57 protein-coding genes, 3 tRNA genes and 5 pseudogenes (1 of these 65 only partly in view) are annotated in these 56970 nt (G+C 44.8%); 30 read left to right on the top strand and 35 right to left on the bottom strand.

Annotated features, from left to right (window positions below; genetic code table 11):
- The 8 genes from SPUTW3181_RS10655 to ccoN all read right to left on the bottom strand — a co-directional run.
- Nucleotides 1-552: the 5' portion of a sulfite exporter TauE/SafE family protein gene (locus SPUTW3181_RS10655; protein ID WP_011789354.1), read on the bottom strand. The gene continues 141 nt to the left of window position 1, outside the view; only the first 552 of its 693 coding nucleotides appear in the window; it begins with the start codon at nucleotides 550-552; the stop codon falls past the left edge of the window.
- Nucleotides 549-797, bottom strand: coding sequence for a cbb3-type cytochrome oxidase assembly protein CcoS (gene ccoS / locus SPUTW3181_RS10650; RefSeq protein ID WP_011789353.1), 249 nt, complete (start codon nucleotides 795-797; stop codon nucleotides 549-551). The genes SPUTW3181_RS10655 and ccoS overlap by 4 nt, the downstream gene beginning before the upstream one ends.
- Nucleotides 798-836: 39 nt before the next feature.
- Nucleotides 837-3236, bottom strand: a complete 2400-nt coding sequence (locus SPUTW3181_RS10645) for a heavy metal translocating P-type ATPase (protein WP_011789352.1) — start codon at nucleotides 3234-3236, stop codon at nucleotides 837-839.
- A gap of 22 nt (nucleotides 3237-3258) precedes the next feature.
- The gene (locus SPUTW3181_RS10640) at nucleotides 3259-3738 is read right to left on the bottom strand and encodes a FixH family protein (protein ID WP_011789351.1); all 480 of its coding nucleotides are present in this window, start codon (nucleotides 3736-3738) and stop codon (nucleotides 3259-3261) included.
- A gap of 108 nt (nucleotides 3739-3846) precedes the next feature.
- Nucleotides 3847-4815: a cytochrome-c oxidase, cbb3-type subunit III gene (ccoP, locus tag SPUTW3181_RS10635; protein WP_011789350.1), complete on the bottom strand. Its 969-nt coding sequence runs from the start codon at nucleotides 4813-4815 to the stop codon at nucleotides 3847-3849.
- On the bottom strand, nucleotides 4815-4991 hold the full coding sequence (locus tag SPUTW3181_RS10630) for a CcoQ/FixQ family Cbb3-type cytochrome c oxidase assembly chaperone (RefSeq protein WP_011789349.1): 177 nt from the start codon (nucleotides 4989-4991) through the stop codon (nucleotides 4815-4817). The genes ccoP and SPUTW3181_RS10630 overlap by 1 nt, the downstream gene beginning before the upstream one ends.
- A gap of 11 nt (nucleotides 4992-5002) precedes the next feature.
- Complete coding sequence (ccoO, locus tag SPUTW3181_RS10625) at nucleotides 5003-5629, bottom strand: cytochrome-c oxidase, cbb3-type subunit II (RefSeq protein WP_011789348.1); 627 nt, start codon at nucleotides 5627-5629, stop codon at nucleotides 5003-5005.
- 12 nt (nucleotides 5630-5641) lie between these two features.
- Nucleotides 5642-7078, bottom strand: a complete 1437-nt coding sequence (ccoN, locus tag SPUTW3181_RS10620; RefSeq protein WP_011789347.1) for a cytochrome-c oxidase, cbb3-type subunit I — start codon at nucleotides 7076-7078, stop codon at nucleotides 5642-5644.
- Between the two features lie 262 nt (nucleotides 7079-7340).
- Here ccoN and SPUTW3181_RS10615 point away from each other — a divergent pair, with 262 nt between their 5' ends.
- Nucleotides 7341-7790, top strand: a complete 450-nt coding sequence (locus tag SPUTW3181_RS10615) for a hypothetical protein (RefSeq protein ID WP_049766871.1) — start codon at nucleotides 7341-7343, stop codon at nucleotides 7788-7790.
- Between the two features lie 28 nt (nucleotides 7791-7818).
- Here the strand turns inward: SPUTW3181_RS10615 and SPUTW3181_RS21850 are convergent.
- From SPUTW3181_RS21850 to SPUTW3181_RS10605, 3 genes and pseudogenes are all read right to left on the bottom strand, one after another.
- Nucleotides 7819-8028, bottom strand: a pseudogene (locus SPUTW3181_RS21850) (HD-GYP domain-containing protein); the annotation flags it as partial.
- Between the two features lie 130 nt (nucleotides 8029-8158).
- Nucleotides 8159-8920 (bottom strand): IS5-like element ISSpu10 family transposase, encoded by a 762-nt coding sequence (locus SPUTW3181_RS10610; RefSeq protein WP_011789342.1) that lies wholly within the window; start codon nucleotides 8918-8920, stop codon nucleotides 8159-8161.
- 136 nt (nucleotides 8921-9056) lie between these two features.
- Entirely contained in the window at nucleotides 9057-9446 is a 390-nt protein-coding gene (locus SPUTW3181_RS10605) for a RidA family protein (protein ID WP_011789345.1), read from the bottom strand.
- Nucleotides 9447-9636: 190 nt separating this feature from the next.
- Here SPUTW3181_RS10605 and SPUTW3181_RS10600 point away from each other — a divergent pair, with 190 nt between their 5' ends.
- Nucleotides 9637-10224 (top strand): TetR/AcrR family transcriptional regulator, encoded by a 588-nt coding sequence (locus SPUTW3181_RS10600; RefSeq protein ID WP_011789344.1) that lies wholly within the window; start codon nucleotides 9637-9639, stop codon nucleotides 10222-10224.
- A gap of 104 nt (nucleotides 10225-10328) precedes the next feature.
- Here the strand turns inward: SPUTW3181_RS10600 and SPUTW3181_RS10595 are convergent, their stop codons facing one another.
- The 3 genes and pseudogenes from SPUTW3181_RS10595 to SPUTW3181_RS10585 form a co-directional block, all read right to left on the bottom strand.
- On the bottom strand, nucleotides 10329-11957 hold the full coding sequence (locus SPUTW3181_RS10595; RefSeq protein WP_011789343.1) for a methyl-accepting chemotaxis protein: 1629 nt from the start codon (nucleotides 11955-11957) through the stop codon (nucleotides 10329-10331).
- A 131-nt stretch (nucleotides 11958-12088) separates the two neighbouring features.
- Nucleotides 12089-12850, bottom strand: a complete 762-nt coding sequence (locus SPUTW3181_RS10590; RefSeq protein ID WP_011789342.1) for an IS5-like element ISSpu10 family transposase — start codon at nucleotides 12848-12850, stop codon at nucleotides 12089-12091.
- Between the two features lie 255 nt (nucleotides 12851-13105).
- Nucleotides 13106-13867, bottom strand: a pseudogene (locus SPUTW3181_RS10585) (IS3 family transposase); the annotation flags it as partial.
- Nucleotides 13868-14090: 223 nt separating this feature from the next.
- On the opposite strand from SPUTW3181_RS10585, the gene SPUTW3181_RS10580 reads away from it, so the two are divergent.
- Complete coding sequence (locus tag SPUTW3181_RS10580) at nucleotides 14091-14288, top strand: hypothetical protein (protein WP_157037389.1); 198 nt, start codon at nucleotides 14091-14093, stop codon at nucleotides 14286-14288.
- A 148-nt stretch (nucleotides 14289-14436) separates the two neighbouring features.
- Nucleotides 14437-15518, top strand: a pseudogene (locus tag SPUTW3181_RS21575) (IS4 family transposase); the annotation flags it as partial.
- 289 nt (nucleotides 15519-15807) lie between these two features.
- On the opposite strand, the pseudogene SPUTW3181_RS10565 reads toward SPUTW3181_RS21575, so the two are convergent.
- Nucleotides 15808-17083: pseudogene (locus tag SPUTW3181_RS10565) on the bottom strand (IS4 family transposase).
- A gap of 310 nt (nucleotides 17084-17393) precedes the next feature.
- Nucleotides 17394-17945: an acyloxyacyl hydrolase gene (locus SPUTW3181_RS10560; RefSeq protein ID WP_008983526.1), complete on the bottom strand. Its 552-nt coding sequence runs from the start codon at nucleotides 17943-17945 to the stop codon at nucleotides 17394-17396.
- 249 nt (nucleotides 17946-18194) lie between these two features.
- On the opposite strand from SPUTW3181_RS10560, the gene SPUTW3181_RS10555 reads away from it, so the two are divergent.
- From SPUTW3181_RS10555 to SPUTW3181_RS10540, 4 genes are all read left to right on the top strand, one after another.
- Nucleotides 18195-18815 carry a glutathione S-transferase family protein gene (locus SPUTW3181_RS10555; protein WP_008983527.1) on the top strand — a complete coding sequence of 207 codons (621 nt, stop codon included), beginning with the start codon at nucleotides 18195-18197 and terminating at the stop codon, nucleotides 18813-18815.
- A gap of 47 nt (nucleotides 18816-18862) precedes the next feature.
- A complete protein-coding gene (locus SPUTW3181_RS10550) occupies nucleotides 18863-19531 on the top strand; it encodes a cupin domain-containing protein (protein ID WP_008983528.1) in 669 nt (222 codons plus the stop codon).
- 44 nt (nucleotides 19532-19575) lie between these two features.
- Nucleotides 19576-20160 carry a TetR/AcrR family transcriptional regulator gene (locus SPUTW3181_RS10545; RefSeq protein WP_008983529.1) on the top strand — a complete coding sequence of 195 codons (585 nt, stop codon included), beginning with the start codon at nucleotides 19576-19578 and terminating at the stop codon, nucleotides 20158-20160.
- A gap of 75 nt (nucleotides 20161-20235) precedes the next feature.
- On the top strand, nucleotides 20236-21318 hold the full coding sequence (locus SPUTW3181_RS10540; RefSeq protein ID WP_008983530.1) for an aldo/keto reductase: 1083 nt from the start codon (nucleotides 20236-20238) through the stop codon (nucleotides 21316-21318).
- A gap of 175 nt (nucleotides 21319-21493) precedes the next feature.
- On the opposite strand, the gene SPUTW3181_RS10535 is transcribed toward SPUTW3181_RS10540, so the two are convergent.
- The 3 genes from SPUTW3181_RS10535 to SPUTW3181_RS10525 form a co-directional block, all read right to left on the bottom strand.
- Nucleotides 21494-21985, bottom strand: coding sequence for a PaaI family thioesterase (locus tag SPUTW3181_RS10535; protein WP_008983531.1), 492 nt, complete (start codon nucleotides 21983-21985; stop codon nucleotides 21494-21496).
- Complete coding sequence (locus tag SPUTW3181_RS10530; protein ID WP_008983532.1) at nucleotides 21982-22467, bottom strand: PaaI family thioesterase; 486 nt, start codon at nucleotides 22465-22467, stop codon at nucleotides 21982-21984. Before SPUTW3181_RS10530 ends, SPUTW3181_RS10535 begins: the two co-directional genes overlap by 4 nt.
- Nucleotides 22468-22873: 406 nt before the next feature.
- Complete coding sequence (locus SPUTW3181_RS10525; RefSeq protein WP_011789339.1) at nucleotides 22874-24046, bottom strand: DNA-binding protein; 1173 nt, start codon at nucleotides 24044-24046, stop codon at nucleotides 22874-22876.
- A 267-nt stretch (nucleotides 24047-24313) separates the two neighbouring features.
- Between SPUTW3181_RS10525 and SPUTW3181_RS10520 the strand changes: the two genes are divergently transcribed.
- From SPUTW3181_RS10520 to SPUTW3181_RS10480, 9 genes are all read left to right on the top strand, one after another.
- Complete coding sequence (locus SPUTW3181_RS10520; RefSeq protein ID WP_040291339.1) at nucleotides 24314-24589, top strand: DUF1778 domain-containing protein; 276 nt, start codon at nucleotides 24314-24316, stop codon at nucleotides 24587-24589.
- Complete coding sequence (locus tag SPUTW3181_RS10515) at nucleotides 24590-25108, top strand: N-acetyltransferase (protein ID WP_008983535.1); 519 nt, start codon at nucleotides 24590-24592, stop codon at nucleotides 25106-25108.
- A 15-nt stretch (nucleotides 25109-25123) separates the two neighbouring features.
- Nucleotides 25124-26374, top strand: a complete 1251-nt coding sequence (locus SPUTW3181_RS10510; RefSeq protein ID WP_008983536.1) for a site-specific integrase — start codon at nucleotides 25124-25126, stop codon at nucleotides 26372-26374.
- Between the two features lie 9 nt (nucleotides 26375-26383).
- Complete coding sequence (locus SPUTW3181_RS10505) at nucleotides 26384-26929, top strand: hypothetical protein (protein WP_008983537.1); 546 nt, start codon at nucleotides 26384-26386, stop codon at nucleotides 26927-26929.
- A gap of 61 nt (nucleotides 26930-26990) precedes the next feature.
- Nucleotides 26991-27671, top strand: a complete 681-nt coding sequence (locus SPUTW3181_RS10500; protein ID WP_011789337.1) for a hypothetical protein — start codon at nucleotides 26991-26993, stop codon at nucleotides 27669-27671.
- Nucleotides 27672-27813: 142 nt separating this feature from the next.
- The gene (locus SPUTW3181_RS10495; RefSeq protein WP_008983539.1) at nucleotides 27814-30789 is read left to right on the top strand and encodes a Tn3 family transposase; all 2976 of its coding nucleotides are present in this window, start codon (nucleotides 27814-27816) and stop codon (nucleotides 30787-30789) included.
- Nucleotides 30790-31169: 380 nt separating this feature from the next.
- Nucleotides 31170-31790 carry a hypothetical protein gene (locus tag SPUTW3181_RS10490; RefSeq protein ID WP_008983541.1) on the top strand — a complete coding sequence of 207 codons (621 nt, stop codon included), beginning with the start codon at nucleotides 31170-31172 and terminating at the stop codon, nucleotides 31788-31790.
- 107 nt (nucleotides 31791-31897) lie between these two features.
- Nucleotides 31898-32152, top strand: coding sequence for a hypothetical protein (locus tag SPUTW3181_RS10485; RefSeq protein WP_008983542.1), 255 nt, complete (start codon nucleotides 31898-31900; stop codon nucleotides 32150-32152).
- Nucleotides 32153-32279: 127 nt separating this feature from the next.
- Nucleotides 32280-32792, top strand: coding sequence for a zinc chelation protein SecC (locus SPUTW3181_RS10480; RefSeq protein ID WP_227498152.1), 513 nt, complete (start codon nucleotides 32280-32282; stop codon nucleotides 32790-32792).
- 42 nt (nucleotides 32793-32834) lie between these two features.
- On the opposite strand, the pseudogene SPUTW3181_RS10475 reads toward SPUTW3181_RS10480, so the two are convergent.
- Nucleotides 32835-34302: pseudogene (locus SPUTW3181_RS10475) on the bottom strand (DUF3369 domain-containing protein); the annotation flags it as partial.
- A gap of 172 nt (nucleotides 34303-34474) precedes the next feature.
- Here SPUTW3181_RS10475 and SPUTW3181_RS22125 point away from each other — a divergent pair.
- Nucleotides 34475-34705 (top strand): hypothetical protein, encoded by a 231-nt coding sequence (locus SPUTW3181_RS22125; RefSeq protein ID WP_011919310.1) that lies wholly within the window; start codon nucleotides 34475-34477, stop codon nucleotides 34703-34705.
- A 133-nt stretch (nucleotides 34706-34838) separates the two neighbouring features.
- Here SPUTW3181_RS22125 and SPUTW3181_RS10465 read toward each other — a convergent pair whose 3' ends face one another.
- The 3 genes from SPUTW3181_RS10465 to punC form a co-directional block, all read right to left on the bottom strand.
- On the bottom strand, nucleotides 34839-35087 hold the full coding sequence (locus tag SPUTW3181_RS10465) for a hypothetical protein (RefSeq protein ID WP_011789336.1): 249 nt from the start codon (nucleotides 35085-35087) through the stop codon (nucleotides 34839-34841).
- A gap of 225 nt (nucleotides 35088-35312) precedes the next feature.
- Nucleotides 35313-35403 (bottom strand) — tRNA-Ser (locus SPUTW3181_RS10460).
- 80 nt (nucleotides 35404-35483) lie between these two features.
- Nucleotides 35484-36758, bottom strand: coding sequence for a purine nucleoside transporter PunC (gene punC, locus SPUTW3181_RS10455; RefSeq protein ID WP_011789335.1), 1275 nt, complete (start codon nucleotides 36756-36758; stop codon nucleotides 35484-35486).
- Between the two features lie 115 nt (nucleotides 36759-36873).
- Here punC and punR point away from each other — a divergent pair, with 115 nt between their 5' ends.
- The 6 genes from punR (at nucleotide 36874) to SPUTW3181_RS10425 (ending at nucleotide 40108) form a co-directional block, all read left to right on the top strand.
- The gene (punR, locus tag SPUTW3181_RS10450) at nucleotides 36874-37776 is read left to right on the top strand and encodes a DNA-binding transcriptional activator PunR (protein ID WP_041408179.1); all 903 of its coding nucleotides are present in this window, start codon (nucleotides 36874-36876) and stop codon (nucleotides 37774-37776) included.
- A 238-nt stretch (nucleotides 37777-38014) separates the two neighbouring features.
- On the top strand, nucleotides 38015-38674 hold the full coding sequence (locus SPUTW3181_RS10445) for a Bax inhibitor-1/YccA family protein (RefSeq protein WP_011789333.1): 660 nt from the start codon (nucleotides 38015-38017) through the stop codon (nucleotides 38672-38674).
- A gap of 60 nt (nucleotides 38675-38734) precedes the next feature.
- A complete protein-coding gene (tusD, locus tag SPUTW3181_RS10440; RefSeq protein ID WP_011789332.1) occupies nucleotides 38735-39124 on the top strand; it encodes a sulfurtransferase complex subunit TusD in 390 nt (129 codons plus the stop codon).
- Between the two features lie 14 nt (nucleotides 39125-39138).
- On the top strand, nucleotides 39139-39495 hold the full coding sequence (gene tusC, locus SPUTW3181_RS10435) for a sulfurtransferase complex subunit TusC (RefSeq protein ID WP_011789331.1): 357 nt from the start codon (nucleotides 39139-39141) through the stop codon (nucleotides 39493-39495).
- Entirely contained in the window at nucleotides 39495-39776 is a 282-nt protein-coding gene (gene tusB / locus SPUTW3181_RS10430) for a sulfurtransferase complex subunit TusB (protein ID WP_011789330.1), read from the top strand. The genes tusC and tusB overlap by 1 nt, the downstream gene beginning before the upstream one ends.
- Nucleotides 39770-40108 (top strand): TusE/DsrC/DsvC family sulfur relay protein, encoded by a 339-nt coding sequence (locus tag SPUTW3181_RS10425; RefSeq protein ID WP_011789329.1) that lies wholly within the window; start codon nucleotides 39770-39772, stop codon nucleotides 40106-40108. The genes tusB and SPUTW3181_RS10425 overlap by 7 nt, the downstream gene beginning before the upstream one ends.
- Nucleotides 40109-40200: 92 nt before the next feature.
- On the opposite strand, the gene SPUTW3181_RS22235 is transcribed toward SPUTW3181_RS10425, so the two are convergent.
- From SPUTW3181_RS22235 to lrp, 7 genes are all read right to left on the bottom strand, one after another.
- Nucleotides 40201-40323, bottom strand: a complete 123-nt coding sequence (locus SPUTW3181_RS22235) for a hypothetical protein (protein WP_011789328.1) — start codon at nucleotides 40321-40323, stop codon at nucleotides 40201-40203.
- 17 nt (nucleotides 40324-40340) lie between these two features.
- Nucleotides 40341-41627: a serine--tRNA ligase gene (gene serS, locus SPUTW3181_RS10415; protein ID WP_011789327.1), complete on the bottom strand. Its 1287-nt coding sequence runs from the start codon at nucleotides 41625-41627 to the stop codon at nucleotides 40341-40343.
- Nucleotides 41628-41645: 18 nt separating this feature from the next.
- Nucleotides 41646-42020: a fluoride efflux transporter CrcB gene (gene crcB, locus SPUTW3181_RS10410; protein ID WP_011789326.1), complete on the bottom strand. Its 375-nt coding sequence runs from the start codon at nucleotides 42018-42020 to the stop codon at nucleotides 41646-41648.
- Entirely contained in the window at nucleotides 42013-43344 is a 1332-nt protein-coding gene (locus tag SPUTW3181_RS10405; RefSeq protein ID WP_011789325.1) for a replication-associated recombination protein A, read from the bottom strand. Before SPUTW3181_RS10405 ends, crcB begins: the two co-directional genes overlap by 8 nt.
- Nucleotides 43345-43352: 8 nt before the next feature.
- Complete coding sequence (gene lolA / locus SPUTW3181_RS10400) at nucleotides 43353-43979, bottom strand: outer membrane lipoprotein chaperone LolA (RefSeq protein ID WP_011789324.1); 627 nt, start codon at nucleotides 43977-43979, stop codon at nucleotides 43353-43355.
- Between the two features lie 76 nt (nucleotides 43980-44055).
- Nucleotides 44056-46746: a DNA translocase FtsK gene (locus SPUTW3181_RS10395; protein WP_011789323.1), complete on the bottom strand. Its 2691-nt coding sequence runs from the start codon at nucleotides 46744-46746 to the stop codon at nucleotides 44056-44058.
- Nucleotides 46747-47075: 329 nt separating this feature from the next.
- The gene (lrp, locus tag SPUTW3181_RS10390) at nucleotides 47076-47582 is read right to left on the bottom strand and encodes a leucine-responsive transcriptional regulator Lrp (protein WP_007647640.1); all 507 of its coding nucleotides are present in this window, start codon (nucleotides 47580-47582) and stop codon (nucleotides 47076-47078) included.
- Nucleotides 47583-47761: 179 nt separating this feature from the next.
- Between lrp and ald the strand changes: the two genes are divergently transcribed.
- Both ald and trxB read left to right on the top strand, forming a co-directional pair.
- Nucleotides 47762-48877, top strand: a complete 1116-nt coding sequence (gene ald / locus SPUTW3181_RS10385; protein WP_011789322.1) for an alanine dehydrogenase — start codon at nucleotides 47762-47764, stop codon at nucleotides 48875-48877.
- Between the two features lie 253 nt (nucleotides 48878-49130).
- Nucleotides 49131-50084: a thioredoxin-disulfide reductase gene (gene trxB, locus SPUTW3181_RS10380; RefSeq protein ID WP_011789321.1), complete on the top strand. Its 954-nt coding sequence runs from the start codon at nucleotides 49131-49133 to the stop codon at nucleotides 50082-50084.
- A 249-nt stretch (nucleotides 50085-50333) separates the two neighbouring features.
- On the opposite strand, the gene rplT is transcribed toward trxB, so the two are convergent.
- The 4 genes from rplT to thrS form a co-directional block, all read right to left on the bottom strand.
- Nucleotides 50334-50690, bottom strand: coding sequence for a 50S ribosomal protein L20 (gene rplT, locus SPUTW3181_RS10375; RefSeq protein ID WP_006081652.1), 357 nt, complete (start codon nucleotides 50688-50690; stop codon nucleotides 50334-50336).
- Between the two features lie 16 nt (nucleotides 50691-50706).
- Entirely contained in the window at nucleotides 50707-50901 is a 195-nt protein-coding gene (gene rpmI / locus SPUTW3181_RS10370; RefSeq protein ID WP_011919318.1) for a 50S ribosomal protein L35, read from the bottom strand.
- 83 nt (nucleotides 50902-50984) lie between these two features.
- Nucleotides 50985-51527, bottom strand: coding sequence for a translation initiation factor IF-3 (gene infC / locus SPUTW3181_RS10365; protein WP_014610565.1), 543 nt, complete (start codon nucleotides 51525-51527; stop codon nucleotides 50985-50987).
- 3 nt (nucleotides 51528-51530) lie between these two features.
- Nucleotides 51531-53459: a threonine--tRNA ligase gene (thrS, locus tag SPUTW3181_RS10360; RefSeq protein WP_011789318.1), complete on the bottom strand. Its 1929-nt coding sequence runs from the start codon at nucleotides 53457-53459 to the stop codon at nucleotides 51531-51533.
- A 400-nt stretch (nucleotides 53460-53859) separates the two neighbouring features.
- On the opposite strand from thrS, the gene SPUTW3181_RS10355 reads away from it, so the two are divergent.
- Complete coding sequence (locus tag SPUTW3181_RS10355; protein WP_011789317.1) at nucleotides 53860-54060, top strand: CPXCG motif-containing cysteine-rich protein; 201 nt, start codon at nucleotides 53860-53862, stop codon at nucleotides 54058-54060.
- On the opposite strand, the gene SPUTW3181_RS10350 is transcribed toward SPUTW3181_RS10355, so the two are convergent.
- Nucleotides 54057-54686, bottom strand: coding sequence for a riboflavin synthase (locus SPUTW3181_RS10350; protein ID WP_011789316.1), 630 nt, complete (start codon nucleotides 54684-54686; stop codon nucleotides 54057-54059). The two genes, SPUTW3181_RS10355 and SPUTW3181_RS10350, sit on opposite strands and share 4 nt — an antisense overlap.
- A gap of 34 nt (nucleotides 54687-54720) precedes the next feature.
- On the opposite strand from SPUTW3181_RS10350, the gene SPUTW3181_RS10345 reads away from it, so the two are divergent.
- The 3 genes from SPUTW3181_RS10345 to SPUTW3181_RS10330 all read left to right on the top strand — a co-directional run bounded on the left by SPUTW3181_RS10345 (nucleotide 54721) and on the right by SPUTW3181_RS10330 (nucleotide 56683).
- Nucleotides 54721-56100, top strand: coding sequence for an MATE family efflux transporter (locus tag SPUTW3181_RS10345; RefSeq protein WP_011789315.1), 1380 nt, complete (start codon nucleotides 54721-54723; stop codon nucleotides 56098-56100).
- 377 nt (nucleotides 56101-56477) lie between these two features.
- Nucleotides 56478-56554, top strand: a tRNA-Val gene (locus SPUTW3181_RS10335).
- Between the two features lie 52 nt (nucleotides 56555-56606).
- Nucleotides 56607-56683: transfer RNA gene (locus SPUTW3181_RS10330), tRNA-Val, on the top strand.
- Nucleotides 56684-56970: the final 287 nt, after the last annotated feature.

Genomic DNA, 56970 nt, shown 5'->3' with positions numbered 1-56970 from the left:
TAAGGTGCCTAAGCCAAAGGCTAACATGATTAAGGCACCTTGGCTTGCAGAGCCTGAAGCAACCGACCACGTTAAAGTGCTATAGACAAGACCGCAGGGGAGCCAGCCCCAAATAAATCCGGCCATTATCGCTTGGCTCGGATTTTTGATGGGGACAAGGCGCTGAGCTATGGGTTTTAGATACTGCCACAACCATTGCCCGACACGCTCAATCTGCACTATTCCGACCCAAATTTTAGCGATATACAACCCTGTTGCTATCATCATTAGTCCAGCAATGATCCGCAGAACAATGAGATAAGTATCGAGTTCGAATAAATAACCAAGACCTGCCGACGATGCACCAACCAAGCAACCTGCTAAGGTATAACTCAAAATACGACCTACATTGTAACTTAGTAAATACTTGAGTTGATGCGTCAGTAAATTCCCCGTCTTTGGATGGGGGATTTGGGCTGAGAAAGCCCCCACAAGACCACCACACATACCAAAGCAATGTGCTGCGCCCATTAATCCAACCAGAAAGGCACCGGTGACATTGTACTCGATCACAAAGGCATGCCTTTTTGCTGTTTTTTGATAGCTTGCAGTGCTGCGATATCATCAAGTTCTGCCGATGATTGAGTAACTGCCGTTTCTGTATTGTTTGGTTTGTCAGTATTTTCATCAAACAGTATAGAAACACTTTGACGGTCAAGATCGTCAAATTGCTCAGATTTAACCGCCCAAAAAAAGACCATTACAGCGATGGCGACAAAGATCATGGCAATGGGGATAAGCACATAAATAATTTCCATAATGACCTCTTACTATTCCGATTAAACTGTCTATGATGATCACACTTTTACGCGTAATAATCTCAAACTATTACCAACAACAATTAAAGAACTTGCTGACATGCCTATTGCGGCAATATAAGGTGCCACATGGCCTGTAACAGCTAACGGCAAAATAAGTGCGTTATATCCTAAAGCCCAAGCGAGATTTTGTTTAATGATTTGCGTGGTCAGTTTGGCGACCGAGACAGCTTGGGTGAAGCGAGAAAGGTGATCCCCAAGTAGGATCAAATCTGCACTGTTTTTAGCAATCGCACTGCCACTGCCCATAGCAACAGATAGATCAGCACCAGCAAGTACTGGAGCATCGTTAATGCCATCCCCAAACATGGCAACTGTTGAGGTTTTTTGGAGTTCAGTTACTAAAGCAAGCTTATCTGCTGGTGTTAAACCACTATGAACGTCTTCAATCCCTAACTCTTTTGCCAGTTGATATACGTGACCAGAATGATCACCACTGGCAATGCTAACACTGCAACCCTGTCTCTTTAACTGTTCAACCGTTGTTTTACTGTCAACGCGGATATTGTCTTTAATTTCAAAACTGGCAATTAAGTCATATTTTCCATCGTTCAATCGCGCTAACCAAATTTGTTGTATCGGGTTAGTGCTGCTGATATGAGCATCGGTAAACAATGCGTTGCCAATACGATACTCAATACCATCAATCGAACCTTGTATACCAAACCCCACAGTGTGGTGTACTTGTTCTGCTGTGAGAGTAGGCTCAGCAAATACGGCAAACGCGGCAGCAATTGGGTGACGAGAACCAGCTTCTAATGCTGCGGCGATAGCAAGAACGCGGTTCTGATCACTATCTGCAAGACATTCAACTTGACCAATAGATAACGTGCCACAGGTGAGGGTGCCTGTTTTATCGAAAACAACATGCTTAATCAGTGGGAGTTTTTCGAATACTCCGGCTTTGCGGGTAATGATCCCAAGACGGGTAAAAATAGCGGTAGCACAGGTAACGGCTGTAGGGGTTGCCAGGGCCAAAGCGCACGGACAAGTCGCAACGAGCACAGACAGCGTGACCCAAAAGGCATCATCAGGGGAGATCTGATGCCACACTAAGTAGGTAATAGTGGCGATAGAAAGAATGGTGCCAGAAAAGTAACGTGATAACTTATCAGCAAGTAATGCAACCGCCGGCTTAGTATTAGAAGCAAGCTCTTGTAGGCGAATAATCTCAGCAACCAATTGATCTTGTCCAAGTGCAGACACCTTCACTGTGATGGGTTGGTCGATATTAATCGTTCCCGCATAGACTTGATTATCAATATTTTTTTCAATTGGCATTTGCTCACCAGTAAGCATGGCCTCATTGATACTCGTGTGGCCGCCAACCACCACACCATCGGCAGCGACCATTTCCCCCGGTTTCACAAGGATCACATCATTGAGGCGTAACTTTTTGGCGGGGATTTCTTCTTGGCCTTGCTCTGTAACAAGATGTGCTGTCAGTGGGACTAGTTTGTGTAAGTTACTGGAACTAACTGAAGCCTTTTGTCTAGCTTTCTGCTCAAAATAACGCCCCAACAATAAGAAGAAGGTAAACATAGATACGGATTCAAAATACACTTCGCCGGTGCCATTCACTGTGGCAAAACAGCTTGCAGTATAGGCACCACCAATGGCGATGGAGACAGATACATCCATATTGAGCTTGCCACTAAGTAGGGTACGAATGGCGCTAAAATAAAAAGGTTGAGCAGAATAGAGCACAACTGGGGTCGCAAAAATCATACTAACCCAGCGGAAATAATCGCGATATTGCACATCTAAGTCAGTGAAATAGCCCGTATACAAGGCAAGAGCAAACATCATGACTTGCATTGTAGCAAAACCGGCTAACCCTAAACGCAGTAAAAATTTACGGCTATTTTGTTGGCTGCTGCGTTCTTGTTCATCAACTTGATAAGGAGCTGCTTGATAGCCAATGCGACTAATTTGGGCGAGGATATCGCTGAGTTTTATTTTATGTTTATCCCAACTGATCATGGCTCTTTGAGTTGTCGAATTGACAAGTACTTGTGTTATACCAGACAGTTGTTTGACTTTGTGTTCTATTAACCAAGCACAAGCCGCGCAGGTGATACCATCAATTGACAGCGATACTGATTCAATATTCTCTTCAGAATGCACAAAATCTTGCTGTACTTCAGGTAAATCGTAAGCACTAAATTGGTTTAATGCATCAGGAACAAGGGCTGTTTGCTTATTTCCAGGTTCAGTTCGAAACTTGTAATAACTGAGCAATCCTGCATCAACAATCGCCTGTGACACCGCTTGACAACCGGGACAGCACATTAGCTCATCGCGATCATTTATACGGGTAATAAACTGCTGGCCCGTGAGTACGGGCTCATTACAATGGAAACAACTTGGATGTGTCATAACAATTCTTATTCAACTACAACTAATTCAACCACAACTGGATACTATCTTTTAATTCAACACGTTGGTGAATTCGCCATTTGCCATCGTAGCCCTCGAGACGCACTTCCCAAGGGCCGGTTAATGTGGTGGGAATAGTAATGCGATACACATTACTGGCATCGGCCGTTGCGGTCAGTTTTATGTCTCTTTCGGCAATAGTTGGATGATAAAACTCGACTTTCAAGGCTGCTTGGTAAGATGGGCCACCTTGTTGTGTCAACAAAATCTCATTATTAGCTTGTTCAAGTGAAAAATTCATGCCTATTTGTTTGGCGTATTTCACTTTACTCAAATCCATGTTAATGGCTTTACCATCTTTATAATAATCTTCAGCGACAAGTGAATCTGAGTTGGAAAGGGCAATTTTTAGCGTGGTAAAACTTGCAACGACTGCACATAAAGGAAGAATAATTAAAAACCAAGGCCAGAATTGTTTATACCAAGCTTGTTGTTCAGTCATATTAATACCCATTTGAAAATTTGTGCCATTTTACCGTTAAAAGGCAGGTTTAGCACTTTAAAAAAAAGGCCTCGATACTCTCGAGGCCTTAGTATTACTTATATCTAATTACTTGTTTGATAAGCTATAAACATAAGCAGTGATCACATGAACTTTTTCTTCACCGAGAACATCTTTCCACGCAGGCATAACGCCTGAACGACCATGTTTGATACTTTCTTCAATCACGCCGCGGCTACCACCATATAACCAAATATCGTCGGTTAAATCGGGGGCGCCCATGAATTTATTGCCTTTTGCGTCCATTCCATGACAGGCAAAGCAACCTTTCATGAATGAACCTTGCCCTTGAGCAGCCAGTGTCGCATCGTGCTCGCGGCCAGACAGTTTAACAACGTATTCTGCTAAGCCTGCAATTTCACTATCCTCGATTGGCAAACCACCTTTTGGCGGCATCATGCCATGACGGCCACTCATAATAGTGGTTTTGATTGTCGCTAAATCACCACCGTACAACCAATCGCCATCAGTAAGGTTAGGGAAACCTTTGCTACCACGCGCATCACTACCATGGCATTGTGCACAGTTTTGTAAAAACAAACGGCCGCCCACTTTTAATGCTTCTTGGTTTTTAACTAGTTCTTCTAGTGGTGTTGCCAAATAAGCAGCAAAAATAGGACCATATTTATCATCCGCTTGCTTTACTTCTTGATCGTACTGTACCCAACGGCCTTCCTTGTTCGCGAGTTCCACCGCTGCGGCTGAGTCGGCTTTTATACCTTTATCAGTACCAATACTTTGGTTTGCACTGCTCCAACCTAAGAGGCCTTGGTAATTACCTAAACCAGGATATAAGGCAAGGTAAATTAAACCAAAGACAATCGTGATATAGAACATGTAACTCCACCATTTTGGTAGTGGATTGTTCATCTCTTCAATACCGTCGAAGCTATGACCCATAGATTCGCCTTCTTTTACGTCAGTGGTGTTCTTAGAACACACTTTAAGTAAAATAAAACAACCTGCGATCACCACTAACGAGAGTACGGTAATCCAAATACTCCAGAAGCTACTCATCACTTATGCTCTCCTGAGTCCGTCGATTCCTTGTTTATTTCTTCGTCAGAAAACACAAGGTTAGCTGCTTCATCAAAGGATTTTTGACGACGCGAGCTATATGCCCAAGCAAATATACCGACGAAGGTCAGCATCACAATGATCGTTAAAATGCCTTGCAATGTGCCGTAATCCATATTTTGCCTCCTTATTTGAGTGCGTGACCCAAAGACTGAAGATATGCGATCAAGGCTTCCATTTCTGTCTTACCTTCTACAGCCTTTTGTGCGCCTGCAATTTCTTCATCGGTATAAAGATCATTACCCTTGTAACCGCCTTTATGCATGTTACGCAGAATAGTCATCTTATCGCCTGTCAGTTTGCCGTCTAACTTATTTTCGGCTAACCAAGGAAAGGCAGGCATATTCGATTGAGGAACGACAGCGCGTGGATCGATTAAGTGAACTTCATGCCATTTATCACTATAACGCCCACCGACACGAGCAAGATCAGGACCTGTTCTCTTAGAACCCCATTGGAAGGGATGATCCCATACTGACTCACCGGCAACAGAGTAGTGACCATAACGCTCAGTCTCTGCGCGTAAAGGACGGATCATTTGGCTGTGGCAGTTGTAACAACCTTCACGAACATAAATGTCACGGCCTTCAATTTGCAGGGCAGTGTAGGGTTTTAAGCCTTCAACAGGTTCAGTCGTATCCTTTTGGAAAATCAGCGGAGTGATTTCGACAAGGCTACCGAAACTGATAGCGATAACGGTAAAGATCGCTAACAAACCGATGTTTTTTTCAACTATCTCATGATTAAATTTCATCGAGTTTGCTCCTTAAGCCGCCGTTGGTTCAGCCAGTGCTGGCAATGAATCTTTTGAGGCTTTCACAGTACGAACAACGTTATATGCCATGATAAGCATACCGGTTAGGAAGAAACATCCACCGATGAAACGTACGAAGTAGAAAGGATATGAAGCTTCAAGACTTTCAACAAAGCTATAAGTCAATGTTCCATCAGCGTTTACTGCACGCCACATCAGACCTTGCATCACACCAGAAATCCACATAGACACAATGTAAAGCACTGTACCAATGGTTGCTAACCAGAAATGGACATTAATCAGTTTGGTACTGTACATACGGCCATGGCCAAATAACACAGGAACCAAATGATATAACGAACCAATAGAGACCATTGCAACCCAGCCTAGCGCGCCGGAGTGAACGTGTCCTACTGTCCAGTCAGTATAGTGAGATAAGGCGTTAACGGTTTTAATCGCCATCATCGGTCCTTCAAAGGTAGACATACCATAGAAAGACAGAGAAACAACGAGGAAACGCAATATTGGGTCAGTACGCAGCTTATGCCAAGCACCTGATAGGGTCATAATACCGTTGATCATACCGCCCCAAGAGGGAGCAAATAGGATCAGCGACATCACCATACCCAAAGACTGAGTCCAATCAGGTAATGCTGTGTAATGTAAATGGTGAGGACCCGCCCAAATGTACAGTGCGATCAGTGCCCAGAAGTGCACAATCGACAGACGATAGGAATATACCGGACGACCTGCTTGCTTAGGGACGAAATAGTACATCATTCCTAAAAAACCAGCCGTCAGTAAGAAGCCTACAGCATTATGACCATACCACCATTGCACCATAGCGTCGACAGCACCGCTATACATGGAATATGACTTGAATAGACTCACAGGTACTGCCATAGAGTTAACAATATGGAGTACCGCGACGGTAATGATAAAGGCGCCAAAGAACCAGTTCGCAACATAGATATGCGAGGTAGTACGTTTGACGATAGTGCCAAAAAACACTATGGCATAGGAAACCCATACAATAGTGATAGCGATATCAATTGGCCATTCCAATTCAGCATATTCTTTGCCTTGGGTAAAGCCCATAGGTAAAGAGATAGCTGCTGACAGAATGATGGCTTGCCATCCCCAAAACGTAAATGCAGCTAATTTAGGTGCAAATAGTCGGGTTTGACAGGTGCGTTGTACGACATAATAGGATGTTGCAAAGAGGGCTGATGTACCGAACGCGAAGATCACCGCATTGGTATGTAATGGTCGCAAGCGACTGTACGTTAACCAAGGTGTGTCAAAGTTCAGCTGAGGCCAGATTAACTGGGCCGCAATTAATACACCGACTGTCATACCAACAATACCCCACAAAACCGTGGTTAAGGCAAATTGGCGAACAATGGTGTAATTGTAATCAGCGCCTGTTGGCTGGGAATGGTTCATCATAATGCTTCCACTGCTTATTACTTTTACTTTTAGTAAAGACAAGCTTTACCTGTTATAAAATGACACAACATTGCTTCCCTATTAGGGTAATCAAGTTATGTCAATGCGTTATCCTTCATATTTGTGCTCAAATACAAGGTTTCGCAATGATACTTGAGCAATGTCAAAAAAGATACCAAAGAAGGGCTGTCGAAAGTTGATCTAGATCAACCTACGCTATAGAATGTTAACACATTGCATAATAAGGTTAATTTTTGTGCTTATGCGGCAATTCCTTGTATTTTTAACCATGGTATTCTTGCTTAATCTCACTGCTTGTAAAGAAAAGGTCGAGCACATTAGAGATAAGGAAAACTCCGATCCATCATTATGTGTTTTTTCTCAAGGTGAATGTGTAAAAACCATTGCAGGGATTAAACTGAGTTTCACTATCAACCCAAGTCATGCCCCGAGTGAAAAACCTTTAACATTAAATATATTATCTTCGGCTCCTATAAGTGATGTACACATTCGCTTAGAAGGGAGAGATATGTTTATGGGGATTATTCCGGTCAATGTGCGCCAAGTTGATGAAATGAACTATATAGGCCAAATGGTTTATGGTTCTTGCAGTAGTGGGTATATGGTCTGGCGTGGTTTTGTTAATTTCACTGTCAACGGAAAACCGCAAACGGCGATCTTTGATTTTCTTGCAGATAGCGATATTAACTAAGCGACCATAAAAAGGATGATCTCTGCATTTAGAGATCTTTCCAGTTTTCTTTCACTTGAACAAACACCTCAATATTCTGGATAAAAAGCTCGAGTAAATTGGGGTCAAAATGTTTACCTGCACCTTTTTGCATTTCAGTTAATACATCTTCTAATGGCCATGCAGATTTATAACAACGTGTATGGGAGAGCGCATCAAACACATCAGCAATAGCGACTATACGAGGGTTAACCGGGATTCTGGAAATTCCTCATGAAATAGCAGTTAACTATATGATATTTAATGCAATATTATTTTCTATCCATTGTGCGGGTTCCAAGTTAACCTGTTGACTAAACTAGGGCCTGTTGATCTTTGCTGTTCATAATTCAGCCAACCCACATTGGCAGCCATATAAGGCAGCAAGCCAAGGCCAGTGTACTTGCATAATTCCGGGCTAATTTATCATACCTTGTTGCTACTGAGCGGTAATGTTTTAGCCTGGCAAACACGTTCTCAACCAGATGGCGATATTTGTACAGACACCAGTCAATATCGCCATTACCAATCTTCGAATTACGCTTGCGCGGTATGTTAGGGACGCCCTTTTTTTCTCGGATCTGCTCTCGTATCTTCTCGCTATCATAGCCCCGGTCAGCGATAACGTGTTCGGCATCAGGCAGTTGTTTTAGTAATTCTATGGCTGCTTTACTGTCATGAACCTCACCGCCTGTCACAATAAAATCTATTGGCAAGCCGCAACTATCCACTGCCATATGGATTTTCGTCGTGTTACCACCACGACTTTTCCCAATCGCTTCTTTATCTTCTGAGCGAGCACCTGTCGCATGCTGATGCGCTTTGACGATGCTGCCGTCTATAAATTCCCACTCTAAATCAGCCAATTGCCTTAACTCTGCGAATAGCTGCATTAGAATGCCTTTTTTAGACCACAGGTTAAAACGCCGGTAGATGGCGCTCCAATCTCCAAAAGCTTCTGGCACATCGCGCCAAGGGCAACCGACCCGCATCCGATACAAAATGCCTTCGAAAGTATTTCTGTGTTCCGGCTTGTCATATACGCGGCCCGTTTTAAGCATCAATCTGATTAGCTTTGACCAGTACTCGTCTGTTAACATTGTTCTTGGCATGATGGGTTGTCATGGTTAGTTTTTGGCGAAAGTAATTATACCAGCCCATCATGCTGTCTAATAATCCATCACGAAAGATCAACAAGCCCTAGTGGAAAAAGCACTTTAATCGCTATTAAAGTGCTTGATCGGATCTTCAGCCAGGAATTCGTGCTATCACCTTAATCTCAAAATCAAAGCCTGCTAACCAGGTGACTCCCACTGCTGTCCAGTTTGGGTAAGGTGGCGCGCCAAAGATCTTTTGTTTTACTTTCATAATGGTGCCGAATTGATGTTCCGGATCGGTATGAAAGGTAGTGACGTCCACTATATCGTCAAAGGTGCAACCTGCAGCAGCCAAAGTAGCTTTAAGATTCTCAAAGGCTAACTCAACCTGAAGTTCGAAATCTGCTTCAGGGCTGCCGTCAGCACGGCTGCCCACCTGGCCGGAAACGAAGAGCAAATCACCTGAGCGAATTGCAGCGGAATAACCATGCTCTTCATAAAGTGCATGTCTGTTGGCTGGGAAAATAGCTTCTCTTTTCATTGTATGGCTCTCTTTGTAAAGGGTCTGATTGGCTGCGAAGCTACTGATATGTGCAGTAGTACAACACAATCCGGATAGTTTTGATGGTCCTGTATGTTGAATTGTTTTAACATACGAGGCGTATGTAGAATATCTCGCATACGCAGCGTATGTCAAGTGGCATACATTGCGTATGTGAAAGGAGTATTGAATGAGCATCCGATTAACAAAGATGGCGGAAAACCGTGAGAAGCTGATTGCGGCCGCACGGCGAGCCTTTGCTGAGCATGGTTACGCAGCGGCCTCTATGGATACCTTAACTGCTGAAGCTGGTTTAACCCGGGGCGCGCTGTACCATAACTTTGGTGATAAACGTGGTTTGCTTGCTGCTGTTGTCGATCAGATTGACTCTGAAATGGCTGAATATGCGAAGTCTGTTGGCGCCAAAGCAGAGAATGCCTGGTCAGGTTTATTAGCTGAAGGTGCTGCCTATATAGAAAAGGCACTGGACCCTGAAGTGCAGCGCATTGTATTGCTGGATGGTCCTTCGGTGCTGGGTGACCCATCACAATGGCCGAGCCAGAATAAATGTCTGCAATCGACCAGAAGTACTATTGAAAAGTTGATTGAAAATGGCACAGTCAAACCTGTTGATGCTGAAGCTGCAGCTATGTTGTTAAATGGCGCAGCCTTGAATGCAGCGCTTTGGCTAGCGTCCAGTGCAGAGCCGCAGGCTATGCTGCCAAAAACGCTGGAGGCATTTAATTTACTGGCGTCGGGTTTTCTGGTGAAGAACTGACAGAGGGGAAAAATCCCCTCTGAATGTCTCGAAATGCAGCCTCTTACCTGTGTTAGCTTGTAAAAAAGTCACGCTGCGACCGCATTAGATCAAAAGCAGCTGAATTATGCTGTTTTGAACTGCTTCACATTTTGCTCTAAGGTTTTAGCCAGTTTTTCAAGCTGCTGACTGGCAACAGTTATCTTACTGGCTTGCTCTTCAGCCATCACGGCTGAATGGGTAATTTGGCTAAAATTACGGTTGATCTCGGATGCAACCACGGATTGTTCTTCAGCTGCTGTGGCGATTTGGGTATTCATATCGCTTATTTTTGTCACTGACAGGTTGATCGCATTCAGTGAGTCACCTGCGCGTTGAGCCTGTTCTACACTGGTTTCTGCCTGAGCTTTACCTTCGTTCATCACTGCCACAGCTTTTAAAGAACTGCCCTGCATTTTCTCAATAACAGTTTGGATTTGACGGGTTGAATCCTGAGTTCGACGAGCTAGATTACGCACTTCATCGGCAACTACTGCAAAACCACGGCCTTGTTCGCCAGCTCTGGCCGCTTCAATAGCTGCGTTTAATGCCAATAAATTGGTTTGTTCAGCTATGCCCTGGATCACTTCAAGCACTGAGCCTATCTGACGGCTATCTTCCGATAAATGATTGATTACCTCTGCAGCGTCACTCACTTTATCTGCCAGTGCATTGATACTGGATTGAGTTTTACTGACTTCAGCCTGACCGGCGTTGAATTCGTTGATTGCAGTTTGAGCAAGACCTGCGGCATCGCTGGTATGGTTGGCAACCTCAGCTACAGTGGATGACATTTGGTTAATGGCTGTAGCACCTTGTTCAGTGGCCAGTTTTTGGTTGCCAATCAAATCTTCGTTGTATTGCGCTGTCTCCAACAGCTGTTTGGAAGCCGTAAGTAATTCGTTAGCTGCTCGTATTGAGTTTTTGGTGATACCCGACATATGTTCTGTCAGATCTTTTACTGCACTTAAAATACTTTCTGCAGTGTGAGATTTCACCTGAACTGTTAAATCACCAGAGGCAATTTTTTTAATGACCGACGCTGCATATTCGGGCTCACCACCGACCATTCTTTTTAATCGATTCACTGTACTAACAGCGACGACACAACCAATGACTATTGCAATGGCCGTGACTAAAAGCATGATCCGCTGAAAGCTATTTGTTTGTTCACGGGCCGACGCCACCTGATGTTGTATGGCTTCTTCCTGAAAATCGATCAGCTTATTGATGCGTTTCAGCCATTCGCTGTAAGCAGGAGATACTGTGGTTAATAAGTAGTCTGTGGCTTCTTGCTGGCGTCCGCTGTTAATCATATCCAGAATGTTTTTGGTGACAGCTAAGGTGGAGCTTTCTATTTCCTTGATTTGGCGTAGTAAGTTTTCTTCTTCAGGGGTATGTTTTATCTTGCTATACATACTATCCAGCGTAGCGGCGGATTGCTGGTAAAAGCCATTTAATCGGGTTATGTCATTTTGGTGAATCTGAGATGCGCTGGTATCTTTGACTAAAACTGCGTCACGAATCGAAATTGCTCTATCATGCACACTGCCGCGGAAGTTAATGGCCTGACGCTGTTCAACCGCAGTCTGTTCTGAGAGTTGAGTTAAATTCTGGTCCGCTATGCTGATTTTAAACAGACCAAAAAGTGTGATTCCAAGCATAATCAACAGCAGCATAGCGAAGCCTGAGTACAAGCGATTTATAACGTTCATCTATCACACCTTATTTTTTATTACTGTTCTAATTTATTGACAGCACCGTTTTATTTACGAAGAACCAGAGTTTTAGTTCATAAGAAAACATAATTTATTACTAGGGCCTGTTGATCTTTGCTGTTCATAATTCAGCCAACCCACATTGGCAGCCATATAAGGCAGCAAGCCAAGGCCAGTGTACTTGCATAATTCCGGGCTAATTTATCATACCTTGTTGCTACTGAGCGGTAATGTTTTAGCCTGGCAAACACGTTCTCAACCAGATGGCGATATTTGTACAGACACCAGTCAATATCGCCATTACCAATCTTCGAATTACGCTTGCGCGGTATGTTAGGGACGCCCTTTTTTTCTCGGATCTGCTCTCGTATCTTCTCGCTATCATAGCCCCGGTCAGCGATAACGTGTTCGGCATCAGGCAGTTGTTTTAGTAATTCTATGGCTGCTTTACTGTCATGAACCTCACCGCCTGTCACAATAAAATCTATTGGCAAGCCGCAACTATCCACTGCCATATGGATTTTCGTCGTGTTACCACCACGACTTTTCCCAATCGCTTCTTTATCTTCTGAGCGAGCACCTGTCGCATGCTGATGCGCTTTGACGATGCTGCCGTCTATAAATTCCCACTCTAAATCAGCCAATTGCCTTAACTCTGCGAATAGCTGCATTAGAATGCCTTTTTTAGACCACAGGTTAAAACGCCGGTAGATGGCGCTCCAATCTCCAAAAGCTTCTGGCACATCGCGCCAAGGGCAACCGACCCGCATCCGATACAAAATGCCTTCGAAAGTATTTCTGTGTTCCGGCTTGTCATATACGCGGCCCGTTTTAAGCATCAATCTGATTAGCTTTGACCAGTACTCGTCTGTTAACATTGTTCTTGGCATGATGGGTTGTCATGGTTAGTTTTTGGCGAAAGTAATTATACCAGCCCATCATGCTGTCTAATAATCCATCACGAAAGATCAACAAGCCCTAAATCGTTGCGTAAACAGAGAGCTTTTGCTAAGTCTACTGGGTTTAGGTCGTCAGTGTTGCCGCATAATTTTTGCCTGCTAATGCTACAATACAAAATTGGTTTGTTTAAGCTGGGCGATTTAATGCGCTTTGTGTCGCGTTCGGTGGTTACCGGTTTTGTTTCACTAAGCACTGTTCTTCAATTCAAAATTCTCTGGGCTGAGATAGCTAAGAGCACTATGCCTTCTGGTCTTGTCGTAATCAACCTCAATGTATTCAAAAACGTGTTGGCGCATGGTTTCCCGATCCATTATCGGCTCGTCCTGGATTGCTTCAACTTTCAATGAGTGGAAGAAGCTTTCCGCACAGGCGTTGACGTCCCAGCAGTTTCCTTTGCGGCTCATGCTTTGCACTAATTGGTGCTTTTTAATCAAGTCACGGTAATCATGCGAGCAGTACTGGCTGCCTCGATCACTATGAACGATCACCGATTTTGGGAAGCCGCGACGGAACAACGCCATGTTCAATGCGCTGCATACCAGATCTGCTGTCATACGGTTGCTCATCGACCAGCCAATTACTGCCCGCGAGTACAGATCAATGATTACCGCCAGATACAGCCAGCCTTCGCTGGTCATCAGGTACGTGATATCACCGACCCATTTCTGGTTCGGGCCTGTTGCGCTAAAGTCCTGCTCAAGCAAGTTTGGGGCGACTTGCAGCGAATGCTTGCTGTCGGTCGTCACTTTAAACTTGCGGGCCGCTTTAGCCACTAAACCCTGGCGCTCCATGCTGTTCAGTATGGTTTTTACATCCGGTTTCTTGCCATGCTCAGCAAGGTCAACCTGAATGCGCCTGGAGCCGTTACGAGCTTTGGCGTCGTCAAACGCTTCCTTTATCAGCGCATCACGCTCGGCACGCTCGGCACGCTTCATAGCCCTTGGGCGCGGTGTCAGGCCGCTTTTACTTGCTAGTTACGTTAACCTGCCACTTATAATTCAAAATTAGCTTAATGCAGAGAAAATGTATGAATATTAACGATTTAGCAAATCTATTATAGGCCAAGACAAGTAGGCAAAAAATTATAGCTGGACTAATTAATTATTCGTCCTCACAGATATTGGCTTCTAAAAAGAGCTGGGCTTGCTATTCGACTCACTAAGCCTCAATTTGAAAAGTAACAAATATTTACCCGCTGCTTCAACATTTTTAGCCCTGTTGTTATGGAATCCAGACAAAACCATCAGCCACATCAGAAAGTATGGGCTGTTTAGAGCATATAAAGTTGGGGTTTCCGTTGGCGCAATTAATAACGCTATTGATATGGCGTTGCAAAATATGGCTTTCTTACAATTAAGAGAAGAGTAACTGGCATACTTGAAGGCCGCCAAGACATTGCTCCGTATTGCACCACACGCAAAAAAATTGAAAACGAGCTTGATACAGCGTCTCAGTATTCAGAAAAAAACACTATTGAAAACCCTTCTGTTTATGGTTAACGAGTTTATATATGAAAACTGCTCTTACTAAAGACGCGCGTTGTACTGTGACAGCCATTGGGCGTGCGATGCCAGGCTCGTCGGATAAAGTCAGTATCAAGCGCGCAGATAGATTACTCAGCAATGCTAATCTGCAGCGGGAGCTACCTCTTATCTATTCGGCAATGACCAAATCTGTCGTGAGCAGTAAATCTCAGCCGCTCATTTTGATTGACTGGAGCAACGCCGATACCGTGAAACGGCATTTTATTCTGCGAGCCAGCATGTCCGCTGATGGCAGAGCACTGACATTATTACAAAAAGTGGCAGCGGCAGAAGACTATACTTGCCCACATGTGCACCGCACATTTTTAAATCAGCTCAAGGCAATGTTACCTAAAGACTGCAAGCCTGTATTGTCGCTGATGCTGGCTTCAAAGTGCCCTGGCTTAAACAGGTACGCAAATTAGGCTGGCATTATGTCGCCAGAGTCAGAGGTAACGTGAAGCTTAAACTGGCAGAGCAAATGGAGTTTATGACTGTCAATGCGCTTTATAAAAAGGCTCGCGCCACACCCAAACACTTAGGCACAATCATGCTGACTTAGACGCAGCAGTATGAAACCCGCGTCATTCTGGTTGGTAAAGGCTATGAGCTATTGAAGCGAGACAAAAATAAGTCTTACAAAGAACCCTGGTTATTGGTGTCATCGTTACCTGAGTGTCATGACTATGCGGGTAAAATCGCCAAGTGCTACAGTAGCCGAATGCAAATTGAAGAAAGCTTCCGAGACCAAAAAAGTCCGCGTTATGGCTTATGGAGTGACTTGCACGGCACCAAATCCAAATCGCGTTTGGATATATTACTGCTACTGGCGGCACTGGCAAATTGGTTCCACTACCTGATGGGTGCCGCAGGTGAAATAGCAGGCGTACACTTACGATATCAGGCGAACACGATTAAAAATCGACGGGTACTTGCTCTGAACTTCCTCGGCATCCTGCTTTGTAATGAACCTAAGCTGCCCATTCGTAGACAACATTATCAGCAAGGGCTAAAGCAAATCGTGCACTGGGTTGCTCGGTGGGACTGGGCGCAAATCAAATTAGCAAAGAGCTGATACTATGGGAGGAAATTTGTGTCTCGAAAATTTAACAAGTCTTGCCCTTCATCCACAATTAGGACATCGAATGAGTCGAGACCTGACCGTCGCAAAGCATTGCTGACAGACTAAATAGTCGAAATTGCTAATCTGTCATTCTGAATTCTCGTCATAAGATAATGTCCCCGCCGTGTCAGGATAGCCCGCTTGCCGCCCGGAAACGGTGCGGCAGTGTCCATAAAGTAGTAAACCTGCTCCAGTACATATGCAAGAGGAAACTAAAAATCATACGTATGTCCTTAAGAGCTTAAGTTACTGATTTACTTATATTAGATAGTGTTTTAAACACCCCATTTTTTTGGTCCCTCGTCAAATTCTGACGCTGGCAACGTTGTGCTAAAAATGCCAATGCTTTATTTATGGCCGTTACTTAATCCGCGCCAGGACCTCTGGCAATATCTAAACAAAAGGGTAACCACCAGATATGGGCTGATTTTGCACCGGTAAACAGTGAAATCACCCGGTCATACTTTTGTTGTGCCGCGTTAATAAGCCATCGTTTTAAAGTTGCCGCGAGCAAGCTTCCCCAGATCAGCGTTTCAACTATTGTTGCATGGTGATTGTCGAATTTATTCAAATTATTCATAGTCTTCCATTCTTTGAATAGCAGTTCTATCTGCCAGCGGACACGATAGAGATCGCCGACAACTTCTGGTGGAAACTGTTGCCGATCAAGGTTAGTGCATACCAGAACATGTCTTTTTTTGTGATCTAATGCAGCAAATGCCACACAACGATAAACCGGGCCATCAGGCCAATGCACGTCTAAATCTAACGCACCTGTACTGGGTAATTCTTTTAGCCATGATTGCGGTGGTTTTGCCTGCTGGCTTTTGTCGCAAACGGCCATTGGATTAACACTTTTGCTCATGCGGCTGATGAAAAAAGCACTGGCATCTTGCAGTTTCTGAATATAACTCTTTGAAAAATAACCGGCATCAGCCATAAATAAGCACCCAGTTAAGGATGACGCTGATGGCAAGTAATCCCGCTCTGGCGCAATGTCTTCGGTCAGACTTACGCTCTATGGTTATCCTTTGAACACGTCATAGGTGACATGCAACTCAACCGTTGCAGGGCTGTGTACATTAAAACGCCCTGGAAAATAGTGCATTAAGTCGCCATGTACCGCGAAACTGCTACCATCTTGTAAAATAATACGGTCAAAAACATCCTGATACTTATCCCTCAGAGTAAGCATGTCGGGAAGATGCACAGCCAATGCTGCGTATTTCAAACACCTCACGCATAAACTCAGGTGCAGACATCTTAACCAATTGTTTATGAAATGGTTTTAGCTGTATGCCAGTGACATGCATATGATTAAATTGACGCTGGATATCAGCAATTGAATTCGTTGTCGCAGAGCCAAGAGCGCTGACCAGCGCCATGCAAAACCTGTGGGGTGTGACCTGGCGGCGTCGTTTCATAAATCCGGTTTGTCGCCCAAGCGTATCAAGCTCAGCTGGTGAAAAAAGTCGTTCAAAAGCGTTTAAGAATCGGATATCTTGTTCATGCTTCATTCGTTTGGCCTGCAAAGGTGATCTTTTTTATTCGCAAAATCAATTAGATCACGAATAAAGCACCTCTTCAAATCCTAAAGATCATACGTATGAACTAAAAATAATCCCTATACATTAATAGTTTGTGCTGACAAAAATTTTTTTAGCTCAAACTATTGACCGACAAATATCTTGACCGATTATGTGGTTCACGCTGTACTTAGCAAATATTTACCGAAACCAAAGGTGGTGTGAGAAGTGCAAAGTGAAAAGGGCTTCGAAAGCCATTTGCGGTAAACAAACTTACGATTTAATAGGGCGTAACTCCCAATTAGAAGGTATTACTCCAAGTTAAACCGAAAAAATCGAGGCCATCATTAGGGCTATCAATGTCTGCATTTGAATAATGCACGTATGCCAGCGTTAATCGTGCATTTGAATAAGCCGAATACTGCCAACTTAACCCAATGCGGTCTTCAAACTGAAAACGCGTGGATAAACGTCGCTCGCCCAAGCGTGTGCCATCCAGAACACTGCCGCCAATACCGGCTTCCACATACAGCGGTCGAGGCCCATCGGTAAGCTGCCATGCCAACACTGGGCTAATCGTCAACGCAAAAACATTATCTGAACGGTCATTGGAGTTTTGCCAATTGTTTAACGCACCTTCAATATGCAGCTTTGGACTTCCCAACCACGTCCAATCCTCCAATATTGACAGCCGGATATCAGTAACCCGGTACCCAACGCGTGCACCACGCAACTGATCCGTTGAGTACGAACCCGTCATATGCCACTCGTCCGCCTGTGCTGATGCTGAATTCATCAACCCCCAAAAACCAAAGACCATAGCCACAATTAATGCCAAAAATCCTTTGCTCATGCACCCTCCACTTTGTCTACAATCCGGCAGAGCATTCCAAACCAGAGATGAAATTATACGTACACACGTGAATGTATGTAAATAGATCAGCAGCAACTACAACACGGTCTTCAACTCAAAATTGCCTGTGGGACTCCGTTTGACTTTTTGAAAGAAGCCAAAACGAGAGAATATAATTGCTTCTTGTCTAACTACCTACCAGAAGGTAGAATGATCATCAAATGGTTATTAATCAATAGAGGTGTTCAAATGAAAATTTATGAAACCACAGGGTTTCCGAACCCACTTCGCGTTCGCATCGCCCTTGCGGAAAAAGGTGCCACCAACAAAGTGATATTTGTCCCAGTAGATGTAATGGGTGGTGAACACAGAACCAGTGCTTTCAAGGCAAAAAACCCTGATGCCACCGTACCATTATTAGAGCTGGACGATGGCACCTGCATTGCGCATTGTAATGCTATAACCGAATACTTGGACGGTATCTTTGACGGACCATCCCTTACAGGCACGTCACCTAAAGAGCGTGCAGTTATCGCGATGATGAATATTCGTGCTGAATCCGGATTGATGAATGCGGTGGGCGCGTATTTTCACCACGCAACTCAGGGCCTAGGGCCAGATCTTGAGACATGGCAATGTCCTGACTGGGGTAGCAAGCAGAAAGAAGTTGCCCAGTTGACCATGATCTATCTCGACGGAGTACTCACAGAAAGTGACTTTGTCGCAGGTAATCGTTTCACGGTAGCGGATATCACAGCTTATGCTGGACTAGTATTTGCGGAGTTTGCCAAGGTTGAAATTCCCGAGAACCTACGCGCTCTTAAGGCCTGGCGTGACCGGGTAGCGGCCCGACCGTCGATTAATGGCTGATATTTGTATTTTATGGCTTGTCAGACGAATTAACAAAAGGACATAGCATGGAAATAAATGCAGATATCACAAAACCCGTAGTTATTGATACCGACCAGCTGCTTTGGTGTCCTTCGCCAGTGAAGGGGGTCGAGCGTAGAATGTTGGATCGCATCGGTGACGAGGTGGCTCGTGCCACCAGTATTGTGCGTTATGCGCCAGGCAGCCAGTTCTCTGCGCATACTCACGTTGGTGGCGAGGAATTCATCGTACTTGACGGGGTGTTTCAGGACGAGCACGGGGATTATCCCTCAGGAACCTATGTTCGGAATCCTCCGACGACATCTCATGTGCCCTGCTCTGCCGAGGGCTGTACAATTTTTGTCAAGCTCTGGCAGTTCGATCCTGAGGATCGAAATCAATTCAAAAAAAACATGGAAGCGGAACTGAATGCGTCAGTGGAGGGGGTTGCCACCTCGCTTCTACATGAGGACGGGCGAGAAGCGGTGACATTCCACAAGCTTGACTCCGGCGCTACTTTGAATTCTAACGCAGTCGGCGGGATTGAGATGCTAATACTGGACGGCGAAGTCATGATAAACGATGATGTATTGAGTAAGAATGCTTGGCTGCGCCTACCCGAGGGAGAAGCGTTGTCAGCAAAAGCTGGGGGCCTTGGGGCGAAAATCTGGATGAAGACTGGGCACCTTCGGTTTGTCAGGGCCCCCGAGGTGTAATTGACCGGGGCCTAAACACTAACTACATCAACCATTAGATATTTATGAACCGTGATACAAGAACAACCCTGCTTGACATCGCAGAGTACAACGCTCGGTCAAGGGGCTTTGATGGGTTTAGCTATGCCGATCTTGCTGTAGCCGTTGGCATTAGAAAGGCTTCCATTCATTATCATTTTCCGACTAAGGCGGATCTATCCGATCATCTGATCGCTCGGTATCACACCAGTTTGAAAGAACGCCTAGCTGAAATAGAGAACGACCATCTTAGCGCTGACGAACGTCTGATGGCTCTCATTAGATTATACCGAGAGGCACTGAATGGAGGCCAAACTGTCTGCCTTTGCGTTGCGTTTTCAATATGCCGAGAACGCATTTCCGAAAAGGTTGTGATTCGGGTTGGTGCGGTTCGAGCAATGCTGCTGAAATGGATTAAATGCATTTTTGAACTGGGTCTGAAAGACAGGTCCATTTCGCTCATTACTGCTCCCGAAGAAGAAGCCTGTGCGACATTAGCAATGTTGGAAGGAGCTCACCTAGCGGCTCGCACAGCACAAGACCCGGCATCGTTCGATGCTGCAATACAAATGTTGCTGGGTAGATGCCGACAAAGTGCTCGGAAAGAATAATTGATTGACATCTGAGTTCTAATGAAAAGACCCGACAATAAGTCGGGACATTAACCTGTTATAAAGAGGTGTAACATGACTACTGATAAAATACCGAACTTCGAACAAAATCATATACGCTACAAAGCTCTCGGAAACTCCGGATTGATGGTCTCTGAACTCTGTCTTGGAACCATGACCTTTGGTGGTGACGAAGATATTTGGGGTCTAATTGGGCAACTAAGGCAGGAGCAAGCTGACGAGCTTGTAAGAATAGCCCTGCAGGCCGGCATCAACTTCATCGATACGGCTAATATTTATGGTCTCGGCGCTAGTGAGCTTATCGTCGGGCAATCCTTGAAAAACCTCGGTGTTCGCCGAGAGGATGTCGTTTTGGCGACCAAGGTGCTCGGCCCTATGGGCGAGGGGCCCAATGCCCGTGGAGCGTCCCGTGGCCACATCATGAACGAGTGCAAGGCAAGCCTAAGTCGTTTGCAAACTGACTATATCGACTTATACCAGATCCATGGCTTTGATCCGGCCACTCCAATCGAAGAAACGCTGGAGGCACTCAACACCCTGGTACAACAGGGGTATGTGCGTTATGTAGGCTTGTCCAACTGGGCCGCTTGGCAGGTCATGAAGGCCATCGGTATTAGCCAGGCCCGAAATCTGTGCCCAGTGACGTCGCTGCAGGCCTACTATACCCTAGTTGGCCGCGACCTGGAGCGGGAAGTTATCCCCATGCTATCGTCGGAAAAGGTAGGGTTGATGGTGTGGAGTCCACTAGCCGGTGGTTATCTTTCCGGCAAATACGAAGGTCCTGACGTGTCCGAGGAGAACCGTCGTGCCAAATTCGATTTTCCTCCAGTTAACCGTGAACGGGGCAGAGACATTATAAAAGTAATGCGTGAGGTGGCCGACGGAAAGCAGATTGACGGAGAACCGGTCAGTGTGGCTCAAATTGCACTAGCCTGGTTACTTCACCAAGAGTCTGTCTCCAGTATTATCGTTGGTGCCAAGCGACCAGAGCAGCTGAAAGCCAATATCCGGGCCGCACAGATCCGATTCTCTGATGACGAGCGTAAAGCTCTGGACGAGGTGAGTCGTATACCGGAGGAGTACCCGGGCTGGATGATGGAAATGATGGCCGGGTACCGAAATCCTTCTAAGTTCTGAATTCGATGGTGATCCTCTGCACACAATTCGCTGCGCCCTAGCGGCGCAGCCGTTCAATTAAGTTCTGAATTCGATCGTGACCCTCTGCACACAATTCGCTGCGTCCTAGCGGCGCAGCGGTTCAATGATGAAAATCGTGAGCGACCAGAATTCGCAGTGTTCAGGATTGAAGCCCTTATGAGTCATGAAGTTCTTCTTGTTCGGCGGCGATTGTCGGGAGTAACAACTGAACCTGACCACTAGCGATCGGTTTGCTTTTATCGTTCTGCCAGCAGGTCACACTGACCAAGCTGGACCGCCTGCCTTGCCGAACAATTTCTGCGCTCGCGAAAGTCGATTGGGCCTTCGCGGAACGAAGATAGTTTACGTGGCTGTCGATGATACGCGGGCAACGTTTATCTCTATCTTTGCTCTGTGCAGCCACCCGAGCGGTGAGTTCAATCAGGGCTCCAACTACACCTCCATGGAGGGCTGGTAGCATGAAGTTGCCAATCAGCGTTTCATTACACGGCAAGTAAACCAATACAACTGCATCACCGCACTGTACCTGAAGTCCAAGGTGCTGTGCGTAGGGAATACGCTCCAACAGAGCTTTCCAGTCAGCACATTTCTCCCTACTTTCTGCAGCGCGCGATCTTTGTTGTGCCAAATCATCTGTCTTACTCATACGCTGTTCTTCTTTAATCCATCTGAGTGGAATTGCTGTCCATGAGTGTTTCTCATGAAGGTGGCCTTTGCCGTAGCCAATAATTCGCTATCAGCCTCGCAGAAAATGTCGCAATCAATGAACGCGACCTGGTCTGTTAAATGACGACAGGTAGCTACAGCCAACAGGGCTCGGTCGCCGTTGGCAGGCCGCAAATAATCCATGCGCAGATCCAGCGTAGCAATGGGCATCAACTCCATGGCCCCTGCAATTACGGCCAAGCCTCCGGCGGAGTCTGCCAGCGAATAAAGTAAGCTGGTGCAGATTTCTTTCGTATCCTCTTGCGCGAACATCCATGACTGTGGAGTCAGACGCATACGGACCTGGTCTCGGTCTACCGAGACGACCTGAATGCCGAGAGCTCTAGCGTGAGGAACCTGCTCAGTGAACTGGCACGCAGCCGTAACAACATGACTGTGCTGGAGTCTGCTTAGCTCGTTCATCAAAGCTGCCCAGCTAGGTATGTATTTCTTGCAGGCGCGGAAGTTTTGGAGATCAGTTGAATTCTATAGGTCATGAAGATAGCGTTCTCTTGTGGATAACGTTGTTTACGGATTCTGGTTGGTTAACTGATCAAAAGTCAAACACTTTGTTGAACTAAACAAAATGGTATCGGCGCAATTGATTACGGTCATTGCAATGAGCCTTACCGCAAGCTTATCGTCAAAATGCGTTAAAAACTGATCCTGATGAAGATAGCGGTTACTCAGCTGCCTGTGTGTGGGGTGAATTTTAATACCAATTTGGTTGAGCAGTTTTTAGTGTTGTGATGCATTGATGGATAACTACTGGTTGTGCTGCATTATATGCAACTGGCCGACAATGGCCAGTTGCAATGATAATGCTAGGTCATGCCAGTCTCAGGATCCTGTCTGGTAAGGTATAGGTCTCGCCGTCAAAATTTACAGAGTATTTCACAGTGCTGCCCTTTTTCACGCAGCGCTCGACCTGGCCAATGCGGTCATATAAGGCATGATCAGCATCGACCACAATAACGTCTTCGCCCTTGGCATATTGAGCCGGCGTCGAAATGGCGTTGACTGTGGAGAATGTCTGCCAGAGCTGCTGCTGGGTACTGAGCGACGCTGACAAAGCCGCTTTTTCCTGCAGCCAGGCTTGCTCATTTGCCTGCAAACTGGCGACTTTAGCCGCCGCTGCCGCATACTGTTGTTGCAAGTCTTCGTGTTGCTTTTGCAATCTGTTTAGCTCGGTATCTTTACGATATAGTTGCTGCTCCGTTTGTTGTTGGCTGTTCTGGCTCCCCAATAATTGTTGCTCAATCTTGCTGACCGACTGTGTGGCGTGATGCAATTCCGCCGACTGTTGCTGTGTTTGTTCTTTTAAGGTTGTACATTCCTGTTGTTTAACGCTCAACGCTTGGTGGCTTAACCGTAACTCGGCCTGTAGTTGTTGTACCTGATGATCATGCCTGTGCTGCTCTTGTTCCCGTTGCGTTTTCACAGACTCACGATAATGCTCAAGAGCATGACGGGCATGAGTATGCTTCTCTTCCAGCGACTGAATATGCTTTTCCTTATCCTGGATTGTACCGCTCAGATGGCGATTTTCCGAAGTCATAGAAGACAACTGCAGCGCATCCTCATGACGGGCATGTTTCAGTTCTTCAATCTGCGCTAAGGCTTCGCGGTGTTGGTGTTCCAATTTATCCCGATGTTCACTGATGGCCATCAATTCCTGCCGTAGCACGTCAAGTTGTCGTTGGCGCTCTGCGATCACGAGATGATGCCGCTCTTCCGTAGTCTTAATGCGCTGCATGGCCTCTTCCTGGAGGCGCTGTGCTAAATGGCCCACGAACTGGCCTAATTCGTCACTTAGCGCTGAAAGGTTGTCAAGACGTCCTTTCTCATCGACTTCAAGCTCTCTCAAGTACTTCAAAATCGTGGTATTCGACCCGGAGCCTAACTCTGACCGAACCAGTTCGACAGATGGGTGGCGTCCTTGCGCAATGAGCTCGTTCCGAACCTGCTGAACCTGATGCTTGGTGATCCCGTCTCTGGCCATGGTTGCCTCTTAATCGTAATATTACGTAATATGTAATTACATAATATTACGATATCCATAAATTGCAAATAATCGACATAATTTAACCCCTGATAATAGGGCATTATCAGGGGTAATGGCAGATCAGAGCTCCAAATAGCCTTTCGGCCATACATAATGGCGTGCGGTACCGGGCAAAACACAGCCGGCATTATCACGCTTTTTCTTGCGGCAATATGCCGTACAGGTCTATACTGTGCAGGTCTTTTTTTGTACAGAGGGGATATCATGACAACAGTACTTCGAGAGCGGATCGAAATGCGGGTGGATGCAGAAACCAAGCAATTGGCAGAACGCGCTGCAGCTGCTTCAGGCTGCGCATCCCTGACGGAGTTTATGGTTCGTCTTATTCGTGACAATGCCCCACAGATCCTGCAGGCTCAGGCAGCCATTGAATTGACGTCAGCCCAGTTTGATCAGTTTATGCAGGTATGTGAAGCGCCACCCACGCCGCATGCTCGCTTAAAGGCGGCGGCAGCCCGACTTGACCATGAGGGGTTTTAATTGGCCTTGGCAGCGGAATTTGTGCTGCTGGATGCAGCCCTGCATGATTTAAAAGGGTTTGATTGTGGCAAAGCAAGTCTTAATGACTACCTGAGCCGGTACGCAGTGCGCAATAGCGGTTTGGGTTTGAGCCGGACCTGGGTACTGACCGAACAGGCCGAACACGGTAAACTACCGATCGCTGCCTATTATACTCTGGCCAGTAGTACGGTGGCACGGGAAGAGCTGCCTGCGCAGAATAAATCACTGCCGACGTATCCGGTGCCGGTCGTGCTGCTGGCTCGACTGGGCGTGTCTGTTCACTATCAGGGGCAGCAACTAGGAGCTAAAACACTGGTGCAGGCACTGAGGACAGCTCTTGAACTGGCCGATCGGGGCTTACCGGCCCTGGGCGTAGTCTTGGATGTGTTGGATGATGCGACCCTACGATTTTATCAGCACATGGGCATGTTTATGCCGCTGACCGACCAACCGCAACGATTGTTTGTGCCGATGGGCACTATTCGACAACTGTCTTAGTACGGAGGTGGCCTGGTGAGTAAAGTTGATCGTTATTTACAGGCTGCCACACGCGAACATACCCGGCGTAGTTATCAATCGGCGGTCGAACATTTTGAAGTTGCCTGGGGGGGCGTGTTGCCGACCACCGCCACGGAGTTGGCCCGCTACCTGGCGCATTACGCCGATACACTGGCTATCACGACCTTAAAGCAGCGGCTGGCCGCGCTATCCAGTTGGCATCAGGCCCAAGGCTTTGCCGACCCCACCAAAGCTCCGTTGGTTCGTCAGGTCTTAAAAGGGATCCGAGAACTGCATCCGGATAAAGCGAAACAAGCTAAACCGTTACAACTCAATGTGCTTGAGCAGATAATTGGCTATCTGGATCAGCAAGCACTGCAGGCCCAGCAGACAGAAAACTATGCCAAGCACCTGAGAGCCGTTCGTGATAAAGCCTTGGTGCTGATGGGATTCTGGCGTGCCTTTCGCAGTGACGAGCTCAGTCGTCTTCACATCGAACATCTGGAGTTCGTGCCAAATGAAGGGATGATCGCCTATCTGCCGCGAAGTAAGACGGACCGGACCAATCAGGGCCAGGCTTTTCGATTACCTGAGTTGCAGCGGCTATGCCCGGTCGACGCCTGCCGGCAGTATTTGGTGTTACTGCAACAAGCGGCCGGCCCTTTGTTTCGCGCAGTCAATCGCTGGGGCATGGTCTCTGAGTCGTCCCTACGCGCCGATAGCATCATTCCGTTACTTCGACACCTTTTGCAACAAGCTCAGGTGGGCGACGCGGCACTCTATAGCAGCCATTCGCTGCGCCGGGGCTTTGCAAACTGGGCTAACCAACAAGGGTGGTCCCTGAAGCAACTCATGGAACACGTCGGATGGCGCGATGTAAAGTCTGCGATGCGCTATCTGGAATCAAACGATCCTTTCTCTCAACAGGCAATTGACCAAGCTTTGGCGCTACCCGCACCGAGCCAAGTGCAAAATCAGTTAAAGACACATGTCCTGGAATTACGGCTTCATCTTCAGCCTTACCATCAACGTGGACGAAGCTCGGCCGCTCGACAGCATATAGAACGGTACTGTCTGAAACCTTACGCCATGAGTAAAGGAAGCCAGCAAGAGAGTTATTTGTTGACGATGCAGGCGCGGGATCACGAGGAACTGGATGGCATAGTGGATGACCTGTTACTACAGCTCCATGATGCCGCCAGAGCGCATCAATGTATGGTCGAAATTACACTGAAAGAGCAAGCTACTGGGCAGCAATGGGATTAAGAGGTGGATATGGATTGGATGGACGCTGGTAAGGTTGGTCTTTCGAGCGCGGCTTTTGGCATATCCTGCTTAGCGCTCTGGATATCTCATCGAAATTGGCTGCGCAGTAATTGCCCAATAGTGGTCGCATGCATAGAAACAGCGACAGCTCAAGATGAAGCGTTCATTGCCTATAATCTGGTTGTGGTGAACACCGGCAACCGGCCAGCGGTGAATGTGCGGCTTTACTGCGAGGACTCCGATCTTGAACAATGCATTCAGCCTGGGCCCCATGCAGGGAAAAAGCCGGGGTCCACATGGACTCATGTCAAAAAATGTTTTCAGGAGGACGCCGAGATCCCGGTGTTGCTGAACGGCAAGTCTGTGTCGAATTCTTTTGGGTTTACTGGAGTGAATCAACAATCGTTTTGGAAATACAATTCTCGATTGAAAATCACACTGCGATATGCTGATTTGGATGGAACGAACTATCGCAAAGAGCTGATTTTACTGATTAAGGATTCTGTGGCTTTTGCTGGTGGAATGTGGTCCATGCCGGAAGAAACCAAGAAATAAGCATGGTGCCAAAGACGATCCATTTTCAGAGGGTAATCGTTTCATAAGACTGAGGTAAAATATGACTGATCCTGATACAACGCAGAAATCACAGGTACTCTGTAAGCATTGCTGTCACCCAATCCCTCATGGCGCACGAATTTGTTCGATATGCCGCTCTTACCAAAACTGGTTCAGTTTTATCCCATTTTCTAGCACGATACTTGCGCTTCTCACTGCACTTATCTCTGTCATGGGTATTGTGATACCGTTACTGTATGGCATTTTTCACACCCCACAGTCCGAGGCTTCACTCACAATGCCTTCGATTGATGGGACCACTCTTCGTGTGACTGCTGTCAACACGGGAGATGCGTCTGCATCACTGATCCGAGCATGGTTCAGCAGTGATTTGTTAGCAGGTGCCACCAAAGTGAAACTGCGAAACGACGACGATGCGCTGCTGCCACCTGGGCATAAATTACTTGTCTTTGATATTATTCCGCTCTTAGATGAGCAAGGCTCTTATCAGCACTCGCTTGAAATGATGTCGTATATCACTCAAAACAAACCGGGGCCATCTACGAAGATTCGTTTTCATGTGCTCCAGTCTGACGGTCGTTTTGCCATTCAAGAGTTTGCTCTAAGTGCAGACGACCTTTTCAAATTGTTCAGAGCCAATGCAGACAGATGTTCAGCAATAGAGAAAGTTAACTTCGAAAACGGCTGTATTGGAGCCGGAGTACCAGCAGAGGAGCCATAATCCAACGTAGCCATCCATCTAACGTTTCATCTATTTAATTTCATTTAATGCACTGAAATAAACAAAGAAATCGCTATTGAAATTAATACGCTGGTATGTTGTTCTGGACACCAAAAGAGATGCACGATGTGAAGGATGATCAATGGCGACAGTTGCTCAAACCGCATACCCGACCTTACCGGCGAATTTTTCTCTCAAGCTCTTAAACAAACAGTATCAACCGACCAACTACGAACTGGAATGGCTCAGTGCTATCAGAAAACCCATCCAGCGATTGGGGTTTCTGGTGCAACTGAAAACGCTACAACGGCTCGGGTATGTAGTGTCCCCCCTTGACTGCCCAGACACCTTAATCAAATACCTTGCAAAATTAACAGGCATCACTACGCTGCCTTCTGCGAAGGACTGGGCAGCCTATATTAAATCGACCGCCAGAACCAAACATCTTGCGCAGATACGCGAATTTGTCGGTGTCAAATTGCTGCAGGAAGCCGATTGGGCATGGTTGAAAACGGTGGCAAGGCGTGCCGCACTGGTTAAAGACGCCGTTAATGACATCCTCAACGTCTCGCTGGAGGAGCTTATCCACCACCGGTTTGAGCTGCCGGGGTTTACTCGTCTACTGCGCTTAGCAAGAACTGCCAGAAATGAAGTGAACACTGAATACTACCGGGCCATTTACGATGAGTTGCGACCGGAATCCATAGCCGAGTTGGACCAACTCCTGATCAAAGATGTCAATGAAAGTTACAGCGCCTGGCAGCGGTTAAAGCGAGAACCCAAAAAGCCGAGCGCCAGAGAGATCCGTTCCTACATTCAGCATGTGACCTGGCTAAAATCGCTCAGTGAGCAAATGCCACAAATACGCCTCCCCGCGACCAAACTGAGTCAGTTCATGCTGGAGGCCCGTGCATTGGACGCCAAAGATATGCGGGAACTCAAGCCCCTAAAGCGTTATGCGTTAGCGGTGCTCCTTATCCGGGGTCAGCATGGGAAAGCACTGGATGATGTAGCAGACATCATGATCCGTATTCTGCGGGGACTGGAGAGTGTCGCAAAAAAGAATTACGACCAGCATATTTTGAACCGGCAAAAGGAAAGCGAAGCGCTCGTTCGTGGTTACTTTGATGCCATGGCGGCGTTTGGTAGCGAAGGCACCGCGGAAGAGCGAATTGACGCTATTCAGAAAACATTTTCACCGGACTTGACCACCCAAATGGCGAAGTGTCAGGAATATCTGGCGGCAGTAGCCCATGGTTTTTTACCATTTATGCTGCAGCCTTATCATCAGAAACGGTCCTTGCTGTTTTTGTGTCTGGAAGCCATGGAGCTTCGCAGTACCTCAACCGATCAGAGCACCATTTCACTCATTGCCAACCTACAGTCACTGCGGAACAGTCACAAAGAAATGCTGCCAGTATCGCAACTGCAATCGGATGAATTCGATCTGCTTACACTTCTGTCTCCGCAATGGCAAAACATTATCAGACGTGACGTGGCAGGAAATGCCCTGTATCACCGCAAACTATATGAACTGGCGTGCTTTTCTATGATCCGGCGAGAACTTCAATCAGGGGATTTGCATGTGGTACACGCCAGGGAATATGACGATTACCGAGAGGATTTGGTCAGTTGGGAGGAGTACCAGCAGGAAATTGATCGCTATGCGCAGGAAGTTGAACAGCCCGTTAATGACGCTGAGCGATTTGTCACCGAACTACAGCTGGAGCTCAGTGAGTTGGCCACGACGGTGGATCTCACATTCCCTGGTAATAGCCATGCCCAATTTATCGATGGACGCCTTAGTTTAAAGAAAAGCAATACTGCACGACCTGTCGCAGCTGTCCAGCGTTTAGACACCGCGATTGTCGATGGGATGGAGCCCTCAAGTATTGTCGATATTCTGACCGATTGCGAGCACTGGCTTGAACTGCACAAGTTGATACACACAGCTGCCGGCAACCAAGTGAAAATTGAATTTCCGGAGCAGCGTTTTTTAACCACACTGTTTTGCTACGGTTGCAATTTAGGGCCGGCTCAAACTTCCCGCTCAGTTAAAGGCTTTACACAAAAGCAAGTTGCCTGGCTTAACTTGCGCCATGTCACTGAAGAACGCTTAGAAAAAGCGTTGACCAAAGTCGTCAATGCATACAACCAGTTTGATTTACCGAAGTATTGGGGCTCCGGTAAACACGCCTCTGCAGATGGGACTAAATGGGAGCTATATGAGCAGAATTTGATGTCAGAATTTCATATTCGATACGGTGGTTATGGCGGTATTGGTTATTATCACGTGTCGGATACCTACATTGCATTATTCAGCCATTTTATTCCTTGTGGTACCTATGAAGGGGTTCATATCCTGGACATCGTGCAGAAAAACGATTCAGACATTCAACCGGATACGCTGCATGGTGATACACAATCCCAGAGTTACACAGTGTTTGGATTGGCGCATTTATTGGGGATAAAACTGATGCCCCGGATCCGAAACATTCAGGATTTGAGTTTATACCGGCCAAGCAAAGACACGAAATACCAGCACATTGATGCCTTGTTCAAAGGCTCTATTGATTTCGACCTGATCCAGGCCAGGTTACCAGATATGCTGCGGGTGGTTGTCTCCATCAAACTCGGCAGAATCACGCCGTCGACACTGCTCAAACGCTTAGGGACATTCAGCCGGAAGAACAAGTTGTACTTTGCGTTTCGGGAGCTGGGACGGTTGATTAGAACCATGTTTTTGCTCAATTACATAGATAACCACGAGCTTCGTCAGCTCATCCATGCTGAAACCAACAAATCGGAAGCCTTCAATAACTTCACCAAATGGTTATTTTTTGGCAACGATGGGATCATTGCTGAGAATATTAGGCATGAGCAGCAAAAAATAGTGAAATATAATCAACTTGTTGCCAATATGGTGATCCTGTATAACACGGAAAAGATGACAAAACTCCTCAAGAAACTGGCTGAAGCAGGTCATGAGGTTACGCCAGAAACGTTGGCCGGTTTGTCACCTTACCGGACATCTCATATTAATCGGTACGGGGATTATCACATCGATATTAACCGGAAAACCGAACCATTGGATTTTACTGTCAAAGTCATTGAGTAGACGTTTGGCGAAGGTGAAAATAGTGACAGAACTTCATGAGCTTAATCGGCTTGCGTCTAAGCGGCTTCAAGACCATATTGAGAAACATCGTCAGATGCGTATAAACTCAAAAAGTTAAAATTAACCGTTGCCATGATCATGTTCGCAGAGACATTCTTCGCTAAAGCGCATTCGGGTCAGTATGTCTTTCCAATCGCCTTTCCGACCTTTGTAGAGTTAGATGCGCTGGTCATTCCTGAAACACGAGCGGTATTAAATGACCTTGTCGATGAGTTCTCAAGCGGGTTTTGTATTGTCCATCAACATGAACGGATCCGGGAAGAACTGGTGCAGCTGACCTCAGCTCAATGGAACGTGCACAAGGCCGCATCTGATTATTTATGCAGTCCACTGGAACTGATGAGGAATTGTCTTACCCCACGCTTCCTGCATTTGTCACTGCCAGTATCGACCAGAACACTTTCAACAAGGCGTGGTTTGATGCGATGACGGAATTGCCCATGTCCGCGCAGTTGAAAGTGGCAGCGACGGCACCTGACGAGAAATGGAATAATGAACTTGGACTTACATCGCTCAACGAAGCCAAAATCAAATATCAGGGCGACGTCGGCACCCTAAAACAGACAATTTTTGTGGAGCTAAAAGGCTGTATTGAAGCCTGGGCAGACATTGAAGGACAGGCCATTGAACCAAAAATTGTGGCTGAAATGGCGTGCTACATCATGGCAATCTGGCAGTCGGATACTTTTTATTTAGCCTTTCCAACACTGCGAGTGTTGATTGCTTTGCATGGGAGTCTACGCACTGATCCAAACCGACGCTTTAAAAGCGGGGATTTAAATGATTTTTCCGTTGCAGCAGATGCGCTATCAATCTGTGATGTGTTTCTAACCGACAGGCGCTTAGCAAATCTAATAAGCTCAGAAGAGCTTGATTTGGGAACACTGCTTGGCTGCCAAGTTATCCATGGCTTTGAGGCAATGGCCAACTATTTTAGCTAATCCGGTAAATTGGGCTAAAAAATAACGACCGAAAACATGCTAAAACGGCATGTAAAGCTTAATAGTCATATACTTATGTGATAGCAATAATCAAAAAGGACAGAAAAATGGAAGATGAAGTATACGCCATAATAGCCCCTTGGGCAGGCATTCCAACCTGGTACACCGGTCACCAATTGGATCAGAATCGTTTTGCCAGTGTCATGGATGACTTGCACAGTCGTTTTGGTCCGGGACTTGATATGAAAGTTTTTGAGGCTGCGTTACGACGGCACGCAGAGCAAACTCCTACAATGCTTGGCGCTCCAGATAACTGGGATCCCGTAATAAGAGAGTTTGCAGTGTTGGCAAAAAACTATTAAGGGGGCGTTGTGAGCAACTCAAACACTCCGCAAACCATTTCAAAGCAAGTCAAATAGGTTAATATCAAAGTTAAACCTGAAGGCACCACCGGTTTATGTAAAAGTGCAGCCTGAACCAGGGGCGATAGTGAACGAATGTTTTCCGAATGTAGAACGCATAGTTCTCTCAAATGGTGGAAAAATGCTATGTGGATGGCAGATTTGGGAATGGCCTAATGTCATGATAGAAGCTGAATTTCATGCTATTTGGCAAAATCCAAAAGGGGACTGGGTCGATATCACACCGAAGCAAGATGAAGAACAGACTATTTTGTTCGCTCACACCCCAAAGCGGCCATATGACGGCAAACGTGTTGATAATGTAAGACTCGCGTTACGTGATGACATCATCATTCATCACTTTATCCAAATATCTGAACTTCTCAGCAAAGCTTTACAGGATGGCCGCGAATTCGAGTACGGTTTTATAACTGTACCTGAAGCAAAAATGAAACCACTCATGGAAGCCAAAAGATTTCTATTGGGGGCGCTAAAAGCGGGGTATAGAGATCACGATACGTGTTGTTGCAAGAGTTCTATTAAATACAAGCGATGCTGCGGAAAGGAAATTCAGAAATATATTTCTGAATCAGTTAGATAATATACTTTTCATGAAAAATTTCCAGAATCCCGGCTAACCCTCTATACGCGCAAAAATATGGATCTCATCTTGCTTTAGGTTAGATGGATAGCCTGAACCATCATATTTTTCATGGTGTTGAAGTGCAATAATGGAAGCAGCCTTAAGAATAGGGCGCTCAGAGTTGGCTAAAATTTGATGACCAATATTAGGGTGCTGACGCATGATTTGCCATTCATCATCATTTAACTTACCAGGTTTAAGTAACACAGCATCAGGAATCGCGATTTTACCAATATCGTGCATAGGTGATGCTCTACGTAGTAGATCTGCATCGTATTCATTTAATCCCGCCAGCAAAGCCAGTTGTGCACAATATTCAGCCATACGTTTAACATGATTTGCCGCTTCTTTAGAACGACTTTCTACTACATCCCCTAAACGGAGGATCAGCTCCGATTGAGTATCTTCTACCTCCTGATTAAGTAGCAAGTTTTCAAATGCGATCCCGACATTAATAGCAAAAATATCAATCAGCTTCTTATCAAGTATCTTCTACCTCCTGATTAAGTAGCAAGTTTTCAAATGCGATCCCGACATTAATAGCAAAAATATCAATCAGCTTCTTATCAAGATCATCAATCTTATTAATACCATCCATATATAAGAGATTAATAAGACCACTTTTGGTTGGGAAATAACCCACAAAATAGTTATCTTCATACAGACAACGCTTCTGTGCTAAAGCACTACGTAGGAGTTTATCTATACGCTCTGGCAGTATCGTTTTAGCCGAACTATTCGCAAACTGTCCTGTTCCCGCCAGAATTTCAATGCCAGCACAATCCACATGACCACTAATTGCATCCATAGCGTTACAACTTAGTAGGAGTGTTTCATTATCTAAGTTGAGGAGTGTAGCGACTTGAGTCAACAGGCCATCAGCAAACTTATGCAATGTTCTTAACTCAAATAACCCTGCAGTCGCTTCAAGTACACGCTCTAATCCCATACGATGACTTAATTGAGCGCGTCTTGCTTGTTCAATTTCCATAATATCGCGATAAGAACGCAGGGCAGAGTAGACACTGGTCATCAACTTACGGGAGTCCAACTCAGATTTTGCTTTATAATCATTGATATCATAATTGACTATCACATCTTCTTCTGGAGCTTGTCCAGGTTGCCCAGTTCGTAAGATTAAGCGAATTGTCTTATTATGCAATTCTTCACGGATCCATCTGATTAGTTCTAATCCCGCATGATCACTTTCCATGACAACATCAATAAAAGCTATTGCAATATCTTGTTCTTGCCTGAGTAATGCCTTCGCTTGCTCTCCGCTGTAGGCATTGATAAAAGAGAGTGCACGGCCATCTAGTCTAAAACGAGATAGCGCAAGTTTAGTTACAGTATGAACATCAGGTTCATCATCAACGACAAGCACCTTCCAAGGAGGACCACAGTCTGTGATGTCTGCCGATTTTTTACCCGAAAAAAGAGGATTTTTCTTTGCAATATCAATAAGCATCCAACACCTCTACCATATAAAAATATTGCGCACAGTAAGAGTGTAGTAGATACCTTTAAAGACGAGATAAAAATAATGAATAAAGTGAATTAAACAAGCACATCTCATTTGTTGATAATAATTATCATTTGGTATTATTATAAATAAGCAAATTACTGAATGGACAAGAACAATGACTGAACGCATAAACTTATCAATTACTGAAAGAAAACTCGCTCAGTTAATCCATGATGGATACTTGTGTGCGGCTGACTTCTCATGCCTAGATTCTCAATCCAAGCAGAAAGTATGGCAACTTTGCCTTATCTGTTGTAAGAAGAGGATTTTTTGCGATCAATGTGCAAATCAAGATTGCTCCCAAATAGGGCTTCGGATTAGCACTAAATCGGGAGATATTTTATAGTGGTAAACATTTGACTACATTGCTTTAGTCATAAATCATCTTTGATGGTAGTAGGTCAATGTAACTTAGCTTGGTAATTTCTTTCATAACAATGCTAATGCGTTGATAGGTAATAATACTATCAATTAGCAATTTAACATAATATACATTGTGCGCAGTTTTGTGTGGGAGGGCTTGGGATGCCGATAACGTCACTTAAACGATGTCTAAAGGGTTCTTCTGGCGTGACTCTGCGTAGTTCGCCTTGGCAATGTGGGCACTGGATAAATATCGAGTCAAAATCATCGTACCACCAAGGCTTATTACAGTTGTTGCACTGTAGTTCTGGCTTGTCGTTGCGGTCGACGATACTGGTGCCACCATCATAAGGAATGATTTGCATCAGGCTGTTTCCTTCACCAAGTGCAATTGACTGGCATCATATGCGGCAAGTGAACCATAAAGCGCGTTTTGATGTGCAATAAGCTGGGCACTTAAATTCTCTGAAAGTAACTGAAACAAAGCCTGCTTTGGATTTTCTTATGCCTGCACTTCAAATCAATAACTAAGAAATAAGCACTAGAAATGCAAAAGGCCGCTAATTGCTTAGCGGCCTTTTGACTAAATATGGCGGAGGAGCAGGGATTTGAACCCTGGGTGGGCTATAAACCCACGCCGGTTTTCAAGACCGGTGCATTAAACCACTCTGCCACCCCTCCGAACGACGCGCATAATATAAGTAAGTCTATTGGCTGTAAAGCGCTAACTCTTAATTATGTGCCAATTGTTGTTATTCCACTCAATCCGCTGGATTTTGCTTCACATCAGACATAATACCTACACGAGCAGGATCTGGCTTAGTAAAATGTTTAGCAACATCGCCCCACTCTTTCTGACTCTTAAGTATATAGCCGACTACAACTAAGATGGCGCAACATAGGATCCCCCAACCAATTGCTACTTCACCAAGGCTTGCCCACATAGCGACTAAGCTTGATGCACCAAAGGCAATACTGATCTGTAAGAAATTCTGTAATCCTGCGGCCTTAGCTGCATTTTGACTAAACTGCTGTAGCGCACTATTAACGACTATTGGGTAAATTGCACCATTAGCGGCCGCTAAAATAGAGAAAGAAATCAGCAGTGGGAAAATGGAGCCTGCGGGATAAATCAGCGTAAACATGATAATGGAAATAACACAGACCGCAAAAATCGATAATAGAATGTTCAGTGTTTGAGTTGCGCCAATACGTTTTATCAGTAACTTACTTGCATAACCACCGAAAATAAACATGATAGTTTGTGGAATGAAGCTTAGTCCTATTTCAGTCGCTTGATAACCATGCATTTCCATCACAATCGGCCACACAGTTAAATAGGCAAAGAAAGCACCAGAACAAGCGCCGAAGATCACTACGTTGCCTAAATAGCGGGTATTTTTCAAAATTTGCCCATAAGATACAGCGGCATGCTCACTATGTTTATGCTGATGCTTGTTGCTAGGTACAAAGTACAAAGTCATTAACACAAGCATAAAAGCGATAACACACAAGGAGATAAAGATTGCACGCCAGCCTAATTCGTTCAGAATATAAGCGCCAAGGATCGGTGCTAATGCAGGCGATAATGCAACCAGTGGCATAATGTTACTAAAAATACCTTGGGCTTTATCGGCATCATATTGTTCAACGACAATGGCTTGCCATATAACCCCTGCACTACAGGCACCAATGGCTTGGAAGAAGCGCGCGATATTGAGCATTAGGATAGAATCACTGTTGGCAATAAACACGCTAGCAATGGCAAATAAAACAAGGCCAAAGATCAGTGCCCAACGCTTGCCAATTTTATTGACTAAGGGCCCGTAAAGCAGTTGACCCAGTGCTAGACCTGCTAGGAAACAGGTTAACGACATTGCCACCTGCGATGGTGTGCTGCCCAATGAGCCTTCAATTGCTTTGAAAGCAGGCAAGTACATGTCAGTGGCAATAAAACCGAGCATGCTCAACATGGCCAAATAGAATAAAAACATAAAGAACTTTATGTTTACAAAGGTGTTACTAGACGTTTTCATAAAATAATCGGGTCGGATTGACTAAAGTGTGCAGTCTAATGACTTGTTAAATCTATTGGAAACGTTTATTTTTGACTTGTGTTATCAATTATTTTCATCGGAACGGACATCAGGTATGCTCTCAGAACAAGCGCTAGAACTCATTGATATTGTGGCTCGTGTAGGTAGTTTCACCGCGGCGGCGAATCGGCTACATAAAGTGCCCTCTGCCGTGAGCTATGCGGTCAAGCAAATAGAAGAAGAACTTGGCGTCATTCTTTTTGAGCGCCATCATCGCAGCGTGACCTTAACCCTTGCTGGTGAACATTTTGTTAAGCAGGCCAGAGCTTTGCTCACACAGATGGATGAGATGAAACGTGGCACTCAACGCGTCGCGAACGGTTGGCAACCTACTTTGTCCATAGCCCTTGATAATATCGTCCGCGCCGACAGGATCAGCGTATTAATTGCTGACTTTTATCGACACTTCCATGATATTGAATTGATTATTCGTATTGAGGTCTTTAACGGTGTTTGGGAAGCGCTCGCCACAGGCCGCAGTGATATTGCTATTGGTGCGACAACCGCAATTCCTGTTGGTGGCGTTTATCAGTATAAAGATATGGGGGATATTAAATGGGCCTTTTTAGTCAGCAAGAATCATCCTCTCGCCAATATTGATCGGCCATTAAGTGACGATGAGCTGCGCCCTTTCCCTTCGATTTGCCTAGAAGATACTTCACGGGAAATTCCAAAACGCATGACTTGGCTCCTTGATAATCAGCGCAGGCTTGTTGTGCCTGATTGGATTAGAGCAATCAATTGTTTCCGTGAAGGTTTAGGCGTAGGTTATATGCCAGTGCATTTAGCAAGTGTGTTTATTAAAGCAGGAGCCTTAGTCGAGAAACAGTTAGAAAATCCCAAACTGGCTAGTCCCTGTTGTCTTGCATGGAATGCCGATAAAATGTCACCTGCCCTCAGTTGGGTACTTGATTATTTAGGTGATACAGACAAGCTTCATCGAGAGTGGTTAGCCTAATACTAATATATGTGTCTAAATTAACCATACTCATGGTCTGCTGTTCTTTAGCTAGATCACCTTATATTTTAATAAAATCAATATTAACAACTTGTTGTGTCGAACTGTGTACTTTTACCTATACCCTAAGTAAGGTATCATTAAATCGGCTCCACATCAGTGTAGGTGTATTACGGGAACTAAACCTTCCGTCAAAAATCAAAATGATCAGCTTAGCAATGTGTCAACGGAGAAGAATATGACTCAAGAAACACTGTACTCGACGAGTACGTCAACATTGGAAGTGAACAAACTTCTTAAAAACACTTATATGCTGTTATCGATGACGCTCGCTTTTTCTGCACTATGTGCAGGGTTGGCAATGATGCTCAATATCAGCCCATTAATGTCAATTGGCTTGTCAATTGGTGGTCTAGTGCTACTGTTTGTGACATTACGTAAAGCTGAATCTGCTGCGGGTATTTTCTGGATTTTTGCTTTTACAGGTATGGAAGGTGCATCGCTGGGCTATATGCTAAATCACTATGCAGGTATGGCAAGTGGTCCACAGCTGATCATGCAAGCACTAGGTTTAACCTCAGTCATTTTTGTTGCCTTATCAGCTTATGCGTTAACCACTAAGAAAGATTTTTCATTTTTACGAGGTTTTCTGTTTGCAGGTTTGATTGTTGTCATTGCTGCTGCGGTGATTAATATTTTTGTGGGCAACAGTGTCGCCTTTATGGCCATTAACGCAGGGCTTGCGCTGTTAATGACGGGGTTTATCCTGTTTGATACTAGCCGTATCGTTAATGGTGGTGAAACCAATTATATTCGTGCAACTATCTCCTTATACTTAGATTTTTTAAACCTATTTATTGCTATTTTGCACCTGATGGGCATCGGCAACGATGACTGATCCCCTTTTGGATTAACTTACGTTAGAATGGCCCTACTTTAAGGGCCATTTTTATTATTGATGAGCAAATTTATTATCCAAGTGAACGGGCCGGCCTATGGCACATCGGCAAGTGTAAATGCCCTACGCTTTACTCAAGCTGCATTACTTAGCGGCCATCAAGTGTTATGTGTATTTTTTTATCAAGACGGAGTTTATAACGCAACCGATCTTAGTTTACCCGCCTCTGATGAGTATAATGTTGTAACGCATTGGCAAGACTTGGCGGCACAACATCAGTTACCTTTAGTTAATTGTGTCTCCGCCGCACTTCGTCGCGGTATTGTGAGTGAACAAGATGCCAGTGAAAATGGACTAACCCACTGGAATAGCAATAAATCCTTTATCATGGGCGGTTTAGGTGAACTCATAACAGGTATTGAGTCTGCCGATCGCTTGATTCGCTTTTAATCTTCGGAAATGTTATGAAAAAATTGTGTATCCTGTTCCGAAGTGCCCCTTTGGGAACCGTTAAAGGCCGCGAAGGATTAGATCTTGCGCTGCTCAGTGCCAGTTTTGAACAAGATGTCAGCTTAGTTTTTGTCGATGAGGGCGTATTGCATCTGTTAAAAGAAATGCAACCAGAGCTCATTGGTGGTAAAGATTATATTTCGACCTTTAAGGCATTGCCGCTCTACGATATTGAATCGGTTTTTGTGTGTAAGCAATCCTTAGCCGATTACGGCTTAAGTCATGGATTACTGTCGATCCCGGTCACAGTGGTCAACGATGAAGCCATTTCGAATCACTTAAAATCGGTAGATGAGGTCTTAGTATTCTAATGATTTTACATCATATTCAAACATCTCCTAACCAAGATAATGCACTTAAACTTTGCCTACGTTATGCCTGCAAAGAAGATGCTATCTTACTGTCGAGTGATGGCGTGAATGCTTTGCTATTACGACAATGGGCGATGGCATTATCGCCCTTCAAGTTGATGGTCTTAAAAGACGATGTTGTCGCACGCGGCCTATCCGAACGTTTAAAGAACGTGATGCTTATCGATTACAATGAGTTTGTGGCTCAATCATTACTCCATGACAAGGTGATAACGTGGTAAATCCATTGCAATTTAATGGCACAGAAATCATCCGTGACCATCAGGGTTATTTAAAAGATCTCAACGATTGGCAACCGGAGCTGGCTTTGTTGCTCGCTGAGGAAGAGCAAATTGAACTGACGCCAGCACACTGGGAGGTCATTCACTTCGTTCGAGATTTTTATATAGAATATAAAACGAGCCCAGCCATTCGAGTGTTAGTCAAAGCCATAGGCCAAGCTCTGGGGCCAGATAAAGGTAATTCAAAGTATTTGTATACCCTGTTTCCAATAGGACCAGCCAAGCAAGCAACTAAGATCGCAGGGTTGCCCAAACCGGCAAAATGTATCTAATATTGGGCATCTGAGACTAGAGCGCACAAATGAAACAAAAAGGCATGTTCCCTTGGAAACATGCCTTTTTTACCTGAAAAAAATTGATAGGGTTATTTGACGTTTTCTAACACAACCCAGATGGCCTTACCTACAGTTGCCAGCATCACTGCACAAAATACAGCGATAATTGCTGTATAGGAAAGCCAACGAAGATAACGTTGACTTTTATCCATAGCGTCGCGCGAATACCTTAACCGATTTGAGTTAACCCACCCATATAAGAACGCAATGCTTCTGGTATAGTCACACTGCCATCAGCATTCTGATAGTTTTCTAATATCGCCACTAAGGTACGGCCAACAGCCAAACCAGAGCCATTTAATGTGTGTAACAAAGCGGGTTTATTATCCGCTTTAACACGGTAACGCGCTTGCATACGGCGGGCTTGGAAATCCTTCATGTTTGAGCAAGAAGAAATTTCACGGTAGGTATTTTGTCCTGGTAACCAGACTTCGATGTCATAAGTCTTGCTTGAGCCAAAACCCATATCACCCGTACATAACACAACTGTACGATATGGTAGTCCTAAGCGTTGCAGTACAGTTTCGGCATGATTTGTCAGCGTTTCAAGTGCAGCCATTGAGTCTTCTGGTTTGACTAATTGAACGAGTTCAACTTTATCGAATTGATGCTGACGAATAAGACCACGGGTATCTTTGCCGTATGATCCTGCTTCGCTTCGGAAACATGCGGTATGTGCTGTTAGCTTAATCGGTAACTCGTCTTCATCGACTATACTGTCACGCACTAAGTTAGTGAGTGGCACTTCTGCTGTAGGGATCAAACTTAACCCTTGACCTTCTTCGGTGGCGGGTTTGGTATGGAATAAGTCTTCACCAAACTTCGGCAATTGGCCTGTGCCAAGTAAACTCGCTTCATTAACCAGCAATGGCACATAGGCTTCGGTATAACCGTGCTCAGTCGTATGCAGATCCAACATAAACTGACCTAAGGCGCGATTTAATCGGGCGATTTGGCCTTTCATTACGATAAAACGAGAGCCGGTGATCTTAACCGCGCTTTTAAAATCTAAACCGTTTAAGCCTTCGCCCAAGTCAATATGATCTTTGATCGGGAAATCAAAACTACGTGGTGTGCCCCAACGGCGTACTTCGACATTCTGTGTTTCATCGGCACCAATTGGCGCAGATTCATCTGGCAGGTTAGGCATGGACATCGCAATCGCATTCACTTCTTCCAATACAGCTGCCAGCTCTAATTTTTTAGCATCGACTTGAGAGCCTAAATCCCCCACTTGTGCCATGATCGCGTCAACATCTTCACCGCGGGCTTTGGCTTGTCCGATGGATTTAGAGATGGCATTACGCGCCGCTTGCAATTCTTCAGTAGCCACTTGCAACGACTTACGTTTTTCTTCTAATTGAGTAAGATGAGCGACATCTAAAATAAAGCCTCGAGTGGCCAATCGCTCCGCGGTAACAGCTAATTCGTTGCGTAAAAATTTAGGATCTAACATGTGATATATTCTTAATAGTTAAATGCGTGAAAAAACCAGTTGCTGACCTAAATAAACCATAAATAAACATAAACTTAGGTTCAACACCACATTCAAAATCGCCTTCAGCCAATCTCCTTCTTGCAACAGCAATAAGGTCTCATTAGAGAAAGTCGAAAACGTTGTTAACGCGCCTAATAGGCCAACACCTATTAGCGCTTTCAGTTCTGGGCTGATATGACTCATTTGCCCCAGAGCGTATATCACGCCCATAAAAAATGAACCAATAACATTGACCACCAGTGTACCAAAAGGAAAACTGCTGCCAAATACTTGGATCATGAATATTGAAATAAGATAACGAAAAACCGCCCCAATTGAACCACCTAATGCAACTAATAATACGTTAGTCATAACGTTTGTTCTCACTGACTTGGTCTAATTGGGTTAATTGTATCAATTTATCCTTAATCCGCTTTTCAAATCCACGCTCAGTGGGAAAGTAAAACTGGGCCGTTTTTAGGGACTCAGGGAAATAATTTTCACCACTGGCATAGGCATTAGGTTCATCGTGAGCATATCGGTACCCTTCCCCCATACCTATTTCTTTCATTAACTGTGTTGGTGCATTACGTAAATGGTGTGGAACACTCTCTTGACCAGTTTCACGAGCCAGTGCCCTAGCCGCTTTAAATGCAGTATATACAGCATTACTTTTAGGAGCGCTCGCCAGATACACTATGGCCTGTGCAATCGCCCTCTCACCTTCTGCAGGTCCAACGCGATGGAAACAATCCCAAGCATTGAGCGCAATTGTCATTGCAGCAGGATCGGCATTGCCCACATCTTCAGAAGCGATCGCAAGTAGTCGCCTTGCAACATAGAGTGGATCGCCACCACCTTCTAAAATCCTGCAATACCAGTAAAGTGCGGCATCGGGTGCAGAGCCACGAATGGATTTATGTACCGCAGAAATCAAATCGTAAAATTGATCGCCATTTTTATCGAATCCGGCAACTTGGTGTCCCGCCACTTGCACGAGCATTTCAAGGGTAAAAGTGTCGTTATCACTTACCATATCACTCATTAACTCAAGTAAGTTGAGCGCCTTACGCGCATCACCATCACAAAGTTGAGCAAGTTTGATGAGCACACTCTCAGGCATTTCGAGTTGCCGCAGACCAAGGCCACGCTCAGTATCGGCCAAGGCTTGGGTCACGATATGCGCTATCTCATCATTACTTAAGCGCTTGATAAGATAAACTCTCGCCCGCGAAAGTAAGGCATTGTTGATTTCAAACGAGGGATTTTCGGTAGTGGCGCCGATAAAAATCACTGTGCCATCTTCAATAAAGGGCAAAAAAGCATCCTGCTGACTTTTATTAAAGCGATGGACTTCATCGACAAACAATAAGGTACGTTGTCCACGGGATTCCGCGATAGCTTTTGCCTGTTCAATGGCCGCCCGAATCTCTTTTACGCCAGAGGTGACCGCTGAAATACGCTCAACATGTGCATTAGAATACTGGGCAATTAATTCAGCGAGCGTTGTTTTGCCTGTCCCTGGTGGCCCCCACAACATCATGGAATGAGCACGCCCGGCTTCCAATGCTTTACGCAGGGGTTGACCTTCACCTAACAAATGAGCTTGACCAATATATTCGGCTATTGACCTTGGCCGCATGCGAGCGGCGAGAGGTCGAAAATCAGGGGCAAAATTAAATGATAGACTACTCACACTCTGACCTAGTTAAGCGTTTTAAGACGCTGATCATCGATATCGACATTCTCAGGTAAAACAAACTTAAACAACGCCTTGTCTTCAGTTGTGATGACTTTTTGATTGCTTAAATCAAACTGGCTGAGATTTCCTTTGTCATCAAGTACATTGAACTTAGTCAGTTGTGAATTTTTAAAACACACACTCACAGTCACAATGCCCGAATCAATAGCTTTAGGTCGAATGTCATAACAATCTTGCTTTTTGGTCACCGAATACTGTGACCAAGTGGTGTCATCTCGGTGAACTAATAATGCAATAGGTGAGGCATTGATTGCCTCTGCAAAATCCATAATCACCACTTCCTCGGCAAAAGGATTGTAAATCCACAAATCTTTTCCATCAGCGACGATTTGTGATTCATCGGGTGAGGTTAAGTGCCAATAAAATTGGTTTGGATGTGCTAGAGCTAAGATACCAGAGCCAGTTTGGATAACTTTTTTGTTCACATCGGTCACGGTTTGCTTAAAATCCGTCTTGAGTGAGGCCGTGTTAACCAGTGTGTTCCTAAGTTGCTGCGCATCATCAGCAAAAACAGCAGTGCTATATAATAAAGGTGACGTTAACATCACTGCGCATAAAAGGTTTTTCATCTTAATCCTTACTGCTTAAAAGTCGTTAACATGGCCAGACTTTCATCTGGCCTAATCGTCGGCATTGAGCCCACAATTAATAATGTTTTGGGGGCGGAGGCGCCAGCACTTCGCGGTTACCATTATGCCCCTGCGCCGATACTATTCCTTGCATTTCCATCTGTTCAATAATACGTGCAGCTCGGTTATAACCAATCTTAAACTTACGTTGCACGCTGGAAATGGATCCCCGACGAGTTTCAGTCACAAAAGCGACGGCTTCATCATAAAGCGGATCATACTCCTCATCAGACTCCGCGGTTTCTCCTGGCAGCAATACCTGCTCACCATCACTGACACCATTGAGAATTTCATCAATATACTGTGGTTTACCGCGGGCACACCAATCAGCCACTACACGATGAACTTCATGATCGTCAATAAAGGCACCATGGACCCGATTGGGTACTGCAGTTCCTGGTGGTAAAAACAGCATATCCCCCATACCTAGCAAGGTTTCTGCGCCCTGTTGGTCCAAAATCGTGCGCGAATCGATCCGCGATGAGACTTGGAACGCCATACGTGTAGGGATGTTGGCTTTAATTAAACCGGTGATCACATCCACCGACGGTCTTTGAGTTGCAAGGATTAAATGGATCCCGGCAGCACGCGCTTTTTGAGCGATACGAGCTATCAATTCTTCTACTTTTTTACCGACAATCATCATCATGTCAGCAAATTCGTCGACCACGACGACAATCGAAGGCAACTTATCTAACGCGGGCGCTTCGGGTTCCATGCTGTCCGACGACTTCCACATTGGATCTAAAATCACTTCACCGTTCGCTTTTGCTTCAGCAATCTTAGCGTTATATCCTTTGATATTACGTACGCCCATCATTGACATCAGTTTGTAGCGGCGCTCCATCTCGCCCACACACCAACGTAGTGCATTTGCGGCTTCTTTCATATCGGTGACGACTTCACACAACAAATGTGGGATGCCTTCATAGACAGAAAGCTCCAACATTTTGGGATCTATCATAATAAAGCGCACATCTTCAGGGCCTGACTTGTACAGTAAACTGGTGATCATCACGTTTACGCCCACTGACTTACCAGAGCCCGTCGTACCGGCTACTAATAAATGTGGCATTTTACCAAGATCAACAACAACTGGATCACCGGCAATATCTTGGCCTAATACCATAGTTAAGTTGGATTTACTCTCAGTAAAGGCGGCACAATCTAGCACATCGCGCATAAACACGGTTTCGCGGAATTTATTGGGTAATTCGAGTCCGACATAAGCCTTGCCAGGAATAACTTCAACAACTCGCACACTTTCAGCCAATAAAGAGCGCGCTAAATCCTTAGATAGATTAGATATCTTTGATGCTTTAACACCTGGAGCCAGTTCTAATTCAAAACGGGTGATAACAGGACCAGGATAAACCCCAACGACATTAGCGATAATATTGAAATCTGCTAATTTAACTTCAACCAAACGGGCAACTTGGTCAAGTTCTTCAGGACTTATTGGATTCTTCTTACGATCGGGTATATCCAATAAGCTGATGCTGGGCAAAGGGTCCATCGGTTTTTTCGGTGCGGGTTTGTCTTCTTGTCCTGGCAAAACCACAATACCATCGACAATTTTAGCTTTTTGATCTTGCTGCTTACGCTGCGCTTGATTCACAGCACCTGTTGACACTTTAGTATCAAAATCAATCACATCGTCATCACTAAAGCCTAACTCCTCATCCTCAGCATCATCAGTCAACGCGTCATGACTGAATATGGGTTCATGTTCATCAATATCAAATACATGAGTATCAAGATCAGCAACCTCATCATGTACTGTATTTTGCTTAGCTACCCAAGGCGGAGTCTCAAAATGACCATGTTCAGCAATCGCCTGATGATCTATTTGGGGTTCAACTCTTTGATTAGATTTATTTCTAGCTCCATTTAAACTCAGAATTTTTGCAAGTGAGGACAACTTAGCTTTTTTGCTCGGGACTTCATCCATGATAGTGTCATCATGGTTAGCTGCAGCTATCGCCATCGCAGGTTCCCGCATACGAGGTTGTTCAAGTACATGTTGGGAGTCACGACGTTGCTTAAATTTATCCACGACAGACATAAAGCCACGAGTATCTTCAGTTTCATCTTCTCGCTTAAAAACTTGAGGCAAACTTTTAAGTCTTTTATAGAGCCAAATGGAAGCAAAACCGACCTTTTCTACCACCGTCAGCCAACTTATCCCTGTCAACAATGTGAAGCCAGACCCTAAAAAACAGAGTAATAACAAGGTAGTACCAAGCTTATTGAAATACGGCAACATCGCTTGCCCTATCACATCACCCGCAACGCCCCCTGCAGAAAACTCATAGATATTATTGGCATTCATGCTCGCTAAGGCCGAGACACCCAGAATAAGCAATAAAAAACCAATAATCCGTAGTGCAACCGAAAAGTAATCAATTTCAAGTAAATCATGGGCGCGCTTAAAAAGTAGCCATCCGGTAGAGGCCACGATGATCGGCATGATATAAGCCGTTACCCCGAAAAAGTACAATAGAATATCGGCTATCCACGCTCCCACTGCACCAGTCCAGTTTTTTATATCGCCTTGAAAATGCGATTGACTCCAACCAGGATCGGACGGACTAAAGCTGGTTAAGGCAAGTAAAATATAAGTGGCAAGAACACAACAAATGATGAGTCCGCCTTCTAGCAGACGTTGCAGCCCAGTGAGCGTGCGTACACTATTTCCTTGAGACAAACGACATAATCCATAAAAAGTGAAAACAGGTGAGCTAACGATACCAGAATCCTACTAAATGTGGAGCATATTAGCCGGATTTTCTCCCAAGATGTGGGCATAATTAGTAAAAATTAACCTAACATTGCGCAATGGGTGTTTTTTGGGCAACAATCGTTTATGACACAACGACTTCCCAAATGTGATTTATACAAAACTGACACAAAAATAAGCCCCTAAACTGCTAAGCTTAAGGGCTGTGCAAGGTTAACGATAAGGTAAAAACGGTACACAGATTAATAAATAAGGGGCCTTGGCCCCTTATGGTAAAACCAAACAATCAGGGTAATTTAGATATCTGAGAGTAGATGATTTATTGCTACGCGACTGGTGTGCTTAACTTCTTCCATTACAACATAAGTGCGAGTATCAGAAACAGAAGGTAATTTGAGCAATGTTTCCCCAAGTAGACGGCGGTATGCCGACATATCAGAAACTCGCGTTTTTAATAAGTAATCAAAATCGCCAGAAACTAAATGACATTCTTGAATATCATCGAGTAGTTGCACTGCACGATTAAACTTATCAAACACTTCGGGAGTATCACGGCTTAATGTGATTTCCACGAATACCAGTAGGGATGCACCCAGGAAATGAGGATTAACCAGCGCAGTATAACCGTTGATATATCCCTGCTTTTCGAGTCGTTTCACTCTTTCTAAACATGGAGTAGGACTTAGCCCTACTCTTTTTGATAGCTCCACATTTGAAATGCGGCCATCAATCTGTAATTCATTCAGAATGTTGCGATCGATGCGATCCAAGTCTTTTACAGGACTCTTTTTATTATATGCCATTTATTTAACCTTGCTTTATCACTAAAACAACATTTTATTCTACGTATGTCTAAAGTTCAGCAGCATAAACTGCATCGCCGCTACTATACTAGATATCCCTGAATTAATCACGTTCAGGTCACGATAAAATAACAATTATGCCCATTAAAAGTGGGTTTTCAGGCAATTGAGGCTCAAAGATGATTATTGGTGTTCCAAAGGAAATTAAAAACCACGAGTATCGTGTCGGTATGGTCCCTTCAAGTGTTCGTGAATTAACCATAAAAGGCCACGAAGTATTTGTTGAAACAAATGCCGGCACGGGAATAGGTTTTTCAAATCAGGATTATGTTGATGCTGGCGCCACAATTTTAGCGACCGCATCAGACGTTTATGCTAAAGCAGAGATGATTGTAAAGGTAAAAGAGCCTCAAGCTGTTGAACGCGCAATGTTGCGTCACGATCAAATCTTATTCACTTATCTACATTTAGCGCCTGACTTACCCCAAACGGAAGATTTAATTAAAAGTGGTGCCGTATGTATCGCTTACGAAACGGTGACCGACGATCGTGGCGGCCTTCCCTTGCTAGCCCCTATGTCAGAAGTCGCGGGTCGTATGTCGATCCAAGCTGGTGCGATGGCACTAGAAAAATCTTCTGGTGGTAGAGGTATGTTACTCGGAGGCGTACCTGGTGTTGAGCCCGCCAAAGTCGTCATTATTGGCGGCGGAATGGTCGGTACTAACGCCGCTCAAATGGCAGTTGGAATGGGTGCTGATGTTGTTGTACTTGATCGCAGCATTGAAGCACTGCGCCGTTTAAATGTACAATTTGGTTCTGCTGTAAAAGCGATTTACTCCACCGCTGATGCTATTGAACGTCATGTTATTGAGGCTGATCTTGTGATTGGTGGCGTGCTGATCCCGGGGGCTGCAGCCCCTAAATTGGTGACTCGTAGCATGATTTCCCGCATGAAACCGGGCAGTGCTATCGTTGATGTGGCAATCGATCAAGGCGGTTGTGTTGAAACGTCACACGCAACCACGCATCAAGATCCAACTTATATTGTTGATGATGTTGTACATTATTGTGTAGCGAACATGCCAGGTGCCGTTGCTCGTACTTCCACTTTCGCACTGAACAATGCAACGCTACCGTACATTCTTAAGTTAGCGAATTTAGGTTATAAAGAAGCATTGTTACAGGATAAACACCTGCTCAACGGTCTGAACGTCATGCATGGTAAAGTCGTCTGTAAAGAAGTTGCCCATGCACTTAACCTTGAATACACTGCACCAACAACCTTATTTGCCTAATTTGTTTTCTGATAACATCTTATCTTGATGTAACAAATGTTCTACCGGCCTCAATATTTTGAGGCCGTTTTTTTATTATGATGACAAAATAGCAAACTAAATAAATCCTAAAAAGTTGACAGCGTAAATCCACATGCTCAACACGTCATCATTAATCGATGAGTATAATCTAAAATAATCGCCAAACTGCGCTTTACCCCTACAGGTAAATTCCCTACAATCGCCCTAATTTGCTAAAGGCACGGAGATAATAATGAGCCAGATCAGACATTGTAACTTATTGATTTTGGGTTCAGGCCCAGCAGGATATACCGCAGCCGTTTATGCTGCGCGTGCTAATTTAAAACCCGTGATGATCACAGGTATGCAGCAAGGTGGCCAACTAACCACGACGACTGAAGTTGAAAATTGGCCGGGGGATGCAGATGACTTAACCGGTCCAGCCTTGATGGAACGTATGCAGAAGCATGCTGAAAAGTTCGATACTGAAATCTTATTCGATCATATCAACGAAGTAACCCTTACCGAGCGCCCTTTCCGTTTGAAAGGCGACAACGGCGAGTACAGTTGTGATGCGTTGATCATTGCAACAGGCGCTTCTGCCCGTTACTTAGGGCTTGAGTCGGAAGAAGCATTCAAGGGCCGCGGCGTATCAGCCTGTGCGACCTGTGATGGTTTTTTCTATCGTAATCAAAAAGTTGCTGTGATTGGTGGTGGTAACACTGCTGTTGAAGAAGCCTTGTATTTAAGCAACATAGCGGCTGAAGTGCATCTTATTCATCGTCGTGACACTTTCCGCTCAGAAAAAATTCTGATTGACCGTCTGATGGATAAAGTCGCCAACGGCAATATTATCCTCCACTTAAATCAAACTATGGATGAAGTGGTTGGTGATGCCATGGGCGTTACCGGCCTTAAGATGAAGAGCACTAAAGATGACTCTATTACTGACTTAGCCGTTGCTGGCGTATTTGTCGCGATTGGCCACAGCCCCAACACCAGTATCTTCGAAGGCCAATTAGAGATGAACCATGGCTACTTAAAAGTACAAAGTGGTCTTCAAGGTAATGCGACCCAAACCAGTATTGAAGGTGTCTTTGCTTGCGGCGACGTGATGGACCAACATTATCGCCAAGCTATTACTTCTGCAGGCACTGGTTGTATGGCAGCACTCGATGCCGAGCGTTATTTAGACGCTAAAAAATAAAACGACTCACTTTTTGAACAGATAGCAGGCTTAGCCTGCTATTTTTTGGGCCCAACATTGTTAACTGATCACAAACTTTTTACGGGCAAAGTAAATCAATAGGATTCACGCGCTCAGAGCCTTTGCTTCACTATTCTCAATAACGAATCAGTTATGAGTGCTTAGGTAAATAACATTATTCGGTAATCAAAAATAGCGCACAAAAAAAGGGACCAAATGGTCCCTTCTCTACAGCAACAAACTAATTTCTTAGTTTAATGCTTCTTTTGCTTTTTCGACTAACGTTGCAAATACAACTTTATCGAATACAGCGATGTCAGCCAAAATCTTACGATCGATTTCGATAGACGCCTTTTTCAGACCGTTGATGAAACGGCTGTAAGACAGACCATTTTGACGAGCCGCAGCATTAATACGTGCAATCCACAGTTGACGGAATTGACGTTTTTTCTGACGACGGTCACGGTAAGCATATTGGCCAGCTTTAGTGACTGCTTGTACAGCAACACGGTAAGTACGGCTACGAGCGCCATAATAACCTTTAGCTAGTTTTAAAACTTTCTTGTGACGAGCACGAGCGGTTACACCACGCTTAACTCTTGGCATTTTCTAATCTCCTAAATTAAGCGTAAGGTAATTGACGCGCGATTGCTGGAACGTCAGCTTTTGATACTAAACATTTAGCACGTAAGTGGCGCTTACGTTTAGTACTTTTCTTGGTCAAAATGTGACGTAAATGTGCTTGCTTACGCTTGAAACCATTGGCGGTTTTCTTAAAACGTTTCGCTACACCTCTGTCGGTTTTCATTTTAGGCATTACTAAAACTCCGCATTGGGATGTTATATAAAAAGCAAGGCGAGCAAAGGTCATAGACCTTTGCTACTTTAGGGTTGCCCTACTTATTTCTTTTTAGGCGCTAGCACCATAATTGCTTGTCGACCTTCCATTTTAGGGAAAGATTCAACAACCGCATACTCGTCCAAATCAGCCTTGATACGGTTCAGAAGATCCATACCTAGGTTTTGGTGGGCCATTTCGCGACCTCGGAAACGCAGCGTAATCTTCGCTTTGTCCCCGTCTTCCAGAAAACGTATCAGGTTGCGTAGTTTTACCTGATAGTCGTTTTCGTCAGTTCCAGGACGGAATTTAATTTCCTTAACCTGAACCTGCTTTTGCTTCTTCTTTTGTTCCTTTTGCGCTTTCGCTTTATCAAATAGGAACTTACCGTAGTCCATAATGCGACATACTGGAGGTTCAGCATTTGGGCTGATTTCTACTAGGTCTACACCTGCTTCATCTGCCAAATTCTGAGCATCTCTGATGCTTACCACACCAATAGCTTCACCATCAATGCCTGTTAAACGTACTTCAGGTACGCCTGTGATTTCTTCATTGATTCTATTAGGGGCCGGCTGACGCCCTGCTGTTTTTTTGATCTTTATGACCTATTCCTCCAACAATTTGAGACTACGGAGCGAAATCTGTTGATGGATTTTAGTGGCGAAATCTTCAAGTCGCATCTTACCTAAATCGATACCATCACGGGTACGCACCGCTACTTCCTTATTTTCCATTTCTTGATCGCCAACGACCAACAAATAAGGGACACGCCTTAAGGTGTGCTCGCGTATTTTAAAGCCTATTTTCTCATTCCTCAAGTCAAAAGACGCTCGAATACCTTGTTCTTTGAAGAATTTGACGATTTCTTGAACATAATCAGCCTGTTTGTCGGTGATATTCATCACAACAACTTGCATTGGGGCCAACCACGTTGGGAAACGTCCTGCATATTCTTCTATCAAGATACCCAAGAATCGTTCTAAAGAGCCTAAAATAGCACGATGGATCATGACAGGGGTCTGACGGCTGTTATCTTCGGCAACATAAGTTGCACCAAGACGGTTTGGTAAAGCATAATCGAGCTGCACAGTACCACATTGCCATGCACGGTCCAAACAATCGTGTAAAGTAAATTCGATTTTGGGGCCGTAGAACGCACCTTCACCTGGTAAAAGGGTGAACTCAATGTTGTTTGCACGTAAAGCCTGTTTTAATGCTTCTTCTGCTCTGTCCCACATGGCATCGTCACCGATACGTTTTTCTGGGCGCGTCGACAGTTTTACGACGATGTTTTCAAAACCGAAAGTAGAATATGTGTCGTATACCATTTGGATACAGGCACTCACTTCTTCTTGAACTTGATCATCAGTACAGAAAATATGGGCATCATCTTGGGTAAAACCACGTACACGCATTAATCCATGCAATGAGCCTGAAGGTTCATTACGGTGGCAGCAACCAAATTCCGCCATACGCAGTGGCAAGTCGCGGTAAGATTTCAAGCCTTGGTTGAAGATCTGCACGTGGCCTGGGCAGTTCATCGGCTTGATAGCATATTCGCGGTTTTCACTGCTGGTCGTGAACATGGCTTCTGAGTATTTATCCCAGTGACCAGAACGCTCCCACAACACGCGATCCATCATTAATGGGCCTTTCACCTCTTGGTAAGTGTATTGGTTTAGCTTACGGCGAATGAATCTTTCTAATTCGAGGAAGATGCTCCAACCGTCGTTATGCCAAAACACCATACCAGGCGCTTCTTCTTGCATATGATACAAGTCGAGCTGCTTACCGATTTTACGGTGGTCACGCTTAGCCGCTTCTTCAAGACGGGTTAAGTGTGTACTCAGGGCTTTTTTGTCGGCCCATGCGGTACCATAGATACGTTGCAACATCTTATTTTCTGAGTTGCCACGCCAATAAGCGCCGGCAATGCTCATTAATTTGAAATGTTGGCAGAAACGCATGTTAGGTACGTGCGGTCCACGACACATGTCTGTGTATTCTTCGTGATGATATAGCGCAGGTGTCGCGTCTTTGCTGATATTTTCATCCAGAATGGCAATCTTATACTCTTCACCGCGCGCCGCGAATGTATCACGGGCTTCTTGCCAGCTAACGACACGTTTTACAACGTCATAGTTGGTTTTTGCCAGTTGAAGCATGCGCTTTTCTAAGGCTTCGATGTCATCTTGAGTCAGCTTGTGCTCAAGGTCGATATCATAATAAAAGCCATTATCGATAACAGGACCAATCGCCATCTTGGTTTCTGGCCACATTTGCTTAATCGCGTGACCTAATAAATGCGCGCAAGAATGGCGAAGAATTTCAACACCTTCTTCGTCTTTGGCGGTAATGATTGATAGCTCAGCATCGGTTTCAATGAGATCGCAAGCATCTTTTAATTCGCCATTAACGCGGCCAGCGATACAAGCTTTAGCAAGACCAGGGCCGATATCGGCGGCGACATCGAGAGTCGATACAGCATGAGCAAACTCGCGTTTGCTACCATCGGGAAGTGTAATTACAGGCATGAAATGTCCTTTCCAGTGGTGACCCACACGTAGGGCCACTTGGTTTTAGTTAATGTAAGAGAAATGCTCGCTAGGTTAAGACAGTACAGGAGTCTTAGCCGCCTTGCGTAGCAGGGCGTTTATTCTACGGGATTGGCGTCAAGGGGTGCAAGTAAATTGGCTAAATTGCGTGGCATTGCGCAATAAAGGCAAATTCATGATTTTGCAGTGTGTTGGCAACTTGCTAGTGATGAAATTGAGAGGCTAATTACGGTAAAAGAGTCATGTTTGATCCGTATGAGCAATTCATCCGTTCACTTGGTTCACTACAATTGCAGCTATACTTAGTAAGCCCTATGGGAACAGCCATGTATCGTATGGGGGATATTCTTTCATCCCACTTGAAAGAAGGAGTAACATTATGAGGATCATGAATAAGGTTATCGCCTGTCCACACTGCGGGCATCATCAACATATCAGTATCGATGCCAGCAGTGGTGATCAAGATTATTACGATGATTGTCGAATTTGCTGTAATCCAATCCATTTACGCTTACATATAGATGAGTTGCGGCGCACGATTGAGTTATACGTAGACTCAGATGATGAGCAAATTTATTAATTATTTAATGAATACTCGCTCAAGCGTTTGGCCAGTACACGCTCGACAGTGTCGACGATGACTTGCGTTTGACTGTCGATTTCAATATTCAATTCATCACCTACCTTGCACTGACCTAAATTGGTGAGCTTGAGTGTTTCTGGAATTAAGTGCAGCATAAAACTTGTCTCTGTCACCTCACCCACCGTTAGGCTGCAACCATTTATACCTACAAATCCTTTATAAAATATATAGTCCATCCATTTAGGTTCAACACTCAATGTCAAATCGTAATGCTGTTCTGTGTGGCTAATATTGGTAACTTTAGCCTTTGTATGGATATGGCCAGAAAGAATATGTCCTCCAATTTCACTACCAAAAGTTAACGAGCGTTCAACATTAACGTATTGACCTACAGACAAATTAGCGAGATTCGTCAGTCGTAATGTCTCTTCCACTACGTCGAAAAATACCCTATCATCAACCACCTGAGTCACTGTAAGACATACCCCGTTATTTGCCACACTTGCACCAATCGCAAGTCCCTCATGCAAATCAGGTTTAAACGCTACCTCAAGGGTATTTAGGCCATCTTTCTTATGTATTGCAACCACCTCGCAGGTGGCTTGAACTATACCTGTAAACATTTATTACTCGCTTATTCGTTAAAGGCTGTATTTTATGAAACATTCAGGCTTCCAAGCCAAACGCTTAATCCAACTTGCACTGCCAGTGTTCATCGCCCAAGTCACCCAGACAATGATGGGATTTATCGATACTGTTATGGCGGGACGAGTCAGTGCCGTTGATATGGCGGCTGTGGCCGTAGGAACCAGCCTTTGGCTGCCCGCTATTTTATTTGTTCAAGGTTTACTGATGGCTTTTACCCCCTTATTTGCCCATTTTAATGGTGCAAATAATCAAAAAGCGATTCAACCTTTAGCTTTTCAAGGGGCCTATCTTGCCATCATTGGCGGCATTGGGGTGATGATTTTCCTCGCATCGGCACCTTTTGTACTTGGCCATATGGACTTAGAACCTGAATTGTACCGCTTAACCATAGGTTATATCGACGGTATTTTATGGGGCGCACCAGCATTTGTGTTATATCAAGTATTAAGAGGCTGTAGCGAAGGGATCTCATACACTTTACCGACAATGGTTATTGGGTTTGTCGGATTAGCCGTCAATATCCCTGCCAATTACATTTTTATTTATGGTCACTTTGGCGTTCCTGCAATGGGCGGTGCGGGTTGCGGGGTTGCAACGGCCTTGGTTTTTTGGGCAATGCTGATTGCAATGACTATTTATATGCAATTTCACCGCAAATTTGCCGCACTTGCTCCTTTCAGTAAATTTCATCGACCAGAGTTTAAAACGATGAAAAAAATGACAAAGCTCGGCATGCCAATAGCTATGGCGCTGTTTTTTGAAGTGAGTTTATTTGCAATCATTGCATTGCTTCTGGCGCCTTTAGGTGCCACTGTTGTAGCTAGTCACCAAATTGCCCTCAACTTCTCCGCAATTGTTTTTATGCTGCCTTTATCTATTGGTATCGCAGTTTCGATCAGAATTGGTTATTACTTAGGCCGAGATCGTAGCGATATTTCTGCCGTTGTGGCCAAAGTGGGGTTATGGCTAGCGCTGTCTCTCGCTCTTTCCACTGCGGTGTTAACGGTACTATTTAGATTCCAGATTGCTGAACTCTATAACAATGACCCGGATGTCGTTGTGTTAGCTGGTAGTTTGATGTTGATGGCCGCGCTATATCAATTATCGGATTCAGTCCAAGTTGTTGCGGCGGGCGCCCTACGGGGCTATAAAGATACTCGTAGTGCTTTTTATATCACGCTCTTCTCCTACTGGGGGATTGGCATGACACTAGGCTATACCTTGGCTTATACGGATTATATTGTGCCAGCTATGGGCGCCCACGGATTTTGGACTGGACTTATCGCAGGACTGACCTCGGCAGCGCTGCTGTTTTTTATACGCTTACGCTATATCCAAAAGCATGGAGTACATTTAAGCCTTATTGAAGGTGATAGCGCACACCATTAATGCTCACTTAGATTGCAAGAAGTATGAGCGGCAATCGTAGTTATGATATTAACGATAAAAAATGGCGAGCCTCTTGGCTCGCCATTTTTTATCGTTTTGATTTTGATGGAAACGATTGGAACAAGACCACTCGCAATAAGAAGGTTATGCATATCAATGTTGAAACTCTGGACAAGTTGCACAGCAATTCACCATTTGACGATAAAATTGTTTTTTTTGCTTGCCAGCCTTTCGCTATCACCCTAATATAGCGCTCGCTCCAAAGCGCAATAGCTGTTAAAACGGCTTGTAGCTCAGTTTGATAAAAGTATCACTACTTACTCATTTGAGAACAAGCGATGAAAATTGGTGGTTAAGACTACCAAAAAATAGACAATGCACCCGTAGCTCAGTTGGTTAGAGCACTACCTTGACATGGTAGGGGTCGGTGGTTCGAGTCCACTCGGGTGTACCACTCTTTTCACAGAGTATAAAAAGTGACTTCTTCTTATTAAAAAGTAAACAGTGCACCCGTAGCTCAGTTGGTTAGAGCACTACCTTGACATGGTAGGGGTCGGTGGTTCGAGTCCACTCGGGTGTACCAATTCTCACTTTAAATTCATATGCTTCAACAATCTTATCCAATTGCCCCTGCTCTATTACCTTTTCTATATTTATATTCCTTAGCTTTGCATCATCTATGATCTGGTTGATAATAAAAAATCCTATAGCACTGCATTTTCAAAAAGAGCCTTTTAAAACTTCTTAAGTGGTCATTCAGTACCATATCGGTATCTTCATTTTTTAAACCACTTACATCAATATCACTTAGGGTACACATCTCGGTTGAAGATGAATTAAACTTGAATAGGTACAACAAATTCATTGGGT

The sequence above is a fragment of the Shewanella sp. W3-18-1 genome, from assembly GCF_000015185.1.
GTDB lineage: Bacteria > Pseudomonadota > Gammaproteobacteria > Enterobacterales > Shewanellaceae > Shewanella > Shewanella putrefaciens.
Note: the sequence above shows the minus strand (reverse complement) of the source record. Positions and strands in the feature narration are given on the sequence as shown.

Excerpts from the sequence above, each read along its gene's own strand:
- ald (WP_011789322.1), top strand. The coding sequence starts at position 47,762 with ATGATTATTGGTGTTCCAAAGGAAATTAAAAACCACGAGTATCGTGTC.
- SPUTW3181_RS10530 (WP_008983532.1), bottom strand. The coding sequence starts at position 22,467 with ATGAACGAGCTAAGCAGACTCCAGCACAGTCATGTTGTTACGGCTGCG.
- SPUTW3181_RS10615 (WP_049766871.1), top strand. The coding sequence starts at position 7,341 with ATGCGGCAATTCCTTGTATTTTTAACCATGGTATTCTTGCTTAATCTC.
- rpmI (WP_011919318.1), bottom strand. The coding sequence starts at position 50,901 with ATGCCTAAAATGAAAACCGACAGAGGTGTAGCGAAACGTTTTAAGAAA.
- SPUTW3181_RS10540 (WP_008983530.1), top strand. The coding sequence starts at position 20,236 with ATGACTACTGATAAAATACCGAACTTCGAACAAAATCATATACGCTAC.
- SPUTW3181_RS10485 (WP_008983542.1), top strand. The coding sequence starts at position 31,898 with ATGGAAGATGAAGTATACGCCATAATAGCCCCTTGGGCAGGCATTCCA.
- SPUTW3181_RS10445 (WP_011789333.1), top strand. The coding sequence starts at position 38,015 with ATGACTCAAGAAACACTGTACTCGACGAGTACGTCAACATTGGAAGTG.
- ccoN (WP_011789347.1), bottom strand. The coding sequence starts at position 7,078 with ATGATGAACCATTCCCAGCCAACAGGCGCTGATTACAATTACACCATT.
- ccoS (WP_011789353.1), bottom strand. The coding sequence starts at position 797 with ATGGAAATTATTTATGTGCTTATCCCCATTGCCATGATCTTTGTCGCC.
- SPUTW3181_RS10645 (WP_011789352.1), bottom strand. The coding sequence starts at position 3,236 with ATGACACATCCAAGTTGTTTCCATTGTAATGAGCCCGTACTCACGGGC.
- SPUTW3181_RS10505 (WP_008983537.1), top strand. The coding sequence starts at position 26,384 with ATGGATTGGATGGACGCTGGTAAGGTTGGTCTTTCGAGCGCGGCTTTT.
- SPUTW3181_RS10535 (WP_008983531.1), bottom strand. The coding sequence starts at position 21,985 with ATGAGTAAGACAGATGATTTGGCACAACAAAGATCGCGCGCTGCAGAA.
- SPUTW3181_RS10500 (WP_011789337.1), top strand. The coding sequence starts at position 26,991 with ATGACTGATCCTGATACAACGCAGAAATCACAGGTACTCTGTAAGCAT.
- punR (WP_041408179.1), top strand. The coding sequence starts at position 36,874 with ATGCTCTCAGAACAAGCGCTAGAACTCATTGATATTGTGGCTCGTGTA.
- SPUTW3181_RS22235 (WP_011789328.1), bottom strand. The coding sequence starts at position 40,323 with ATGGATAAAAGTCAACGTTATCTTCGTTGGCTTTCCTATACAGCAATT.
- punC (WP_011789335.1), bottom strand. The coding sequence starts at position 36,758 with ATGAAAACGTCTAGTAACACCTTTGTAAACATAAAGTTCTTTATGTTT.
- SPUTW3181_RS10465 (WP_011789336.1), bottom strand. The coding sequence starts at position 35,087 with ATGCAAATCATTCCTTATGATGGTGGCACCAGTATCGTCGACCGCAAC.
- SPUTW3181_RS10560 (WP_008983526.1), bottom strand. The coding sequence starts at position 17,945 with ATGAGCAAAGGATTTTTGGCATTAATTGTGGCTATGGTCTTTGGTTTT.
- ccoO (WP_011789348.1), bottom strand. The coding sequence starts at position 5,629 with ATGAAATTTAATCATGAGATAGTTGAAAAAAACATCGGTTTGTTAGCG.
- rplT (WP_006081652.1), bottom strand. The coding sequence starts at position 50,690 with ATGCCAAGAGTTAAGCGTGGTGTAACCGCTCGTGCTCGTCACAAGAAA.
- SPUTW3181_RS10590 (WP_011789342.1), bottom strand. The coding sequence starts at position 12,850 with ATGCCAAGAACAATGTTAACAGACGAGTACTGGTCAAAGCTAATCAGA.
- SPUTW3181_RS10490 (WP_008983541.1), top strand. The coding sequence starts at position 31,170 with ATGCAGTCCACTGGAACTGATGAGGAATTGTCTTACCCCACGCTTCCT.
- ccoP (WP_011789350.1), bottom strand. The coding sequence starts at position 4,815 with ATGAGTAGCTTCTGGAGTATTTGGATTACCGTACTCTCGTTAGTGGTG.
- SPUTW3181_RS10520 (WP_040291339.1), top strand. The coding sequence starts at position 24,314 with ATGACAACAGTACTTCGAGAGCGGATCGAAATGCGGGTGGATGCAGAA.
- SPUTW3181_RS10610 (WP_011789342.1), bottom strand. The coding sequence starts at position 8,920 with ATGCCAAGAACAATGTTAACAGACGAGTACTGGTCAAAGCTAATCAGA.
- SPUTW3181_RS10495 (WP_008983539.1), top strand. The coding sequence starts at position 27,814 with ATGGCGACAGTTGCTCAAACCGCATACCCGACCTTACCGGCGAATTTT.
- SPUTW3181_RS10550 (WP_008983528.1), top strand. The coding sequence starts at position 18,863 with ATGGAAATAAATGCAGATATCACAAAACCCGTAGTTATTGATACCGAC.
- SPUTW3181_RS10630 (WP_011789349.1), bottom strand. The coding sequence starts at position 4,991 with ATGGATTACGGCACATTGCAAGGCATTTTAACGATCATTGTGATGCTG.
- SPUTW3181_RS22125 (WP_011919310.1), top strand. The coding sequence starts at position 34,475 with ATGACTGAACGCATAAACTTATCAATTACTGAAAGAAAACTCGCTCAG.
- lrp (WP_007647640.1), bottom strand. The coding sequence starts at position 47,582 with ATGGCATATAATAAAAAGAGTCCTGTAAAAGACTTGGATCGCATCGAT.
- SPUTW3181_RS10600 (WP_011789344.1), top strand. The coding sequence starts at position 9,637 with ATGAGCATCCGATTAACAAAGATGGCGGAAAACCGTGAGAAGCTGATT.
- tusD (WP_011789332.1), top strand. The coding sequence starts at position 38,735 with ATGAGCAAATTTATTATCCAAGTGAACGGGCCGGCCTATGGCACATCG.
- SPUTW3181_RS10345 (WP_011789315.1), top strand. The coding sequence starts at position 54,721 with ATGAAACATTCAGGCTTCCAAGCCAAACGCTTAATCCAACTTGCACTG.
- SPUTW3181_RS10525 (WP_011789339.1), bottom strand. The coding sequence starts at position 24,046 with ATGGCCAGAGACGGGATCACCAAGCATCAGGTTCAGCAGGTTCGGAAC.
- crcB (WP_011789326.1), bottom strand. The coding sequence starts at position 42,020 with ATGACTAACGTATTATTAGTTGCATTAGGTGGTTCAATTGGGGCGGTT.
- serS (WP_011789327.1), bottom strand. The coding sequence starts at position 41,627 with ATGTTAGATCCTAAATTTTTACGCAACGAATTAGCTGTTACCGCGGAG.
- SPUTW3181_RS10355 (WP_011789317.1), top strand. The coding sequence starts at position 53,860 with ATGAGGATCATGAATAAGGTTATCGCCTGTCCACACTGCGGGCATCAT.
- SPUTW3181_RS10605 (WP_011789345.1), bottom strand. The coding sequence starts at position 9,446 with ATGAAAAGAGAAGCTATTTTCCCAGCCAACAGACATGCACTTTATGAA.
- SPUTW3181_RS10640 (WP_011789351.1), bottom strand. The coding sequence starts at position 3,738 with ATGACTGAACAACAAGCTTGGTATAAACAATTCTGGCCTTGGTTTTTA.
- SPUTW3181_RS10555 (WP_008983527.1), top strand. The coding sequence starts at position 18,195 with ATGAAAATTTATGAAACCACAGGGTTTCCGAACCCACTTCGCGTTCGC.
- tusB (WP_011789330.1), top strand. The coding sequence starts at position 39,495 with ATGATTTTACATCATATTCAAACATCTCCTAACCAAGATAATGCACTT.
- tusC (WP_011789331.1), top strand. The coding sequence starts at position 39,139 with ATGAAAAAATTGTGTATCCTGTTCCGAAGTGCCCCTTTGGGAACCGTT.
- SPUTW3181_RS10350 (WP_011789316.1), bottom strand. The coding sequence starts at position 54,686 with ATGTTTACAGGTATAGTTCAAGCCACCTGCGAGGTGGTTGCAATACAT.
- SPUTW3181_RS10595 (WP_011789343.1), bottom strand. The coding sequence starts at position 11,957 with ATGAACGTTATAAATCGCTTGTACTCAGGCTTCGCTATGCTGCTGTTG.
- trxB (WP_011789321.1), top strand. The coding sequence starts at position 49,131 with ATGAGCCAGATCAGACATTGTAACTTATTGATTTTGGGTTCAGGCCCA.
- lolA (WP_011789324.1), bottom strand. The coding sequence starts at position 43,979 with ATGAAAAACCTTTTATGCGCAGTGATGTTAACGTCACCTTTATTATAT.
- SPUTW3181_RS10545 (WP_008983529.1), top strand. The coding sequence starts at position 19,576 with ATGAACCGTGATACAAGAACAACCCTGCTTGACATCGCAGAGTACAAC.
- thrS (WP_011789318.1), bottom strand. The coding sequence starts at position 53,459 with ATGCCTGTAATTACACTTCCCGATGGTAGCAAACGCGAGTTTGCTCAT.